Origin of the sequence: Actinocorallia aurantiaca, from assembly GCF_039533685.1 — a bacterium.
Classification (GTDB): domain Bacteria; phylum Actinomycetota; class Actinomycetes; order Streptosporangiales; family Streptosporangiaceae; genus Actinocorallia; species Actinocorallia aurantiaca.
Map to the genome: position 1 here is coordinate 53,635 of NZ_BAAATZ010000015.1, position 54,887 is coordinate 108,521.

Genomic DNA, 54,887 nt, shown 5'->3' on the forward strand with positions numbered 1-54,887 from the left:
CCCTGACCGACCAGGGGTGGCTCCTACCCCCTGGGAGCCACCCCTGGCCCACCCCTGACGACCGATCCCGCCCAGGGTGACCAGAGCTCACCCGGGGCAACCGACCCCGCTCGGAAACCGATCCCCACCCAGAGCGACCAAGCCTCACCCGGGGCAACCGATCTCGCCCGGGAACCGATCTCCACCCAGGCGACCGGCCCGAGCTCGGGACGACCGGTCGTCGTCCACCACACGTCCTGGACACCACGCGACCGGCCCTCACTCGGGAACTGATCTCCGCCCAGGCGACCGGCCCGAGCTCGGATGACCGGTCGTCGTCCACCACACGTCCTGGACACCACGCGACCGGCCCTCACTCGGGCGGCCGGTCTTTGCCCGAGGCGATCAGTCCGGTATTGGAACCGCCGAGGCTCGTCCGAGGGCGGCGAGTCCCGCTGACCGCGGCCTGGGGTGAGCGGTCCCGGGCCGGGCTCAGTCCTCGGTGAGCGAGGCCAGGAGGCCGGACTCGGCGGGCGAGCGGCGGTTGGGCGGGAAGCCGAGGAGGGTCTCGGCGAGGGCGTCGTTGCCGGAGTAGGCGGCGTCGGCGTCCAGGAGGGCGGCGCCGTCCCAGAGGACGAGCATGGTGGAGACGGTGTGGGAGGCCTTGTCGCTGTGCATGTCGTAGTGGGCGGCCATCGGGACGGACGCGTAGGAGGCCCACAGGTCGTGGCCGGTCATGAAGGCGTCGAGGTCGAACTTCACGGTGAGGCCGAGGAGCTCGGGCTTGTAGCGGTCGTCGATGCCGGCGAACGCCTCGTCGAGCGCGATCATGCGGGGGCAGGTGTCCTTCGCCGACGAGTAGAGGGCGTTGGCGGCGGCGAACAGCGGCAGGTGGATGGCCGCGGACTTCTCGCCGCCCGACATCTGCGAGTGCTTGGCGCGGGTCAGCGTGACCTCGCCGCCGTGCGGCTCGGTCAGGCGGAGCTGGAACTCGAACCATGTCCGGTAGTCGACGACCACCCGCAGCGCCTCCAGGTAGCCGGCCCGGACGTGCCGGGCGCGGTGCGCGCGGATCATCTCGCGGAGCAGGCCCCTCAGCTCGGCCAGCCCGTCGGGGCCGAGCGCCCCGGCGTCGCGGGTGAGCAGGTTCGCGACGGCGCGCTGCCGCTCGTCCAGCCTGTCCGAGCGCACCCAGCGGATGCCGACGGTGCTGCCGGTCGACATCGGACGGGAACGGGTGTCAGAGTCCATGCCGCGCACCAGCTCCCGCGCCAGCCGGACCCGGTCGTGGATCTGCTGGGCCAGGCTGCTCAGCAGCTCGTCCTCCAGGACGGTGCGCTCCCGCTCGTCCAGCAGGAGGCCCTGCTCGACGAGGCGGCCCGCGATCCGGTCGGCGAACGCCGGGACCGGCCCCCGGCCCTCCACGTCGATGACCTGGACGGTGACGACCTCCCCCGCGTCCAGGTCCAGGCGGTAGTCCTCCTCGCACTGCTCGAGCGCGTCGCCGAACTCCTTCAACGCGTCTGACATCGCGTCGCGCGTCGTCTTGCGGGCGTTCTCCCCGACCGGCCGGCCCGCCGGGAGCGCGGCGCGATAGGCGTCGAGGATCTCCGCCGCCGCGGGCGGAAGCACCTCCCGGACCGCTTCTTCGGGTTCGCGGCCCGCGACGATGAGCTCGGCGGTCCGCTCGCCGAGTTCCTCGGCCGCCTCCCAGTGCTCCGGCCAGAGCGTGGCCGACTCGACGTCGAGGACCTGCCGCAGATCGGGACGGGCGAACGGGGCGAACGCCACGAGCTGCTCCAGCAGGACGTCCCAGGCCTCGGCCAGCGCCCGCTCCCCGTGCTCGGCGGCGGCCCGCGCCTTGACCAGCGCGTCGTGCTCGGCCGCGACCACCGCCTCATGACGGGCTCGCGCCGCCTCGGCCTCCCTGATCTCCCGCTCGGCCTCTCCGACCTGCCGCAGGATCTCCTTCAGCGAGGAGCCCAGCGCCTCCGTGCGCGCCGCCAGCCGCTCCTCCAGAACGGCCAGCGCCTCACGTCGTTCGGCGAGTGACTCCTCGTCCTCCCGGTCCTGCGCCTCCAGCCGCTCGACGGTGTCCCAGCGCGAGGCCAGGTCCCGTTCTAGCTGCGCGATGTCCTCCCGCTCCCGGGCGAGCAGTTCCCCCGCGGCCACGAAGTCGTCGACGGCCCGCGCGACGACGGCCAGGCCCTCCTCAGTCGCCGGCAGATCACGTTCGGCGGCCGCCTGCCGGACCCTGCGCTCCGCCGCCTCCGTCGCGGCCGCGGTCTCGTCCAGTTCCCTCCGCGCCGCCGAAACGCCCTCACGGGCCTGCCCGAGCAGGACGGAGCCGCGCTCCGCCTCCTTGAGCGCCCGCAGTACCGGCTCGACGTCCGGCAGCGCCCGCCGCGCCGCCGACAGGTCGTCCAGCACCCCCCGCAGCCTCTCCTGCTCCCGCCGGACGGCCTCCTGCTCCTCCTTCAGCCGCCCGGCCGCCACGTCGCACGCCTCCAGCCGTGCCCGCCGCCGCTGTGCCCGATAGGTGGCCCCGATGTACTCCGGCCGCTCCTTGGGCCGGGCCCCCACCCGCACCCCGAACGAGAACCGCCCGCACAAACCGACCCCCGGCACCGCCGGATCATCCCCGCTGGCCAGCGGAATCGACGCCAGCACCGCCTGGATGACCCCCACCGGCACCGCCTCATGGCTCTCCGCCAGCAACACGTCCGCCAACGACCGCCCCGTCGTCGAAGCTCCCGCCGCAGGGGCCCCCGCCACCGGCACTCCCTCCGCCGGAGCCCCGACCGCCGATGCTCTCGCCGCCGGAGCCCCCGTCTCGGGAGCTCCCGCCGCCGGAGCTCCCGGCAACAGGAAGCCGTCCGCCACTCGGGTCTCGTAGGCCTGGATCGTCCTCTCAGGGTCGGGATGCACCCATGCGGTGAGGATTCCCGCTCCGTCCAGGGCTCCTTCGAGCCCCGCCGCCTCTTCGTCGCTCAGCCCGTCGGCGAAGCGCACCAGCTGCCAGAAGGCCGCTCCTTCGCGGCCCTCCCGCTCGGCTCCCGGCGCGACCGGAGGCGCGTCGTCCCGCTCCGCCGCGATCTCCGCCCGTTCGGCGGCCAGTCCCCGCAGCCCTTCGGCGATGCTCTCCGCCTGCGCTCTGAGCTCCGCGACCCCCGTGATCGTCTCCGCCCGAAGCTCCTCGGACAGCTCGGCGAACGCTTCTCCCAACGTCACGGCTCCGGGTTCCCCGGCCCGCTCCAGCACCTCCGCCAACGGCTTCAGAGCGATCCCCGTGGCCCCGCCCCACCTGGAGACCCACTCCTCCAACCGCGCGGCCGCCCGCTCCCGCGCGGCCTCCAGCCCCGTCTCTCCTCCCGCGACCTCCGCTTCCCTCCGGGAAAGCCCCTCCCGGGCTTCCCCCAGCCTGCTCTCGGCCCTCTGCCGATCCCCTCGCGCCTTCTCCAGGGCGCCCAGCTCCCGCCGGACCTCGGCCACGTCCTCCCGTCGCACCGCGGCCCGAGCCCGTACCGAATCCAGCCCGTCCGCGTGCCCCGCCTCAGCGCCTTCCACCCTCAGCGCCCGTGGTCGCCGGGCGCCGGGACCATCTGAAGATCGTACGGAGGCTTCCGCTGCGCCGCTGCTCCCCGGACCGCCTGCGGACCTTGTCATGCCTCCGTCCTCGGCGACCCGCGCTGTGTCACCGGACTCCAAAGCAGTGGCGTGCCGTGCGGTACCGCCTGCTTCCGACCCGGCCGCTCCTTCGGGAGGGCTCGCCGGGCGGGGGGCGGGGTCGGTGGGGATTCGGGCGGTGTGGGCGGCTTCTGCGAGAGCGGTCCGGTGGTGGGTGAGGGTCGTGCGTTTGGCGGTGAGGCGGGTGGCGGCGGATTCGGCCTCGGCGCGGAGGGCGGAGGCGTGGTGGCGGGAGTTGGTGAGGCGGGTCTGCTCCTTGGTGAGGTGGTCGGTGGTCTCGGCGATCTGGTGGCGGAGGTGGTCCAGGTCGGACTGGGCCCGGTAGGCGTCGTGCTGCTTGAGGGTCTCGAGGCGGGTGGTGAGCTTCGTCAGGTGGTCGGCGGTCGTGTCGCGGGACTGTTCGGCGGCCCGCTTCGCGGCGGCGGCCCGCGTGGTCTCGGCGACGGCGCGGCGCAGGGCGGTGCCGTGGGCGACGGCCTGGGCGGTGCGGGTGTCGACGCGGTCCAGGTGGGAGCGGGTGTGGACGCGGAGGTACTCGCGGTAGTGGTCGAGGAAGACGCGGACGGCGTCGTTCGCCCGGCTCAGGTCGTCGTGGAGGCTCTGGACGGCGGCGAGGTTCTCGAAGTCGCGGGCCGCCTGGTCGACGAGGGTCTCGTCGACGGGGCTGAGGCCGGCGGTCAGGGTCGCGGAGACCTTCGCTGGGTCCAGGTCCTTGGCCAGGAGGGGGCGGCGGAGCGCCAGCAGCAGGTCGAGCAGCTGGTTGTAGCGTTCACGGCCCAGCCCGAACAGGCGGTTGTCGACGAGTTCGCGGTACTCGGTGGCGGTCTTGGCGTACGAGCCCGGCTCCAGTGCCTCGCGGAGGCGCCGGTCGGTGAGGGGACGGCCGTCCACCGTGAGAAGGCCGAAGTCCACGCCCAGCCGCTTGGACGTCACGTAGAACGAGGTGACGACGCCGTCGCGGTGCCGGTGGGCGCGCAAGCCGATCACCAGCGTGACGGTCTCCCCGGACGGCGCGAGGAACTCCATCCAGACGTAGCCGTGCTCGGACTCCTGCCCGCGGTACAGCAGGTTCGACTTCATCGTCCGGTTGTCGCCGGAGAACGGGTCGAGCCGCCGCGCGTCCGCCACCCCGTCGAGCACGAACGGGAACAGCACCTCCAGCGCCTTGGTCTTGCCCGAGCCGTTGTGCCCGCGCAGCACCAGCCGCCCGTCGGCGAAGACGAACTCCTCGTCGACGTAGTCCCACAGGTTGATCACTCCCGCGCGCGAGGGCTTGAAGCGGGTCATGCCGGTGTTTCCTCCAGGCTGAGCTGCCCCCGCTCGGGGAGGGCGAGGGTGATGTTGCGGTAGCGGAATGCGGCGGGGAGCACGAGGACCCCGCCGGGCACGCGGCGGAGCAGCCGCAGGTCGCAGAGGAAGGCGACGGCGGCGGCGAGCAGACCCGACGGGTCGGCCTGCCAGACGCCGGTGAAGGACGCGGCACCGAACTCGGCGTACAGGCCGGCGATGATCCCGTCCAGACCGTCCTGCGGGACGAACCACAGACCTTCGGACTCACCGGGACGGTCTGCGGCCTTCGTCTCCGGCGGCGTCCAGGCCAGCCCGGTGACGACGCCGTGCTCCGGCAGCGCGGCGTCGATCCGGGCGAGCAGGTCTTCCTCGACGGATGCCGTGGAGGCGTCCGGAACGACGCGCCTTTCCAGGTCGCCTTCTTCCACGAGGCCGGCGATCTCGGCCAGGAGCAGGCCGGCCGCCCGGTTCACCGCTCCGCCCTGGCCGGGGAAGGGCCGGTCGGTGAACCGGCCGGAAGCGTCGGCGAGCATGACCCCCTCGGCACGGCGTTCGACGCTCAGGCCGGTGAACGCGGCCAGTTCCTCCGCCGCCAGGGGAAGGGCCTCGGCGAGTTCGGGCCGCACCTCGGAGAAGTACACGACCGGATGCTCGACGAGCAGGCGGCGTGCCTCGCGCATGACGTCCGGCACTCCGGCGTGCAGCAGCCCGGCCGCGCTCGTCAGGTGCTGGACGGGCCGCGCCGGTTTGAACAGGACCGTGCAGATCTCGTGGTCGATGTCGTAGAGGGCGTCGCCCGTGCGGTCGTCGCGCGCCCACGCCTCCAGCGAACCGTCCGACAGGCGCAGCGCGCCGTGGTCGACCAGCCAGTCGATCGCGTCGACGAGCGCCGCCTTGTGCGCGGCGACGGTGGGCTCGAACCCCAGTCCTTCGATGCCGTTGGCCATCGGGGTGACCAGCCGGACCAGATCCGCGAGGCTGATCTCCACCCGGGAGCGCTGGAACGTCGCCAGCACCAGGCACAGGTACGCCAGCCGCCTGCGGTCGAACGGCCGCCGGTTCTTGGCGAACAGCTGCCCCTGCGTCGCGTCGAAGGAGTCGAGGCGCCGCACCAGCCGCACCATGTGCGTCGTCGCGATCAGCTGGTACCCGAAGAGCTCGCGGAAGTCGTGGGCGAGCCGGTCCGACCAGGGCAGCACCTGGTCGAGCACGCCGGCCCGCGGCCTCGCCGCGGTGATCAGATCCCGGGTCAGGACCTGCCGCACGGCCCGCTGGTAGTCCCCCAGGTCGGCCGGTTCGACCGGGTCGGGTGCGTCCGCCACGTCAGCCGACCTCCAATCGGAATCCGGGAAGGTGCAGTGTGCCCGCCTCGGTACGCACCGTAGACCCCGCCTCCGACGGAATGAGCCTGAGCTCCACGGCGTCGTCCGCCCCCGCCCCGCGCGTGATCCTCCCGGCGACGACCGTACGGGCCTCCAGCGCCCTGGTCAGCAGCTTCAGGACCACCCTGGCCTCCGCCTCGTCCAGCACCCGATCGTGGGCTCCGCGTCCGGCCAGGGACGCCGCCGCGCGTTTGTCCACGGCCCGCTGCTCGAACTGCGTCTTGCGCAGTTCCGCCCGTATGCCCCGGTTGACCTTCACCGGCTGGGGCAGCCCCTGGGTGGGCGCCTTACCCGTCCGGAAAAGGCTGATGGACAGCTCGATGCCCGGCGCGTCCCACCAGCTCGCCCTCGGGGAGATCTGCTCGTCGTCGTCGTGCGCGCCCCCGAGGTGCCGGGCGGAACGGAGGTTGAAGGCGGCGGACATCAACGCGTGCGCCGCCTCGTCATCCGGCGTGCGGAAGACCCATTCGGCGAGGTGGCGCAGCTGCGTGGAGCGGTTGACGCCGCCGCGCTGCGCCTCGGTGATCTGCCTCAGCAGCGCGATGACGGCCGACACCGCCGTACGGGTCGCTTCACGCAGGTCCGCGGCCTTGGATTCGTGCGGGGAGAACCACTCCCGCAACGACGCCCAGCGCCGCTGCCAGTCCTCCATCTTCTCGCTGGCGAGGAGGAACAGCCGTTCGTCCGCGTCCGCCGCGCGTGAAAGCAGCGTGTAGACGCCCGTCTCCTCCACTTCCTGGACGGCTTCCGCTAGCCGGGGAAGGTACCTGTCGAGCTCCGTCATGAAGTCGCTCATGTGGGTGAGCAGAGCGTTCTTGTAGGTGAGGAACGTCTCCGCGGACGCGTCCGTGGAGCGGATGATCTCGCCCAGCGTCACGTGGAACTGCGCCGACCGCCGCGCCATGTCCTCCATCGCCGCGTCCAGGCGGCTGATGCGCCGGTACACCTGGTCCCGGTCGCCGTCGCGGTTGGCGACGGCGAGCGCCCGCAGGTCGTCGAGGATGTCGGAGAACACGAGCTTCGAAAGGTTCGCGTCCCGGACCCGGGCCGCCAGCACCTGCTCGACGGCCGTGTAGGCCCGGTACCCCAGTTCGCTGAACTGGTAGACGGACTGGCGGTTGCGGTAGCGCGCGAGGCTTCCGGCCCGGGACGCGTCCTCGAGCCTGTGGACGACCCCGTCCTCCGCCAGCGCGTCCAGCCTGTCGCGCAGGCTCCGTTCGTCGAGCCTGTCCCACCCGCCCGTCTCCTCGCCGAAGACGCCTCCGTGCGCGATGACGAGTTCGTTCAGCGCCGCCGCGACCTGCTCGGTGTGCACCCGCACCTGGTGCACCGAGCGGAGCCTGTCCATCGCGCGCAGAACCCACAGGTACGCCAGGTGGTCGTCACGCCGCGTGAAGTTGAAGAGACGGAACCGTTCGCTGATGGCCGGTTCGTCCAGCCCTTCACGTCCGCCTCGCTTATCCGCGTCAAGCACACCCCGAACTTCCACCCGTCAAGGGTGCCCCATCTCCGCACGTGGTCGTGCGGAGTCCGGGCAGGCTGGGCGGGGACCGGTCAGCGGCCTGTGGAGGACGACCGGGAGTGTCGTCGGAGGGTGGGAGGGTGAGGCCATGGATCAACGGATGCTGGGAAAGGTGCGCGCTCTGCTGCAGAAGGCGGAGTCGACCGAGTTCCCGCAGGAGGCCGAGGCGCTCACCGCGCGGGCCCAGGAGTTGATCGCGCGTTACAACTTGGACGAGGCCCTGGTGGAGGCGGAGCTCGGCGGGGTGCGCCCGGACGGGCGTCCGGTCGCGGTCACCCACCCCTACGCGGGCCCCAAGGCGATGCTGCTGCACGTGGTGGCCGAGGCGAACCGCTGCCGCTCGGTGTGGCACCGCGAACGGGGGGAGGCCACGGTGCTGGGCTTTCCCTCGGATCTCGTCGCCGTGGAGCTGCTGTTCACGTCGCTGCTCGTCCAGGCGACGTCCGCGATGCTCCAGGCGGGCAGCCGACAGGACCCGTCGGGGCGGTCCCGTACGAAGTCCTTCCGCCACTCTTTTCTGTCGGCGTACGCGCTCCGCATAGGCGAACGCCTCAGGGAGGCGACCGAACGCATGGTGAACGAGAGCACGTCGGCCGATCTGAGCCCGGTCCTGGCGTCCCGCAACGCCGCGGTGGAGAGGTCCGTCGCGGAGCTCTTCCCCAAGTTGCGCCGCTACCGGGGGAGCTCTCCCACCAACACGGACGGCTGGCTGCACGGCAGGGCCGCCGCCGATCAGGCCGCTCTCGGCCACGGCGAGCTGTTGGACCGGTGGCCGGGTGACGCACGGGGCTAACATTGAACCGTGAGTAATCAAGCGGACACCGGAAAATATCTCCGTATCTCGCTCGATCTGATGGTCGAGGTCACCGACACGGAGGCGCTGCAGAGCGCGGCGCTCGTCGACCTGCGCGCGCGTGATCTGGACGTCGAGGAGCGGGAGGCCCAGCACGCCCAGATCACCGCCGACGCCACGGGGGCGACGGCCCTGCGCTGGCTGATCAGCCCGGACGACATCCTGGGACTGGTCGACCAGATCATGGAGATCGATCCGGTCGAGGCCGTCCTGGAGATCAGCGAGTCGGAGGGCGCGCTCGTGCAGGAGGAGGACTGAGGGGCGTCAGGCCCGCTTCAGCCTCCAGGCCGTCTTGGACACCGTGCCGGACTGCTTGACGGTCTGCCGGATGGTGAGGGTCTTGCCCGCGCAGGTGTACGTGGCGTTGCGCGGAACCACGCCCTGGTCTCCGTTGCGGCGGACCTCGCGGGGCACCTTGAGCTCCTGCGTCACCAGGCCGGACTTGATGATCAGCTTCGCGTCGCCGCTCGCGCTCTTCGGCTTGCCGGTGATCCGGCCCTTGGCCGATCCGGTGATCTTGTTCTTGATCGTGAGCTTTCCCGTCAGCCTCAGCGTCGCCTTGGTCGGCACGCCCTTGACGGTGCCCGAGCCGGTCAGCGGCTTGGAGCCGGTGAAGTCATAGGTCGCCTTGCCGCCCTTGGCGAGCTTGATCTTGATCCCGGCGCCGCCCTTCAGCGCGAAATCCAGGTCCTTGCCGTCCAGATCCGCGGAAGCCGAGACCACCTTCCAGGAGCCCGTCCAGCATTTCGGCGCCGCCGTGGCCGCCGTGCCGGTCATCGTCACCGCCGTCGCCGCACCGAGAATGATCGCCCCGGCCGCTGCCGCTGTGCGCATGTCGTCTCCTCAAGAGAGTCCGGTCCCCGAACCTGTCTGGCCCCCGGCGCACCCTAGGGCAAAGCGAATTAGCGGAAAAGAGCAATGAGAACATGAGTTCTGTGGACGAAACGGAGCAGTTGATCACCGTCGCGATGGACGCCCAGTTCACGGACGATCTCCGGGCCCGTGACACCGCCATCGCTCTTCTGTCGGCGAACAAGACCGCCGAAGGCCGGCTCCTCGCCGCGCTCGAACGCGCGGTCCGCGCCGCCGCGGACCGCGGCTGGCAGCCCGAGGACCTCCGCCGCCATCTCGCCCGCTTCCGCTCCCCCGCGCACGCCGCCCTGCTGGAGGCCGACGGCCTGGGCGGCCGGGACCGGCTCACCGCCGTCAGCCAGGTCGTCGACGTCCTGTGCGAGCTCCGCCGCCTGCCGAAGATCGCCAGGCTCGTCCGCACCGCGGCGCCCGCCCACCCGGCGCTCGAACGCATCCGCGCCCTGCTCGCCAAGGCGGAGTCCACCCAGTACCCCGCCGAGGCCGAGGCGCTCGTGGCGGGCGCCCAGCGCCTGATGACCCGCCACAGCCTGGACCAGGCCGCGTTGGAGAGCCCCTCCGACGCCCCCACCGGCATCCGGCTGCCCGTGGACGGCCCGTACGAGGAGGCCAAGGCCGCCCTCCTGCACGTCGTCGCCGAAGCCAACCGCTGCCGCGCCGTCTGGCAGTCCGACCTGGGCTTCTCGACGGTCCTGGGCTACCCGGCGGATCTGGAGGCGGTGGAACTCCTCTACACCTCGCTCCTGCTCCAGGCCGACACCGCGATGCCCAAGAACGGCTCGAAGAAGCGCTTCCGCCAAAGTTTTCTCACCTCGTTCGCCCACCACATAGGCGAGCGCCTCGCCCAGGCGGGCGAGGCCGAGCTCACCGAGGACCTCCTCCCCGTCCTGGCCCGCCGCGACCAGGCGGTCGACACCGCCGTGGACCGTCTCTTCCCCTCCGCCAAGACCGTCCGGGGCCGGAGGATCCAGGACCTGGACGGCTGGGAGCAGGGCCGCCGCGCCGCGAGGGAGGCCGATCTGGCCTGACCGCCGGGACGGGAGTCCCCGTCCGGCCGCGCACCGGCTGTCTCAGAATTTATGCGGCAAGCCGTAGGGTGGCCGGGTGACCTCTGCACCGCCTAAGAAGTCGTTCTTCCGTGAACTGCCGTTCCTGCTGGTGACGGCGGTCGTCCTCGCTCTGCTGATCCGTACGTTCGTCGTGCAGTCGTTCTACATCCCCTCCGGGTCGATGGAGAAGACGCTGCACGGCTGCGAGGACTGCACACGCGACAGGGTGCTGGTCGAGAAGTTGGGCTACCACCTCGGCGACCCCGAGGCCGGCGACATCATCGTCTTCCACGGGACCGGTGACTGGCCCCGCGAGGACCTGATCAAGCGGGTCATCGCCGTCGGGGGGCAGACCGTCGAGTGCTGTGACGAGGGCCGTGTCACGGTCGACGGCAAGCCGCTCAACGAGCCCTACATCTTCGAGGACGACCACCGCTCGTTCGGGCCGGTGAAGATTCCCGAGGGCATGCTGTGGGTGATGGGCGACCACCGCGGAGGCTCCTCCGACTCGCGGGACAACGGTCCCGTCCCGGTGGACTCCGTCGTCGGGCAGGCCCGGGTCCTCATCTGGCCGATCCCCCGCTGGGACTGGCTCTGACGGCCCCTCCCGGCGTCAGCGCCCGAACCACCAGTGCGTGACCTCGAGCCCGCCCCTGGAGTCGAGCTTGATCGTGCGCTTCAGGTGGAGTGCGCCGGGCGTGCACGTGTAGGCGACGCGTCCGACGGGGACGATCGTGTCCTGCTCGACGCGGACGAGCGGGGCGACCTTCTCCACCCGGCTGGAGCGCTGGGGCTTCTTCTGCACGGTCTTCACCCGCGCCGTCCCGGTGGCCGTCGAGCGCTTCACCAGGACCTTCCCGCCCTTCCATGACGCCTTGTGCTTGAGCACTCGGCGGTAAAGAGCGGTCTCGGCGATCGGTACGTTGTTCGTCCGGCCCGCCGTCACGAGCTTCGCGGACTTCTTGAAGTCATACGTGAAGGCGCCGTTGGCGGCGATCTTCACTTTCGTTCCGCTCATGCCCCGGGACTTCAAGGCGGTGTCGTAGACCTTCGACACCGCCTTCTTCTCGTACTTGGTGAGCTGCCAGACCCCCACCGGGCACTTGGATGCCGCAGCGGCCGGGACGGCCGGAACCGCCAGGGGGAGCAGCGAGAAGACCACCACGGCATGAAGCTTCATTCGTCCTCCTTCGGCGGGCCCGCGTGAAGCGGAACCTCACGACGCCGCAGAAGAACTTAGCGTTCCGGAGGGACCCGGGTTCTGGATCCTGCTCTGCCCGTACCAGAGGACGCACAGGAGGACCGCCGCGACGGGCCACGCGTTCAGCTCGTACGGGGGCGTTTCGGTGATCCAGCCCTGCAGGACGATCCCCGCGTACGTCGCGCCCACCGTGAGCAGGGCGCCCACGACCGGCACCTCCGGCACGAACCGGAACGCCAGGTCGATGACGACGGCGCCGGCGAGCAGGAAGAACGGCATCGCCGAGTGGGGGAAGTCCATGAGGTCCAGCAGGAACCCGGAGACCACCCGGTAGGCGAGGTAGCCGGCGGCGATGCCCGTCGCGGTCCAGCGCATCCCGACGACGCGGCGGGCGAGGACGAGGACGAAGATGCTCCCGACGGCCGTCCACAGCGGGTACACCCAGTACGAGACGGGCTGGGCGAACTTCTCCACCATCGTGAGGTCGACGGGGCGCCCCATCTGCTCGGCCGCGAACGCCAGCAGGCTCGGTTCGGCCTCCGGCCTGCCGGCCAGCCAGGCCTTCAGCCCGTAGACCCCGTATTCCTGGTGAAGTGCCGGAAAGTGCCAGTTCTCCAGGAAGAAGGCGAAGAAGACGGCCTGGACGATCCCCCGGGAGCTTTTGATCAGGCCGGCGAGCATGAGCGCGGTGCCGATGTAGAGCAGCGCGTGGGAGGGGCTCCAGCTGGTGATGTCGAGGCCGTTGACCCGGTGGTTCACCAGGTCCACCGGAATGGCGATCATGAAGATGGCCATTCCGGTCTCGATCAGCCGCTTGGACGTTCTGTCGACGCCGAAGCCGGTGTACCAGTGCACGCCGACCAGCACCATCGCGAGGATCGTCCCCGCGCTGTTGAGCAGGTGCGGGGGCGCGAAGTCGTCGCGCAGCCATTTGAAGTGCCAGGAAACATCCCAGGACGATCCCACCATTTTTAGAGCAAAAGCGACAATCCACGCTCGATAGAGCAGTGAAGCCAGATCTTCCGGGGTGGGGCGCCCGGGCTTTCCCCTGGTCAGACGACTGACCGAAACCTGCTCGAACATGCGGGCAATAGTGCCTCTATCTGGGCTCTTGTGACAATGGCGAACTTCCCGGGAACTCCAGGCGTCCACTCGTCGTCAGATGTCACATACGCCCTGTAGGGAGGTGAGAGCGCTTGTCTCCTCGCATGACCGCCGCCCAGTTCCGCTGCCTCCTCTCATGCCTGCCCGACCCGCTGACCGCCCGGGTCGTCCGGCTCCAGCGCTACGCCCTGGTCTCTCTGGACTGCACCGGATGCCAGGAAGTAGGAGTCCTCCTCAAGCTCGTCCTCCTCTCGGCCCGGGCCGGCGACCTCCCCGCTTCGGAGACCGTCCTCGGCCTCGCCGAACGCACCCTGCGCGACTCGACCGGCCATGACCACGAATTCGTGACGCCGCCCGTTCCGCGCTTCAACCGGCCCCGCCCGCGGCCCGCACAGAACTCCTCCGCCCCGCCCGGTCCTGTCCTGGCGGGGCAGGTCGCGCGCTGGACGGGCACCCGCCCGCTGGTCGCCGCCACCGACGCCTCCTGGAAGCGCGGGCATGGCGGCATGGGATTCCTCACCACGGACGGCCGCTGGGGAATCGGCGACTGGAAGGTGGGGCCGCAGGATCCCAGCGGACCGTCGAAGATCATCATCACCGAGTTGCGGGCGGTCCAACTGCTGCTCGCGACGATCGAGCCGCGCGTCGAGATGACCGTCCTCGTCGACAGCCTGCCCGCGCTGTCCTATCTGTGGCGCTGGCAGTCCGGGGACGTCTCGGCGCTCCCCCCGGGGTACCGGGCGCCGCACCTCCACCTGCTGGCCCGCCGGGTCGCCGACCGTCCCCTCCTCAGCTTCCAGCACGTCAAGGGGCACAGCGGGCACCTCCTGAACGAGGCGGCCGACTCCCTCGCCGCCATCGCCCGCCGCCGGGGCACCGGGAGCTTCGACGCCCAGGCCCGCGCCTCCGACCTCGTCGACTCCTTCCTCACCAGCTGGAACCAGCAGCTCTCCGCCTGAGGCCTGCAGCGCACAGGGGTGTGGACGAACTCGGGGTGTGGACGGACCCCTCGTCCTGTCAGTGACGATCCCTAGGCTCCCTGACAGGACGAGGAACCGGAGGAAGCATGGGCGCCTGGGGTTACGGGCCGTTCGACAACGACGGCGGGATGGACTTCATCGGGGAGCTCGCCGAACGGCCCGGCGAGGCGGAGTCCGCGCTCCGCGAAGTGATGACGGTGGCGAAGGAGACGGACTACCTGGACCGGGACGAGGCCTCGGCCGCGATCGTCGCGGCCTGCCTGGTGGCCGACAGGGTCTCGCCCGGGCTCATCACCGACACCGTCGGGCGGGAGTACGCCGACCGGCTCGTCTTCGTCCCGTCCGAGGAGCTGCGGGAGCTCGCGGCCGGGGTCTTCTCCCGCGCCTACCAGCCGATGGAGAACGAGTGGTACGAGCTGTGGGACGACGCCGACGCCCTGCCCCTGGTCCACGCCGAACACGACCCGTTCCAGCTGGCCCTCTCCTCGAGGGAAGGCTGACCGCCGTCAGTGAGGACGGGCCGTCTGCGGGGGTTTGAGGATGGGCCACCAAGCCGCCAGGTCATCGGGGTGGTAGGTGGCGTCCAGGGCAAGGGAGCCGGGGATGAGCGGGAACCGGCGGCCCGGAGGCCAGGAGGACGGGTAGGGCGGCGGGTCCAGGACCACCACCCGGGTTTCGCCCAGGACGGGGATGTCGGCGGGGACCCCTTCGTTCCGGATCTGCTCCCCGTGCGCGTCGGTCAGCCGCCACCAGCCGGTGACGGGCGGGGTTCCGGGCTCGACCTCGCCGGTGGTGAAGCAGCGCATCCAGCGGAGATCCGGCGGCGTGCCCGGAAGGGCGCGGCCGACCAGTGCGGCGGCCAGGAGGGTGTGCAGCTGGAAGTTGTCGCCGACGCCGTGGATGGTGACGGACCAGCCCCGCCTCGTCGGGCGGTCCAGGATGAGGAGATCCTCGCCGTCCAGCATGCGCCGCAGGTCGCGGACGTACTCCAGTTCGGGGCAGTACTCCGCCGCCCGGTCGACGACGTCGTCGTGGTCGCGGACCGCCACGCGGGTCGCCGGCGAGTACGTCAGCAGTGTCACGGCGCTCTTCGTGAAGTGCGGGAGGGCGTACCAGCACTGCATCGGGATGCGGGCGCGCTCGCCCATGAGCTGCCTGGTCCGCTCCCAGATCTGCTGGTTCGGCCCCTGCGCGGGGTCGGGGAGGTCGGGTCCCCAGGTCTCCGCGAACGTCACCGCCCCCGCCGCGATCCCGCTGAGCCGCTCGACGACGGGGATGCCGTCGACGTCCACGCCCTTCTCCGCCAGGGACCCGGCCAGGGCGGCGAGCCAACCTCCCCGCTGCGGCATGACCTCGGCCGACGCGTCCACCAGGAGGTGCGCGGCCGCGATCGCCTCTTCCGGCCCCGCTGCCCCGATCGCCTGCCTGGCCTCCCGCAGACTCTGCCCGAAGTCCGCTCCCCCGTTCCGTGCCGCTTCCACCACCCGTTGACAAGCACGAAGCAACATAAACATCAACCTACTAGGGAATAACACCAGTAATTGGACGAACCCCCTGCTCCAGCCGGGAATCTCTCTCTGAGACATCCCCGCACGCCCCGAAGTTCGCGCTCCGCCTTCCGCTCTTCCCGAGGACGCCCCGACCCGCCGGACGACCCTCCCGGGCACACAGCTCACAGCCGTCGAAAACTGCGAGCCATCGACTTCGGGCAGGGCCGGATTCACTTACGATCCGGGCTTCCCCACGACCCGCCCGGCGGTACGCCGGGCCTCGATCCCGCTCCGGCCTCGCCGGGAGGCCCTGGTGAGGCGGCCCGCCCTGGAGCCATCACGGCCAGAGCCGGAGAATAAGCCTCAGCACATGGGGCGCAGGCGAACCGGACCGATTTCAAAGAACCCTCCGGAAACGAATTCCGGCCAAGGGAAAGGCGACGATGATGCGAATCACGCTGACGTTGGGGGACATCACCGAGGCCCGGGTGGACGCGGTCGTCAACGCCGCGAACTCCTCCCTGCTCGGAGGGGGCGGAGTGGACGGCGCGATCCACCGGAAAGGCGGGCCGGAAATCCTCGAAGCCTGCCGGAAACTGCGCGCCTCGCACTACGGGAAAGGACTGCGGACCGGCCGGGCCGTGGCCACCACGGCGGGGCGGCTGCCCGCCCGGTGGGTGATCCACACGGTGGGCCCGGTCTGGTCGCGGGACGAGGACCGCTCGGCCCTGCTGGCGTCCTGCTACCGCGAGTCCCTGGGCGTCGCCGACGAACTGGAGGTGCGGACCGTGGCCTTCCCCGCCATTTCGGCGGGAATCTTCGGCTGGCCCGTCCAGGACGCGGCCAGGATCGCGGTGGAGACCGTGAATAATACATCCACAAATGTAATCGAGGCGCGGTTCGTCCTTTTCACCCAGGACGTTCTCGACGCCTTTACTTCCGCCGCCGAGGCTCATTAGATTCCAGACATGGACCGAGAGATACCGCCTCCCGCGGGCGACGAGCAGAGTCTTCTGACCGCCTTTCTCGACTGGTACCGAGCCACCCCGGCGGTGAAATGCGAAGGCCTCACCGAGGAGCAGGCGCACCGGCGCGTCCTGCCGTCCTCGCCGTCGATGAGCATGGCCGGCCTGGTCAACCATCTGCGCTGGGTCGAGTTCATCTGGTTCGAACACCGCCTGCTCGGCGGTCCCGACACCTCGCCGTTCGGCACGAGCGACGGCCCCGACATCGAGTTCGCCGTGGACGACCGCCCCCTCCCCGAACTCCTGGCCGAGTACGAGGAGCAGTGCGCACGTTCCCGCAAGGCCGTGGAAGGCCTGTCCCTGGACACCCCGACCGCCCTGCCCGTCCTCGGCGACGCTCCCGTCTCCCTGCGCTGGATCCTGCTCCACATGATCGAGGAGACCGCCCGCCACACCGGCCACCTCGACGTCATGCGCGAACTCCTGGACGGCGCCCGGGGCATCTGATTCCCCCCCTCCGCCCCTCCCGGGGAATCCGAGTTGGCAGCAGTCCCCCGCATGGCCTAAGCTTTTCCACGTTGCCCCGGAGCGAAAGCGCAAAGCACCGGGAGCAGCACCAAGGTCCTGTGGAGCAGTTGGAGTGCTCGCCACCCTGTCAAGGTGGAGGTCGCGGGTTCAAGTCCCGTCAGGACCGCTTTCCCTTGCACGGCCAGGTAGCTCAGTTGGTACGAGCGACCGCCTGAAAAGCGGTAGGTCGGCGGTTCGACCCCGCCCCTGGCCACCAGATCAGAGGCCCAATCCGGCTCGAACGGATTGGGTTTCTGGCTTTCTGACCGGCCATCCGCCTGAACACGCCTCCTCGATTCTTCCGGGGAAGATGCGATCCATGGCCATCGTGCGATCACGAGCCGGATCCCGTGCCGGTGAATGAGGCCGGTCGCAGCGGTTCCCTTGTGGACGGCCCGGCGAGAGACGTTCTCCGGCGGGTCAGAGCCGGTGGCCGGGGTAGTCGATGTATCCGGTGTCGCCGCCCTGATACCAGGTCGACTGGTCGTCCTCCCGGAGGACGGCTCCGGTGCGGAGGCGTTCGACGAGGTCGGGGTTGGCGAGGTACGCGCGGCCGTAACTGATCAGGTCCGCGCCGTTGGCCAGCCAGTGTTCGCCGCGGGTGCGGTCCGTCCTCGTCGGGCCGATCTGCCCGCCCGGGTTGACGATGAACGCGGTGGGCCACGCCTTGCGCAGGGCGATGAGCACATCGTCCTCGGTGGTGGCCAGGGCGTGCACGTAGGCGAGCCCCAGGGGGGCCAGCGCGTCGATCAGGGCCGAGTACAGCCGCGGGACGTCTTCCTCGACGATGTCCCAGGTCGTGCCTCCGGGTGAGACGCGGATGCCGACGCGGTCGGCTCCGATGGCGTCCGCCGCCGCTTCCGCGGCCTCGACGGCGAAGCGGATGCGGCCGGCGATGGAACCGCCGTAGGCGTCGGTGCGCCGGTTGGCGTTGGAGGACAGGAACTGCTGGATCAGATAGCCGTTGGCCCCGTGCAGCTCGACGCCGTCGAACCCGGCGTCGATCGCGCGGCGGGCCGCGTCGGCGAACACCCGCACCTCGCCTCCGACCTCCCGCGTCGACAGGGCGCGGGGGACGGGAGCGGGCAGGAGCCCCTTGGACCCGGTGAACAGCTCGGCCTTCAACGCGATCGCGGACGGTGCGACGGGGTGGTGGCCGACGGTCTCGGGGTGTCCGACCCGGCCGGCGTGCATGAGCTGGGCGAAGATCCTGCCTCCGTCGGCGTGCACGGCCTCGGTCACCGGACGCCACGCGGCGACCTGCTCGTCGTTGTGCAGCCCCGGGGTACGGGGGTTCGACTGGCCCTGGAGGCTCGGCTGCACCCCTTCGCTGACGATCAGTCCCGCGGTCGCCCGCTGGGCGTAGTAGATCGCCGTGGACGGGGTCGGCATGCCGTCGGATGTCGCCCGGGCCCGGGTCATCGGGGCCATCACGATGCGGTTGGGCAGCGTGAGGCTTCCGAGCCGGTAGCCGTCGAACATGCTGGTCATAGTGGGATCTCCTCTTTCGTGTCGTTCTGGGGCTACGCTAAAACCTGACGTTGACGTCAGAGGCAAGTGTTGTGACCCAGATCATCGAAGGGGAGGCCGATGCGCATCGGCGAGCTCGCGGCCAGAGCGGGGGTCAGCGTGCGGGCGCTGAGGTACTACGAGGAGCAGGACCTGCTGACCTCGGAACGCAGCCCCAGCGGCCAGCGGCTGTACTCGGAAGGCGCGGTCGAGCGGGTCCTGCTGATCCAGCAGCTGTACGCCGCGGGCCTGCCGAGCCGGAAGATCGTGGAGCTGATGCCGTGCATGGTGTCGGGTGAGGTGACGCCCGAACTCCTCGACAGGCTGTCGGCCGAGCGCGACCGCATCGACGCCCAGATCGCCGACCTGGTGCGCGCCCGCGATCGGCTCCACGGCCTCATCACCACCGCCGAGAACCCGAACACGACCTCTTTAGACGCACTTCAGAGTCCCGATCCGCCTTCGGCGGGTCGGGACTTCCGTGTTTCTGGGGGACTCCAGGAGACGCGGAGGCGGGGTGGGTGAGAAGGGTCACCCAGGAAGTCAAAGTTCACGTCTGGGCGGTTTGGGGGAATCAAGGGCGGCAATGGAACCGTACAAGACGGACGAAAGGAGTGGTCATGACCATCGAGCAGCGTCCGGGTATGGAGGAGCCGGGGGACGAGCGGAAGCCGCACCTCACGGGGTCGCCTTCGATCGACGCCGAATGGAGCGGAGGAGCTTCCGAAGAACTTCCGCACTCCAGGACCCTGGAAGGCAGCCCGCACGGGAAGGCCAAGTCGTGGGCCGTAGTGATCACGGCGTTCGTGGCCTTCACGGTGGGCGGGGTCGCGCTGATCCTCCACGCGTGGGTACTGCTGTGGATCTGCGTGGCGATCGTCGTGCTGATGATCCCGGCGGGAATCGCGGTGCGGATCATGGAGGACACCGTGGGATGGGCCCGGCCGACGCCCGGCGACATCACCCGCGGTGACATGACCAGGGTCGCCACGCAGGTGCAGAACGAGAGGCGCCAGCAGGCGAAGGCCACCCGGAAGGACGAGATCGAGCAGCACGCCCGCAAGTAGACCCTCCGAGAACCGAACCCCTTCCGGGCCGGCCGGTCAGAGCGTCAGGCCGTAGAGGCACAGGCGTTCGACGGCCTCCGGAACGGTCAGCACGGGGACGGTCTCGCCGTCCAGCAGGCCGTCGGGGCCGATCTCGCGGGCCTGCCGCCAGGGGCCGAGCAGCAGGACGTGCAGCCGTTCGTGCTCCGGCAGCGGCTCGGGAACCCGGTCGGACGGGAGAAGCCAGTAGAGGTGGTCCTTCTCCTCGGCCGAATCGGCCGAGTCGGCGGAGAAGCACCGCTCCAGGTGCCGTACGGCCTCCTCGGGGGTCTCGTGGACCACGAGGCGGAAGGCCAGCAGCGCCAGGAGCGGAGGCTCCATCCGGCCGCCCAGCAGGCGGTGGAGCTCGGAACGGCTCAGCACCACCCGTCCGCCGCCGCGAGTGACGACCTCGACCAGCAGGGCCCGCAGGAACCCCTCGGCCCCGGGCCCCGTGAAGCCCACGGGGCGCCGCTCGCCCCGCACCCGGGAGAGCGCGCTGTGAGGTCCTCCGCCGACCGAGGCGGAGGACCTCTCCTTGTCCCGGCCCTTGAGCAGGCCGGGCACGCCGCGCGCCAGCAGGCGGTGCAGTACGAGCAGAGCGAACATCAGCAGGAGCGCCAGGCCGAAGGCCGGTTCCTTCCAGGACGGCGCGCCCTGCGGTTCCAGGAAGACGGCGTCCGGCACAGCACGGCTGAACACAGGCGGTCACCTTCCCCCCGAACGATGACCTGTGGGCCGTCATGCAATCAGCGCCGCCGCGCCCCGCTCGCGGCACACACGGAGCGTTAGCGACCTGTGATCACAGATCGACGCCCTCGCCGGCCCCCAGGCGGATGTATTCGGGCGCGGTGAGGGCGTCCAGCATCCGGTCGAACACCGCGACGCCCTCCGTGCTGAGGATCGCCTCGTGGATGGGGTGCACGCGCTGAGGCGCCACCCGGTCGATGTAGTCGGTGCCCTCGCTCAGTTTCATCCAGGGAGCGGCCGTCGGCGCGAGCAGCGTGTGCACCGGCAGGTCGGGGACGGTGAAGCTGTCACCCGGGTGGAAGATCCCGTCGAAGTAGTATCCGACGTTCTCGATGACGGGGATCGACGGGTGGATGACGGCGTGCACCTCGCCGAACACCTTGACGGTCATCCCCGCGGCCTCGATGGTGTCGCCGTGCCGGACCGCGGTGAACGGGGTGTCCTTCAGGAACTCCGACAGGGACGGCGGGCCGTAGATCAGCAGGTCGGGGCGGCGTGCCTTGAGGTCCCGCACGGCGTCGGGGTCCAGGTGGTCGAAGTGCACGTGGGTGATGAGGATGACGTCCGGGTCCTCGAGGGGCTCGGAGCCGGAGAAGGCCCCTGGGTCGACGACGAGGCGGCCTTCGGAGGTCTCGAACCGGATACAGGAGTGCGGGAATTTCACCATTCTCATGGGTCCCATCATTCCCCAGCGCCCTTCCGCACCCGCGAACCAGTCGGGAGATATATCCCGAAAAAGTGGGTATCACCGCTTTGAGGAGCTTCCCCGCCTCACCGGCACGAGGGGAGTCCCGTCATGTCCGAAAACCCGATGCTCCAGGCATCCGAAAACCCCCTGGAGCTCGCCCACGGATTCTTCCAAGCCCAACGGCCCGCAAGCTGGGCGCCCGCCTACCTGGACGGACGGGGCTTCCCTGAGCCCGTCCAGCGCCGCTTCGAACTCGGTTACGCGCCTCCGGGCTGGCACACCCTCACCGAACGGCTCCTCGGACAAGGCGTCCACGAGAACCGTCTGATCGCCCTGGGCCTGGCCCGCCGCTCCCGTCACGGACGGCTCTACGACTTCTTCCGCGACCGCATCATGTTCCCCGTCCGGGACCGCCACGGATCCCTCGCCGGATTCATAGGCCGTACGGCCGACGGTGTGGGCGGCCCTCGTTACCTGAACAGCCCCGACAGCGCCGTCTTCCACAAAGGAAGCCTCCTCTACTCCCCCGACAAGGGCCCCCGGGGACGCTCCGTGGTGGTCGAAGGGCCCCTGGACGCCATCGCCGTGCGACTGGCCGGATTCCGCGCGCTCGCCCCGTGCGGCACCCGCCTGACCGAGGAACAGACCGAACTCCTGGGCGACCTGGGCGATGACGTGCTCCTCGCCCTGGACGGCGACTTCAGCGGCCGGCGCGGCACCGTCCAGGCCTGGCAGCACCTCTCCCACCTGCGCGGACCCGTTCACGCCGTGCTCCTCCCCGAGGGCGAGGACCCCGCCGCCCTCTTCGCGAAGGGCGGCCCGGAAGCCGTCCGGGCGGCCCTCGCGCACGAGCACCTGCTGGTGGACCTCGTCCTCGACTCGGTCCTCGAGCACCGCTCCCTGCGCTTCGTGGACGAACGGGTGGCCGCCGCCCACGCCGCCGCCGGACTCATCGCCGCCCTGCCCCCGGAGCAGGTGGCCCGCCAGGTCTCCAGGACCGCGGCCCGGCTCGGGTTCGACCCCTCCGACATCACCTCCTACGTCATCGCCGCGCTCTCCGCTCGGATGACCAGACGATTCTGAGTATCTCTACGGATGTCCACCGGGCCGGTCAGGCTGGAAGATCCCGGTATGACCAGCTGCCCCGCCTGCGGCGCCCCCCTTCCGCAGGATCCCCCCGCCCGCTGTCCCGCGGTCTTCTGCAGCTTCCCCCTGGACCTCCCCGAAGCCGAGGAACTCCAGGAGATCCGGGGGCGGCTCGACCTCCTGCAGGCCGAGATGAACCCGCTCCTGGCCCGCCGGAACGAGATCCTCCGCCTGGCCCGCGGGACCGCCGCCGCGGCGTCCCGCCCCGAACTCGACGCCCGGCGCGTCCGCACCCTGCTGCTCGGCCTCGGCGCGAGCCTGCTCGGCATCGCCGCACTGATCTTCACCGTGGTGAGCTGGGGACGGCTCGGACTGCCCGCCAAGGCCTCCGTCCTCACCGGCCTGGCCGCCCTCGCCCTGTACCTGCCCTGGCCGCTGACCCGCCGCGGGCTCACCGCCACCGGCGAGGCGGTGTCCGCGGTCGGCCTGCTCCTGCTGATCCTGGAGGGCTACGCCGCCTACTCCTACGGACTCTTCGACGGCGTCCCCGGAGACTGGTACACCGCGTTCTTCTCCCTGTTCCTGGCCCTCGGCTGGACGGCCTACGCCAGGTTCTCCCCGCTGCGGCTCCCCCGCCACACCGCGGTCCTCGCCCTCCAGTTCCCTCTGCCGCTGCTGGCCTACGCCCACAACGACGCGACCCCGTACGAGTTCACCGCCGCCCTGCTGCTCGACGCGGCGCTCGCGCTGTTCGTCCTCCGCCGCCTCTCGCCCCGCGCCGCCTTCGGCTCCACCCTGGCCACCCTGCCGCTGACACTGGTGATCCTCACCGTCCACTCCGCCCAGCACCTCGGCGACCGGGACGTGCAACTGGCCGTCGCCCCACTCCTGGCCGCCGCCGCGCTCCTGGCCCACCCGTGGTCGCGCGAGCACCGCTCCGGCGGCGTCCTCACGGGCCTGGCCACCGTCCTGGCCGTCGCCTTCCCCCTGCAGAGCGTCCTGCCCCGCACCCACCTGGCCACAGCGGTCTCCCTGGCGGCCCTGATCCCCCTCCTGGCGACCGCGCGGGCCGACAGGTGGCACCGGGCAAGCGCGATGATCCGCAGCACCTCCTGGGTCTTCCTGGCCGTGACGGGCCTGTTCTCCCTGGGCGCCCTCCTCGAGGCCGCCCTGGGCTCCGAGAAGACGGTGCCCGGCGCGACCCCGATCGTCCTCGGCCTGATCGCGCTCGGCATGGCCACCGAACGGCTCCGGCCCGCCGTCGTCGCCTTCGCCGTCCTGGCGCTCTACTCCGTGCCGTACGCGGCGTCGTTCGGTGACGAGGCGATCCGCGACTGGCAGGCGGTGGTGCTCTGCCTGCTGATCCTGCTCGCCGCCACGCTGCGGGAGGCGGTCGTCGAGACGCTCCTCGCCCTGTTCCTGCTCCTCGTCCTGCCCGGCCCGGAGCACCTCGGCATCCAGGTCGTGCTCCTCCTGCTCCTGACGGCCGGCGGCACCGCCGCTCGGAGCGTTCCGGCCCGGCTGATGTTCGGGATCTCCGCCGCCGTCTGGTCCGGATGGGTCGCCTTCAACCTCGCGGAGCACCTCAGTTGGGAGACGCCTCCGGAGTTCTGCACCGTCCCGGTCGCGCTGGCCGGTCTGCTCCTGGGCTTCGTCTGGCGCGGGCACGCCGGTTCGTCCTGGCTCGCCTACGCCCCCGGCCTCGCCGTCCTGCTCGGTCCGAGCCTCGTGCTGATGACGGAAAGGGAAGGCTGGCTCCGCCCGCTCCTCCTGGGCCTGACGGCACTGGCCGTCCTCCTGGCGGGCGTGTGGTCCAGGCGGCAGTCCCCGGCGATCCTGGGCGGTCTCGCCCTGTTCCTGGACGCCGCACACCAGGCGGCCCCCTACGTCCGGGACGCCATCACCGCGCTCCCCCAATGGATCCCCATCGCCGCCGCGGGGCTCCTCCTGCTCTCCCTCGGCGCCACCTACGAACGGCACCTCCGCCGAGCACGCACCCTCTACACCCGCCTCTCAGCGCTGAGCTGAGCCTTCAGACAAGGAGCCATGCCATGGCGCCCAGCATCAAGAACACCACGTCCAACGCGTTCTTCTTCCAGGCCGCGATCTCGTTCGTCATCTCGTTCGCGGCCGTCGGCCTCGGGGTCGTCTTCCTGCCCGTCGACATGTGGGTGCGCGGGTTCCTCGGCATCTCCATGCTGTACGTCGTCACCTCGACGTTCACGCTCGCCAAGTGCGTCCGCGACCGGCAGGAGATGGCGGCGCTGGAACGCGTCACCGGCGGCGGCACGCCCTACTACAACGCCTGAGGCCCGTTCAGCCGCGCGCCGGCAGGGGGTCGTGCTCCTTGCCGGTGCCGGCGCACATCCTGCACGGCTCGTCGACCCGGACCCAGCCGATGACGCCGCCCGCCTCGCGTTGGGGCTTCTCCGGACGCCACCAGCCCGAACCGGTGCAGAACCGGCAGGCGAGATCGTCCCGGTCGCACCATCCGCAGGGGTCGAGCCCGCACCGCTCCGGGACCGCCGACCGCCCGGCGGTCATCGGCACAGTCCGGTGCCGTCGCACACATGGCAGTTCTCCACGCTGTCCACCCAGGTCACCGAACCGTCCTCCTGCTGCCGGGGCCGCTGGTAACTGACCCGCCCCGATCCCTCACAGTGCCCACAGGGCGGTGGGTCATACCTCGCCAACCCACGCCCACCCCCTCTCACCCCGGCGACCGCCCTCCAGGATGACCGGTGGATCCCGGGACGTCCACCGCCCCCGCGGCCTCGCGTGTCGCGGCCTCCTGAAAGGATGGGACACCGTGTACGCCCTGCTGTTCTCCCAGGTACTCCGGCGGATCGACGCCGAGAGGGTCCATCATCTGACCATCCGGCTGCTGCGCGCGGTCCAGGCGGTCCCCGGACTGCCCCGGCTGCTGCGCGCGCTGCTGGGCCCGGGCGAGGGGCTCAAGGTGAAGGCGCTCGGGCTGGAGTTCCCCGGCCCCCTCGGCCTCGCCGCCGGGTTCGACAAGGACGCCGTGGCCTACGAGGCGCTCGCCGGATTCGGGTTCGGCCACGTCGAGGTCGGGACGATCACCGGCGAGCCCCAGCCGGGCAACCCGCGCCCCCGCCTGTTCCGGCTGCCGCCCGACCGGGCCGTCGTCAACCGGATGGGCTTCAACAACCGGGGCGCGGCGGACGCCGTGGCGAGGCTGCGCCGCGACCGCGACGTCGTCGTCGGCGTGAACATCGGCAAGACCAAGGTCGTGCCCGAAGAGGAGGCCGCCTCCGACTACGTGAAGTCGACGAGGCTGCTGGCCCCGCTCGCCGACTACCTCGTCGTCAACGTCAGCTCGCCCAACACCCCGGGTCTGCGAAACCTGCAGGCGGTCGAGCACCTGAGGCCGCTGCTGCGGGCCGTCCAGGAGGCCAAGGGCGACACCCCGCTGCTGGTCAAGATCGCCCCGGACCTCGCCGACGAGGACGTGGACGCCGTCGCCGACCTCGCGCTGGAACTGGGCCTGGACGGCATCATCGCGACCAACACCACGATCTCGCGGGAGGGCCTGCGCGGCGACCCCGCCGTCGCTGCCGAGGCGGGCGGCCTGTCCGGCGCACCGGTCAAGCGGCGCTCGGTGGAGGTGCTCAAGCAGCTGAAGGCCAGGACCGGCGACCGGCTCACCCTGATCTCGGTCGGCGGCATCGAGACCGCCGACGACGTGCGGGAGCGGATGGCCGCCGGGGCGACCCTCGTCCAGGGCTACACCGGCATGATCTACGGCGGCCCGCTCTGGGCCTACAAGATCAACAGGGAGCTGCGCCGGGACCTCCGGCGCTAACCCGCCACCTCGAAGAACCCGTCGGCCACCAGTTCCGGCAGCACGCCCTCGGCGTGCGCCCGGACCGCCTCCTCGTCGTCCCCGGTGAGCTGAGCGATCGCCCCGAGCAGCGGGTCGAGCGGGAGCGTGCCGTCGCAGACCCCGGCGAGCGCCGCCTCGACGGTGCCGACGGCGGTCGCGCGGCGCAGCCCTCCGCTCTGGCGCAGGACGATCCGTTCGGGGTCCTCCGCCCCGGGGCGCCCGATCTGCTCCTGCACCACGCCGTCGGCCAGTCGCAGCACGCCGAACGGGCGGTCCGCCGCGGCGATCCCGTCCAGGACCCCCTCCACGTAGGCGCCCACCGGCTGCTCCACCTGGTGCCGCAGTTCCTCGATCCGCACCGAGTCGCCGCCCTCCCGCAACGTGATCCACCCGAACCCGACCCCGGTGACCCCTTGGCGGTCGAAGTAGTCGAGCCACTCCCCGTACCGGGCGCGGTACTCGGGCGTGCCCGCCTCGCAGGAGTCCCGCAGCCACAGCTCGGCGTACTCCGCCGGGTCCTGGACGTCCCGCTGGACGACCCACGCGTCGCAGCCCGAGATCCAGGAGGCGACCCGCTCCTCCCACGGCTCGCCGTCGACCAGCAGCCAGTTCGCCAGCAGCTGGCACCAGCCGCCCTCGGTGAGCCGGGACGGGGCCTGCTCGACCAGCCGGCGGCAGACCTCGTCGCCGGGCAGGCCCGACTCCCGGTAGGCGAAGCGCCCGTCGGGCGAGATCACGAAGGGCGGGTTGGAGACGATCAGGTCGTATCTCTCGGGCACGGGCTCGAACAGCGACCCCAGCCGGAGCTCGGCGTCGACCTCCGACAGGCCGAAGCTGAGCCGCGCCAGCTCCAAGGCGCGCGGGTTGGTGTCGGTGGCGACGACACGCCGGGCCCTGTCGGCGGCGAGCAGCGCCTGGACGCCGGAGCCCGTCCCCAGATCCAGCAAGTTATCCACAGGCTTGTGGATAACCAGCCTCGCCAGGTTGTAGGAGGCTCCCCCCACACCCACCACGTGGTCCGGCCGCACCGGCCCGTCCCCCGGCCGGATCTTCAGATCGGAGACCGCGTACCGGACGGGCCCCGGAGCCTCCAGAGGCTCGACGTGGAGCAGCGCCCGCAGCTCGTCCCCCGACCGTTCGGCGAGCCCCGCGGCCACCAGTTCGTCGGCCGGCAGCCCCGCCGCCGGAACCGGCACCTGGAGCCAGAAAAGCCTGGTCAGCCGGGACAGAGGGGAGTCATCACGGGTCGCTCGCAAAGCGGGCACGATCTCATCACGGGCCAGCGCGCCGCCCGCCACGGGGCCCAGCGCCTCACGGACTCCGGCCACCGTGTAACCGGCCCGCTCGAAACGGGAACGAAGGGTCTTCAGCACCCGACCCATCCTGCCGGAGCGCGGGCGAAGACCGCACCTCGCTACAGTGATCGCCGTGAGTCCCCGACGGATCCCCCCGCGACTGCGCTCACGAAGGCTGTGGATAACTCTGGCCGCGAGCGCGCTGGCGGTGCTGCTGGCGCCCACCGGATGGACCTACGGATCCACCCTGGGGCACCGGACCGACCTCTCGAACGCCCGCACGGCGGAGATCGCCCTCGTGCTCGGCGCCGGACTGAACCCCGCCGGAGGCCCCAGCCCGTTCCTCGCCGGCCGGCTCGACATCGCGGTCGATCTCCACCGGAGGGGCAAGGTCAGGGCCGTCCTGGTCAGCGGGGACAACAGCCGTACCGAATACGACGAACCCACCGCCATGCGCGACTACCTACACGAAAACGGCGTACCCGAGGACGAGATCGTCCTCGACTACGCCGGTTTCGACACCTGGGACTCCTGCGTGCGCGCCAGGAAGATCTTCGGCGCGAACAGCGCGATCGTCGTGAGCCAGAACTTCCACCTGGCCCGCGCGGTCGCGCTCTGCCGGAGAGCCGGCCTCGACGCACAGGGCATCGGCGACCGGTCTCCCTACCTGGAGCCCACCGTCCTCGGCTACGCCCGGGAGGTGCCCGCCACCATCAAGGCCATGGCGGACGTCATCCTCGATCGGGACCCGAAGTTCCTCGGGCCCCGCGAGGACACCCTTGACCGTGCGCTGGGACGGTAGAGACGGCGAAGCCACTGCCGTGGCTGGCAGTGGCCCGGCTGTCAGCCCGCAGAGCCGTCCTTCGGCTGGTAGTCCGCGTAGTCCGCGTACTTGTCCAGCAGCTCTTCGTCGATGGAGTCTTCGACTTCCGTCGTCGGCCGTGCGGAAGATACACCCAGCTCGTCCGAAAGGCGGTCGAGGTCAGTGTGGCCGCCGTTGTACTTCAGCTGGCGAGCGACCTTTACCTGCTTGGCCTTCGCTCGGCCTCGCCCCATGTGGCTCGACCCCCTTGATGTCAGGGCTTCTACTGGCCCTATCGCTACGCTTACGCACCCACGCTGACACGTCTGAGCCATGCGTCAGCTACGGGTACAACCGTACCCGTTTTACACGCAGCTCGGTACGTGTCTCTACGGTGGCGCCTCGCTTTACCTTCGCGGAGGCCGGTCCGGCCGGTAAGGATCCCCGTGCTGACCTGCGGGGCAATGTGTTCGCGTTACCTTACGAGGACTCCACGCGATTTCCGCCAGACACCACCAAGGCGCGTGACTACAGCCAGATACCCCTAAGTTGCCCGACTTCGGACATTCGCCGTTCGGCCATCCGGTCCGCCGCAACGGCCGGCGGCACCGCGTCCCGCTCGGCCAGCTCGAAGATCCGTCTGGTGGTGTCGAAGATCCCGGCGGCCCGTGCCCGGGCCCGCTCCATGGAGAACCCCTCGAGCTCGTCGGCGACCTGGATGACCCCGCCCGCGTTCACCACATAGTCGGGAGCGTAGAGCACCCCCCGTTCGGCGAGCACCTTCTCGATGCCCGGGTGCGACAGCTGGTTGTTGGCCCCGCCGCAGACGATCCTCGCGTCCAGCGTGGCGGCGACCTCGTCGGTGAGGGCCTGGCCGAGCGCGCACGGCGCGTAGACGTCCAGCTCCGAGGCGAGCAGTTCGGCGGTCCCCTCGACGACCGTCGTCATGGGGTGGGCCGCCACCACCCGCGCGGTCGCGGCCGGGTCGACGTCGCAGATCACCAGCCTGGCGCCGTCCTCGGCGAGCAGGTCCGCCAGCCGGCGGCCGACCTTGCCGACCCCCTGGATCCCGACCCGCCTGCCGCGCAGGGTCGGCCGGCCCCAGACGCGCTCGGCGGCGGCGCGCATGCCCTGGAAGACCCCGAAGGCCGTCAGGATCGAGGAGTCCCCCGCCCCTCCGGCGGCCTCGGTGCGGCCGGTCACGAATCGCGACTCGCGAGCCGCGTAGTCCATGTCTGGGCTGTAGGTGCCCACGTCGCAGGCGGTGACGTAACGGCCGCCCAGGGACTGTACGAAGCGCCCGTAGGCGCGCAGCAGGACCTCGGACTTGTCGCGGGCGGGATCGCCGATGATGACGGCCTTGCCGCCGCCGTGGTCGAGCCCGGCCATCGCGTTCTTGTAGGTCATGCCCCGGGACAGTTCGAGCACGTCGGCGAGGGCTTCATCCTCGTCGGCGTAGGGGTAGAAACGGGTTCCCCCGAGCGCCGGGCCGAGCGCCGTCGAATGGATCGCGATGATCGCGCGCAGGCCGCTCGCCTTGTCAGCGCAGAAGACGACCTGTTCGTGCCCCTGAAAAACGGTCACGGGATCAGCCTAAGACCGTTCGAGGACTCCCTGGACCATGACCGCGCCCCGAATCCCCGCCGGGAATTACAACGAGAAGATTTCGGGGCGTGCCCGGACGGCGCTCGCGTGCCACCATGCGGACGTGCTCCCGTACACCGCTTACCTGAGGGTCTACGAACCGCTCGAGGCCTTCCCCGAGCCGGAGCGCTCCTGGTGGACGGCCTACGCGGACCGCGCCGGGGCCCCGGGCCGTCCGGGCAGGATCGCGGCCTTCGACCCCGGACGCGCGGAGCCCACCGGACGCCTCGGGCACGTCGGGCACACCGACCACGGAATTCTGACGGCCCGCCCGCAGAGGGGAATGCGAAGGCCGCCCGCCCAGGACAGCCAGAACGCCTACATAAGGCTTTTCTCCGAGAGGGTCTACATCTGCCCTTGGCGACGGCGTCCGCGTTCCTGGGAGGCTTTCAGTGCCGCGGAGGGGACTCCTGCGACCCCTGCGACACCTGTGGACCCGCACATCCGCGAGAGCAACTGGCATGTGCCGTTCCCCTGGTTCGCGTCCTTCGTACGCGAAGAGCGCGCGCTCGAACTCGGCGGCGGGACCGTCACCGCCCCGCCGCGCTCCCTGATCTACCTGACCACCACGGCCCTGGCCGGGCAGCGCCTCATCCGGGCGTCGATCGCCGGGGAGCGCGCCATGACGGACGTGTCGCCCTTCGGGGACGCCCGGAGTCTCCGGGAGTGGCTCTCGGCCTTCCATGCGGGGTCCCTGGTGGAGCTGGACTACGGCGGACTCGTCCACCTCATGGACGACGACACGCTGGCCGCGGACGACTCCGCCGGCGAGTGCGCGGTGGCGCTCGTGGCACTGGAGCGGGACGAACTGGAACTGGCCGTCGCGATGCAGTTGCGACTTCGGACGCGCTGGCGGGCGATTCGGTCGCTACAGAACGCCAACTGACATTCAGTAAAGAGCCAGCAAAAACCCCTGCTCACAGCCCTGCGTGACGGTTTGCCTACATACGGCTGGGACAAACTCCCGCAGAAAGTTCTCGATTCTCTCCCCCATGCCACCATACGTGTCGCTAGAATCACGCAGCGTAACCCAGTCATCACGAACACGCAGATTTGAGCCAGGGGCTTGCTTACTGCGCTGAGTGATGGCAAGGTTACACCTTGTGATGTCATAGCGGCTCGTTCCGGGCCATAAGAGACATCGGTGAACCGCGCGAAAAAGAAGATCGCAGGATCGGCTGTCAGACGGTCCACGGAGGAGAGGCCGCAAAGATGTCAGCACGTACACCCGAGGCAGAGCCCTTGCTCACCCCGGCAGAGGTCGCCACGATGTTCCGCGTCGACCCCAAGACCGTCACGCGATGGGCGAAGGCCGGGAAGCTCACGTCCATCCGGACCCTGGGCGGGCACCGGCGCTACCGCGAGGCCGAGGTCCGCGCGCTGCTGGCGGGCATCCCGCAGCAGCGTTCGGAGTAGGCCGGACGGACACAACAGCACAGGGCTCCATCGAGCCGTCGAGTCGCCTATCGGGGGCCTCGACGGCTCAGCCTTGTGTTCCGGGGATCGATCGGACGCCTCCGGGAACCCGTCAGGGGACCTCCAGCGCCCTGACCGCCAGCTCGGACTCCTCGCGGGCCAGGCGGTCGAAGGCCTCCCGCAGCAGCGGGTCGTGCCGGGTGGCGTTGCGCACCAGCAGAATGTGCTGCTCGACCAGCAGCGCCTGCAGCTTCTCCCTGGGCAGATCGCGGTGCTGCAGCCAGTCGAGCGCCGACGTCTCCACCATCGACATCCAGCCACGGAGAGTGACCCGCAGCACCGGGCCCGGCGCTCCGATGGCGAACTCGCGCAGGATCCGGTCGAGCAGCAGCGCCCGGGTGCTCTCGACGATCTCGCTCACCTCGCCGGACGCCGACGACGGCCCGCCGCGCAGCAGCGCCAGGTAGCCGGCCGCGTGCTCCTCGACGAAGTCGAAGTAGCGCTTCAGCGCCGTCTCCAGCCGCTCCAGCGGGGTGCCCTCGCTGGGCGCCGACAGCAGCCCGCCGAGCCGGTCGGAGGCACTGCGCAGCGCGGCGAGGTAGAGCTCCTGTTTTCCGCCGAAGTAGTGGTAGACCAGCGCGCGGGACGCGCCCGCCAGAGCGGCCACGTCGTCTATGGAGATCTCCTCGGGCGGCCTGCGGCTGAAGAGCTCGAGTGCGGCCTCGATCAGCTCGTCGCGCCGCTCGTCGACGCTGAGCCTTCTCCTGCCGCGCCTGCCCGCGGTTCCGGTCGGCGCACGATCATCCATCAGCGAAGCGTATCCGAGTAAATAGACCTGTGGCCGCCCGGTCACCCGTGTGACGGGCGTGCTACGCGCCCGCTACGAACCGGTGACCGAGACGGCTTCCTTAATTTCGGACATTCTATCACGGCCAAATAAACATGACCGTTACTCGCGGTTACGAAGCCGTTTGGCGCTAACGGGGGGCATCATGGCATCTTCTTCCTTAGAAGTGACCAAGATATTGCGGCAGGCCTGTTTTTCCCCCCGACAGGAGAGCCATGTCAGCTGACGAAAGCGCCCCGCGGCTCGACACAGCGGTGCCCAGACAGCCCGCGAGCAAGCCCACGATCCGCAATGTCGCGGAGCGTGCCGGGGTCTCCAAATCCCTGGTCTCCCTGGTGATGCGAGGCTCCCCCCACGTGAGCGAACGCCGAAGGCAGGCGGTGCTGAAAGCCGCGAGGGAACTCGGTTACCGGCCCAATGCCGTGGCCCGCAGCCTCGTGGAGGGCCGCACCCGGCTCATCGGCGCGCTCGTCGCCGACCTGCACAATCCCTTCTTCGCCGAATTCCTCGACGGACTCCAGGAGAGCCTGCACGGAGAAGGGCTGCGGATGCTGGTCGGCTCCGGCCGCTGGGATCCGCTCTTCGAAGCCGAGGCGGTCGAGGCCTTTCTGGAAATGCGGGTCGACGGGCTGGTGCTGCTGAGCGTCGTCCCCGACTCCCTCAGCGAGGCCGCCTCCAGCGTGCCCGTCGTGCTGGTCGGCGAACGGGACGTCGAGGGCGTCGACATCGTGGTCGACGACGACGAACTGGGCGCCAGCCTCGCCGTGGACCACCTGGTGGCGCACGGGCACCGGCGGATCGCCCACATCGAGGGCGCCCGGTCCGCGACCGCGCGCTACCGCAGGGCGGGCTACGAGGCCGCGATGACCCGGCACGGGTTCGCCGACCAGATCCTCGTGCAGCCCGGCGACTTCACCGAGGAGGGCGGCTACCGCGCCGCGCGGGCGCTGCTCACCCGCGCCGACCGGCCGACCGCCGTCTTCGCGCCCAACGACCTGGTGGCCACCGGCGCGCTGTCGGCGGCCGACGAGCTCGGCCTCCGGGTGCCCCAGGACGTGTCGATCATCGGTTACGACAACACTCATCTGGCGGCCATCCGGCACATCTCACTGACCAGCGTCGACCAGCCGCGCCGCGACATGGGCCGGGTCGCCGCCTCGCTGCTGTGCTCCCGGATCGAGGATCCCGGCCGGGAGGTGCGCCAGGAACTGGTGCTGCCGCACCTGGTGGTGCGTGCCACGACCGGTCCGGTGGGCGGCTGAGCGACACCCCAGCCTTCGGGAGATCTTTCACAGGGAAGGGTAAGGCGCGGACCAAGTCTCGATCGAAACGCGGACCGGCGCGTCCGGCCGCCCTTTGATGGTCTGGTCGGCACCGTCGGCTCGGCCGGCACCGCCACTGGCCATCGAGGGGGACCATCGTGCGTGATCCGGAACTGGTGTCGTGCGCCCAGCGCGCGGCCGGCGAACTGGAGCGTGCCTGGCAGCGCTGGCGGCGGGCGCGAGGGCTGGTCGAGTCCGACCCCGCCGCGGAGTCCGTGGCCAGCTATGTGGCGCACTCCCTGGATCATCCCTGGGGCCGTCCCCGGGTGGTGCTCGGGCTCGACGCCGAGGAGGCCCGGGCGCTCGCGGCCCTGCTGTGCCGCGAGGACGCCGCGCTCTGAGGGCCGCCGGGGCGATCACATCCGACGCCCCTTTCACGGCTGTTTCGCCTTAGACTGGGTCGGTTGGTAACAGACCGATCACAGGAGCTGATCTTGGCGAACGGACGCAGGTCCCTGGCTCTGGTGCTCGGCTCGATCGCCGCGGCAGGCCTCGGGCTGGCCGCCTGCGGCGACTCCGGCACCCCCGTCGCGGAGCCGCCGACCGCCGGGCCGAGCGACGGCGACACGCGCTCGGGCGGTTCGGGCGGCTCGGAGTCCCGGCAGCAGCACGCCAAGGCGTCGCTGGAGGGCAAGACCGTCGTGCTCGACCCCGGGCACAACGGCGGCCCGCTCAAGGGCGGCCAGGTCTTCGTCGGCAACGGCTACAAGGCGTGCGACACCTCCGGCACCTCCACCAACGCCGGCTACTCCGAGCACGCCTTCACCTGGGACACCGCCAAGCGCCTGCAGAAGGTGCTCCAGGAGCAGGGCGCCAAGGTCGTGCTCACCCGGCAGGACGACAAGGGCTCGGGCCCGTGCGTCGACGAGCGGGCCGCGATCGGCAACAAGAACAAGGCCGACGCGGTGATCTCCATCCACGCCGACGGCGCGGCACCCGGCGGCCGGGGCTTCCACGTGATCAAGCCGAAGCTGGTCAAGGGGCTCAACGACGGCATCGTCGCCCCGTCCAGCAAGCTGGGCGACGCCGTGCGCGACGCTTACAAGTCGGGCACCGGCATGCCCTACGCCACCTATCTCGGCGACGACGGCATCACCGTCCGGGACGACCTGGGCGGCCTCAACCTCTCCAAGGTCCCGAAGATCTTCATCGAGACCGGCAACATGCGCAACAAGACCGACGCCGCCAAGCTCAGCGACCCCGAGTTCCGCCAGCGCATGGCCGTCGCCATGGCCACCGGCCTCACCCGCTACCTGAAGGGCAAGTGACCCCGTAGCCGGTGAAACCGCCCTGGCGGCTCAGACCAGGGCGGCGCGGCCGGTGCCGGGGACGATCTCGCCGAGGGTCCAGGCGGGGAGACCGCGAGAGGCGCACAGCGCCAGGGCGGCGTCGGCGGCCTCGGGGGCGACGACGGCGGCCATGCCGACGCCCAGGTTGAAGGTCTTGTCCAGGTCGGGCTGGGCCACCTGGCCGTAGCGGGCCAGCAGCTCGAAGACCGGCGGGACCGTCCAGGAGCCGCGGCGCAGCACCGCGTCGACACCGGACGGCAGCGAGCGGGCCAGGTTCGCGGCCAGACCGCCGCCGGTGATGTGGGAGAACGCCCGGACCCCACCCGCGTCCTTCAGCGCCAGGCAGTCCAGGGCGTAGATCCGGGTCGGGGTCAGCAGCTCCTCGCCGACCGTCCGGCCCAGCTCGGCGACGGTCTGCTCCAGGGTGAGCGAGGACTCCCGCAGGATGTGGCGGACCAGCGAGTAGCCGTTGGAGTGGATGCCGGAGGACGCCATGCCGATCACCACGTCGCCGGGGCGCACCCGGTCGGGGCCCAGCAGCTCGTCGGCCTCCACCACGCCCGTCGCCGCGCCCGCGACGTCGAACTCGTCGGGCTCCAGCAGCCCCGGGTGTTCGGCCGTCTCGCCGCCGACCAGGGCGGTGCCGGCCAGGACGCAGGCGTCGGCGATCCCGCCGACGATCTCGGCGATCCGCTCGGGCACGACCTTGCCGCAGGCGATGTAGTCGGTCATGAACAGCGGCTCGGCGCCGCAGACCGCCAGGTCGTCGACGACCATGCCGACCAGGTCGTGCCCGATCGTGCCGTAGATCCCCAGCCTGCGGGCCAGGTCGACCTTGGTGCCGACCCCGTCGGTGGAGGTCGCCAGCAGCGGGCGCCGGTACTTCAGCAGCGCCGAGACGTCGAAGAGGCCGGCGAAGCCGCTGGCGTCGTCCACGCACTCGGGGCGGCGGGAACGGGCGACCCGCGACTTCATCAACTCGACCGCGCGTTCACCCGCGGCGATGTCGACTCCGGCGGCCTCGTACGTGCTCACTGAGAGATCCTTGAGGGCTGGGGGACTAGGGGGCGGTCGTGGGCTCGAGGACGTGCTTGCCGCGGGCGGACTCGTCGACCGGGATCGGGTAGACCCCGTCGAAGCAGGCCCGGCACAGCTGCTCCTTGGGCTGCTCGGTGGCCTCGACCAGCCCGTCGAGCGAGATGTAGCCGAGGGAGTCGGCGCCCAGCGACTGGCGCACCTCCTCCACGTTGAGGTTGCCGGCGATCAGCTCGGCCCGGGTGGCGAAGTCGATGCCGTAGAAGCAGGGCCAGCGCACCGGCGGGCTGGAGATGCGCACGTGCACCTCCTTGGCCCCGGCCTCGCGCAGCATCCCGACGATCGCGCGCTGGGTGTTGCCCCGGACGATCGAGTCGTCCACGACGACCAGGCGCTTGCCGGCGATCGCCTCGCGCAGCGGGTTCAGCTTGAGGCGGATGCCCAGCTGCCGGATGGTCTGCGACGGCTGGATGAACGTCCGGCCGACGTAGGAGTTCTTGACGAAGCCCTGCCCGTAGGGGATGCCGGAGGCCTCGGCGTAGCCGATCGCGGCGGGCGTGCCGGACTCGGGCGTGGGGATCACCAGGTCGGCCTCGACGGGGTGCTCGGCGGCCAGCAGCCGCCCCACCTCGACCCGGGTGGCCTGGACGGACCGGCCGGCGATCGTGGTGTCGGGCCGGGCCACGTAGACGTACTCGAAGATGCAGCCCTTGGGGCGGGCCTCGGCGAAGCGCTCGGAGCGCACCCCGTCGGCGTCGATCGCGAGGAGCTCGCCGGGTTCGACCTCCCGGACGAACTGGGCGCCGACGATGTCGAGCCCGGCGGTCTCGGACGCCACCGCCCAGCCGCGCTCCATCCGGCCCAGGACCAGGGGGCGGATGCCCTCGGGGTCGCGGGCGGCGTACAGGGTCTGCTCGTCCATGAAGACCAGCGAGAAAGCGCCGCGGGTCAGCGGCAGGATCTCGTGCGCGGCCTTGAGCGGGCCGCCCTCGCGGGTGGCCAGCAGCGCGGTGAGCACCTCGGTGTCGGTGGTCGCGGTGAGCTGGCCCGGCTCCAGCATGGAGGCGAGCTCGGGGGTGTTGATCAGGTTGCCGTTGTGGGTCAGCGCCAGCGAGCCGTGGCCGGTGGCGCGGAACGTCGGCTGGGCGTTCTCCCAGGTGGGGGAGCCCGTGGTGGAGTAGCGGCAGTGACCGATCGCCATGTGGCCGCGCAGGGTGCTGAGCACGGACTCGTCGAAGACCTGGGAGACCAGCCCCATGTCCTTGAAGACCACGATGCGGGCGCCGTCGCTGACGGCGATCCCGGCCGACTCCTGGCCGCGGTGCTGAAGTGCGTAGAGGCCGAAGTAGGCGAGCTTGCTCACTTCGGCGTCGGCGGCGGCGTCCGGTGGTACCCAGACGCCGAAGACGCCACAGGCGTCCTGCGGGCCTTTGTCGGAGGGATCGAGCTCATGGCTGAGACGTCCATCGGCGTAGCGCGACACGTCGTCCAGTCTAGGGTCAGCTACCAGGTGCTTTTTAAGCGACCCTTGCCGGACGGGGCGGCGTGATCGGCATGACAAGGGGAAGTCTGGGGTCATGGCAGTGTCCCGTCACCCCAGCAGAGTCGGGTTTCCCCCCGAACCACGCGGGCCCGGAGTGTCCGCCCTTTCCCTGGGGCTAGTTGGATTTCTCACTTTCTGGATGTGCGGCCTGGGCATGCTGCTGGCCGTGGCGGGCATCGCCACCGGCGTCTACGCGGTGCAGCGCGACCGCGGCCGCGCGCTGGGCTACGCCGGCATCGCGGTGTCCGTCCTGACCCTGGTGGTGGCGGTGGGCTCGCTGGTGTGGTTCGGCCACCAGGCCGCCCAGTGCGCGGACCGGTACAGCGACAGGCTGGAGCGTTCGCACTGCCTGGACGCCCGGTTCCCGCTGCTCAAGGCCGACCGGGGCTGACCGGCCGGATCAGCACGGGTCGGGTCCGGCCAGCGCCGCGACCGCCTCTCCGGTGAGGGCGGTGGAGTAGACGCGCAGGTCCGCGATCTCCCCGACGAAGCCCAGCCCGCCCGCGTCGGAGCCCACGAAGATGTCACCCGACGGTGAGACCACCGGGTGGTCCAGCCGGACGGCGCGGTCGAGCTCGCCGTCGAGGTAGACGTAGATCTCCTCGGGGTCGACGACCACCGCGACGTGCACCCAGCGGTCCTGCGGCAGGTTCGAGGTGTCCGCGTACTCGGCCCCGCCCCTGAGGGTGAAGAGCTGGAAGCGCAGCCGCTGCTCGTCGGGGTAGAGCCAGCAGCCCATCCCCCGGGCGTCCCGGGGGCCCACGGACTTGTAGAGGGCGCCGCGCCAGGTGCCGGTGGGCGCCTCGCCCAGGCGGAGGAAGAAGGCGACGCCGAACCCGAAGAGCTGGTCGAGTTCGAGCTGGGGCGCCGTGGGGATCACCGCCCTGTCCCCGCCGTGGAAGCTCAGGGCCCGTCCGGTCCTGGCGGGGACCAGGCCCACCGCGGGATCGAGCAGGGCGGGCAGTCCTCCGCCGGTCACGTCCAGTGCGCGGCGGTCGAGCGGATCCGTCTTCCGGATGGTCTCTTCTTCGAAGGTCCAGTGCGCGGCGAGCATGCCTGCACCGTCCGTCGCCGGCGGATTTCTGGCAAGGCCCAATCCCTCAAGTCCCTACCAGAACCTGTCAAAGTGTGACGATTGGCAGCAATTCGCTGAGATCAGCCCTGGTGCCGGTGGCGTGGACCCGGCCGTCGGAGACGGTGTCCGCCCAGGCCAACGCGCCGGTGGCCAGCCCGACGAACGTGCGGGCGTCGGTCTCCACCACGTTGGGCGGGGTGCCTCTGGTGTGCCTTGTGCCCTCGACGCACTGAACGGCCGCATACGGAGGAATTCTTACTTCTACTGACTTTCCGGGTGCCCGCTGGACGAGAAGTCCGAGAAGATGCTTCACTGCGGCCTTCTCCACCGCGCGCTCCGGCCGCTCCCCCGCGGCATAGGCCGACACCGCCCGGGACACCGCCTCCATGCTGGGATTCATCCGGACGACGTTACAGGCGGGCGCGCGGACCGGTAGAAATATGCCGGTTGAGTGCGATCTTTCGAGGTGACCATGTCCGACGTCCAGCCACTGCAGCCCGGTGACCCCGGCCGGCTCGGTGATCATCAACTGGAAGGGCGCCTCGGCGAGGGACGCCGCGGCGTGGTGTTCCGCGCCCTCCACGACGGCGCCCCCGTCGCGGTGAAGCTCCTGCACACCCGGCTCACCGGCGACCCGGGGGCACGGGAGGAGTTCCTGCGCGAGGCGATGGCGGCCCAGCGGGTCAGCGGCAGCCGCACCGCCCGTCCGGTCGACGCCGACGTCGCCGGAGACTGGCCGTTCCTGGCGACCGACCTGGTGGTCGGCCCGTCCCTGCAGCAGATGCTCGTCCAGAGCGGCCGGGGCGACCGGACCACGGTGGAGCGCCTGGCCGTCGGCATCGTGCTCGGCCTGGCCCAGCTGCACAAGGCGGGGATCGCCCACCTCGACCTCAAGCCCAGCAACGTGCTCATCGCCCACGACGGGCCGGTGCTGACCGACGTGGGCGTGGCCCGCGCGCTGGCCGCCGGCGGGCTGCCCCCCGAGCAGGGCGTCCCCTCCTTCCAGGCGCCCGAGCAGCTGGACACCGGCACCCCGGGACCGAGCAGCGACATGTGGGCCTGGGCCGCGATCGTGGCCATGGCCGCGTCCGGCAAGCCCCCCTTCGGCGACGACAACGCCGAGGCGGTCGCCGTCCGGGTGCTGCACTCCGAGCCGGAGCTGCACAGGCTGCCGGACTCCGTGCGCGACATGGTCGTCATGGCGCTGAACAAGGACCCTTTCCGGCGGCCCACCGCCGAGATGGTCCTGCAGACGCTGCTGCGCCGCGGGCTGGCGCTGCCGGCGTCCCAGCAGACCGAGGCCCAGAACCTCCTGCTCGCCCCGGTCCCCGAGGACCCCTGGTCCGCGGAGAGCACCGCCGCGCTGCCCGCCCTGGAGCCGGCGCTGTCACAGGCCCCCGACCGGCCCTCCGACCCGTTCTCCGGCCCCTATCTGCCGCCCGCCCCCGACCGGAACGAGTGGCCCGAGCCCGAGCCCCTGCCGAACATGACGGCGGTGTGGAACGGCTCGCCCCAGGTGGACGTCCGCACGCCCGCCGCCGCCCGCCAGGACCAGCGCATGGTCAAGGGCCTGGGCGCCCTGGTCATCGGCGTGGTCGTGGGCATCATCGTGATCACCCTGCTGTGGAACGGGGCCTCCGACGACGACCCGCCGTCCACCGCGCAGACCAGCTCGGCGCCCGCCGGGAGCGAGGCCGCCTTCAGCGGCACCTGGCGCGGCACCGCCACCAACCAGTCGGGTGTGAAGTTCAGCATCGAGGTGACCTTCTCCGACGCGCAGAAGGCGACGGCCAAGATCGGCGCGGGCAACTGCACCGGCCAGCTCGCCCGGACGGGCGGCGCCGGGGAGAAGATCCAGATGTCCTTCACCCGGACCGGCGGGCAGTGCACTCCCGGCAACGTCACGATCACCGATCCGGGCGGCGGCAAGCTGCTCTACTCCTGGGTCATGCCCGGCCGCAACCGTCACTACGAGGCGACTCTCCTGCGCTCCTGAAGCGCTGACCAGGAGTTGTTCCTTCGGCAGACCGAGCCGCGCCGCCGGTTCGACGGCACCTCGCGGCTCGGCGACGGCAAAGAACAACAGGTTGTTTTTAGGGCTACTCTTTGCGGGGCCGCCCCCCAGATGGCAAGTGGACGAGAGGAGAACCCCCAGTGACGTCAGTCCGGCGGCGCGCCGGAGCGGCCTTGGTCGCCGTCGTCGGCGCGCTGATGCTCGCAGCCCCTTCCTCCGGCGCCGTGGTCCCCCTCCCCCAGGACAACGACAAGCTGCGCCAGCTCACCAAGCAGCTGGCCGCGCTCGACAAGGAGCTGGGCGGCGAGCTGGAGGAGCTCAAGGACATCCAGCGGCAGGCGAAGCAGTCGCTTCAGCGCAAGAAGGACCTCGGCGAAGACCTCGAGAAGTCCCGCAACATCGTCGCCCGCCTGGCCTCCAACCAGTACATCTCCAGCGGCGTCGACCCCACCCTGGCGGTCCTGCAGCAGAGCGACCCGCAGTCCGCCCTGTCGGGCATGGCTCTGATCAGCCACCTCTCCAGCAACGAGGCCAACCGCACCAACAGCATCCAGCGGACGTTCGACCTCCAGGCCGAGGCCGCCAAGGAGGCCAAGGTCCAGCTCAACAAGCTCGACAAGAAGATCAAGCAGATGGAGTCCAAGAAGGCGGACATCAAAAAGCAGATCGAGAGATTCGCCCCGACGCCTCTCATCGGCAACAGCGGCATGACCGCCCGGATGACGGTCCTCCGCGACGCGATCCTGGACCGCTACCGCCCCTTCCCCGTCATCGGCTGCACGCGAGTGGGCGACCCCCTGGACCACGGGTCCGGGCGCGCCTGCGACTTCATGGAGAGCACCGGCGGCCAGATGCCGACCGCCGAACGCCTCGCGCACGGCGACCAGGTCGCCCAGTTCGCCATCACCAACGCCTCCAAGTACGGCGTCAAGTACGTCATCTGGAAGCAGCGCATCTACGACATGCGCAGCCCTGGATGGTCGGCGATGTCCAACCGCGGCAGCATCACCCAGAACCACTTCGACCACGTGCACATCTCGGTCTTCTGACGCGGCCTCTCCCGGCGGACCGAGACGCTCGTCGTCACCGGCGCATCACGGCTTCCGGAGAGCGGAGGCCAGCGGAAGGCTTTCAGGACTACTCTTTGCGAGATTGCCCCGCAGATCGCGAGCGGGCGAGAGGAGACCCCCCAATGCCGTCAGTCCGGCGGCGCGCCGGAGCGGCCTTGGTCGCCGTCGTCGGCGCGCTGATGCTCGCAGCCCCCTCCTCCGGCGCCGCGGTCCCCCTCCCCCAGGACAACGACAAGCTGCGCCAGCTCACCAAGCAGCTGGCCGCGCTCGACAAGGAGCTGGGCGGCGAGCTGGTCGAGCTCAAGGACATCCAGCAGCAGGCGCAGAAGGCGCTGCGGCGCAAGAAGGACCTCACCGTGAACCTCGGCAGGTCCCGCAACACCGTCGCCCGCCTGGCCTCCAGCCAGTACATGTCCAACGGCGTCGACCCCACTCTGGCGGTCCTGCAGCAGAGCGACCCGCAGTCCGCCCTGTCGGGCATGGCTCTGATCAGCCACCTCTCCAGCAACGAGGCCAATCGCGCCAACAGCATCCAGCACACCCTCGACCTCCAGACCCAGGCGACCAAGGAGGCCAGGAACAAGCTCAACAAGCTCGACAAGAAGATCAAGCAGATGGAGTCCAAGAAGGCGGACATCAAAAAGCAGATCGAGAAGTTCGCCCCGACTCCCCTGATAGGCACCGGCGGCATGACCGAGCGGATGAAGACCCTCCGCGACGCGATCCTGGAGCGCTACCGTCCCTTTCCCGCCATCGGCTGCACGCGCCCCGGCGACGCCCAGGACCACGGCTCCGGACGCGCCTGCGACTTCATGGAGAGCAACGGCACGATGCCGACCGCCGACCGGCTCGCGCACGGCGACCAGGTCGCCCAGTTCGCCATCGACAACGCCCAGAAGTACGGCGTCAAGTACCTCATCTGGAAACAGCGCTACTACGACATACGCAATCCCGGCTGGTCGCCGATGTCCGACCGCGGCAGCATCACCCAGAACCACTGGGACCACGTGCACATCTCGGTCTTCTGACCCCGTTCCTCAAGGGGAGTGGGATCACCGGGCGCCGGCGACGAGGGATGCCGCGATCGCGAGCATGACGGCGGCGATCACGCCGTCGAGCACGCGCCAGGCGTGCGGGCGGGCGAGCAGGGGGCGCAGAGTGCGGGCGCCGTACCCGAGGGCGGTGAACCACAGCAGGCTGGCGAGGACCGCGCCCGCTCCGAACCACCAGCGCCCCTCGCCGCGGCCGCTCGCCACGGAGCCGAGCAGCGTGACCGTGTCGAGGTAGACGTGGGGATTGAGCCAGGTGAGCGCGAGGGCGGTGCCCGCCGCCGCTGCCATGCCCGCACGGGCGGCACCGGGATGCCCCGTGTCGCCGGATTCCAGAGAGGCTCCGGCGGGACGCAGGGCCCGGCGGGCGGCCATCGCGGCGTAGACGGCGAGGAACGCCGCCCCGCCCCACCGCATCGCCGTGTCCAGCCACGGCATCACCGCCAGGAGGGCTCCCGTGCCGACGACGCCGGCGGAGATCAGGAGCGCGTCCGAGACGGCGCAGATCGCCACCACCAACCCCACGTGCTCGCGACGCACCCCCTGGCGAAGCACGAACATGTTCTGGGCGCCGATGGCGACGATGAGGGACAGGCCGAAACCGAGTCCGGAGAGGCTGTGGACGAGCATGCAAGGGAGGCTATGAAGAACCCGCTGATGCAGTCCAACGAATGTTTCTGCGGCTGCATTAGATTTGCTTCATGGAGATGGCTCAGCTGGACGCCCTGGTCGCCGTGGTCGACGAGGGTTCGTTCGACGGCGCCGCCCGCAGGCTGCACGTGACGCCCTCGGCCGTCAGCCAGCGCATCAAGGCGCTCGAGTCCGCGGTCGGGACCGTACTGCTGCGCCGGGCCCGGCCCGTGGTCGCCACCGAGCTCGGCACCGACTACGTGCGGCTCGCCCGCCAGGTGCTGGCGGTGGTGCACGAGTCCGGGCTTCCCGGCGGAACCGACGGCGCCCCGGCGACCGCCCTTCCCAGGGTGCCGCTGGCGATCAACGGCGATTCCCTCAACACCTGGGCGATGGCGGCCCTGGCCCGGGTCGCGGACCTCGCCGTGTTCGACGTCCACCGCGAGGACCAGGACCACTCGGCGGAGCTCCTGCGCTCCGGCGAGGTCATGGCCGCCATCACCACGCAGGCGCGCCCTGTGCAGGGCTGCTCGGCGGTCCGGCTCGGCGTCATGCGCTACCGCCCGTTCGCCGTCCCGGCGTTCGTCCGGCGGTGGTTCCCCGAGGGCGTCACGCCCGACGCCCTCGCGCACGCCCCGGTGATGATGTTCGACCGCAAGGACGACCTGCAGGACCGCTACATGCGCGAACGCGCCGGGCGCGCCCTCGAACCGCCCCGGCACTACATCCCCTCCACCGCCGACTACGCCCGGGCCATCGCCCACGGGCTCGGCTGGGGCCTGCTCTCCGCCGAGCACTCCGACCCCCTCCTGGCCGGAGGCCGGGTGGAGGCGCTGGAACCGGACGGCCACGTGGACGTCGAGCTGTACTGGCAGCAGTGGTCGCTGCGCACCCCCGTCCTGGACGCCGTCGCCCGCGCGGTCCGGCAGGCCGCCGCGGACGCCCTCCTGCCCTAGCGGAGGACCGGCTGGAAGCGGGACAGGGCCCGCCCCGGGAAAGGGGCGGGCCCTGTCGCGGGCCGTTCGGGAACCGTCAGGCCATGAGGTTCGGCAGGGTGCCGGTGTGGGCCTCGCGCAGCTCGTGCAGCGGGATCGAGAAGAGCCCGTCGACGGTGAACGAGTCGCCGCCGACCACGCCGATGGTGGTGAACGGGACGCCCGCCTGGGTGCAGATGTCCACGAAACGGGTCTCGGCCTCGGGGCGGACCGCCACGACGGCGCGGGCCACGGACTCGGAGAACAGCTCCGTGAACGGGTCGCCCTGCAGCGCCACCCGCACGCCCAGGCCGCCGCGCAGGGACGCCTCCACGAGGGCCTGGGAGAGGCCGCCGTCGGAGAGGTCGTGCGCGCCCGACAGGAGGGTCTCCTGGGCCGCGGTGATGAGCACCGAGCCCAGCGCCGCCTCCGCGGGCAGGTCGACCATCGGCGGGAGGCCGCCCAGGTGGCCGTACATGACGTGCGCCCACTCCGAGCCGCCGAACTCCTCGCGCGTGGTGCCCAGCAGGACCAGCTTGTGGCCCTCGGCCGCGAACGCCATCGCGGTGCGGCGGCGGACGTCGGCGTGCACGCCCAGGACGCCGATCACCGGGGTCGGGTTGATCGGCGTGCTGCCGGTCTGGTTGTAGAAGCTGACGTTGCCGCCGGTGACCGGGATGCCCAGCGCCAGGCAGGCGTCCGCGAGGCCCTCGGTGGCCTTCGAGAACTGCCACATGACGCCCGGGTCCTCCGGCGAGCCGAAGTTCAGGCAGTTCGTGACGGCCAGCGGCTGCGCGCCCGTGGCCGCGACGTTGCGGTACGCCTCGGAGAGGGCCAGCTGGGCCCCCGCGTACGGGTCGAGCCGGGTGTAGCGGCCGTTGCCGTCCAGGGCCAGCGCGACGCCCAGGCCGGTCTCGTCGTCCAGGCGGATGACGCCGGCGTTCTCCGGCTGGGCCAGCACGGTGTTGCCCAGCACGTACCGGTCGTACTGGGAGGTGATCCACTCCTTGTCCGCCAGGTTCGGCGAACCGGCCAGCCACATCACGGTCTTGCGCAGCTCGTCCCTGGTCGACGGGCGCGGCAGCCGTCCGGGCGTGTCCGCCTGGAGCCGCGCCTGGTCGGCGGGCACCGCGACCGGGCGCTCGTAGACCGGGCCGTCGTGCGCGGCCGTCCGCGGCGGGATGTCGACGATGACCTCGCCGTGCCAGGTCATCACCAGGCGGCCGGTGTCGGTGACCTCGCCGATGACCGTGGCGGGCACCTCGTAGCGGGCGCAGACGGCCATGAACTCGTCGACGTTCGCAGGCGTGACGACCGCCATCATGCGTTCCTGCGACTCGCTCATGAGGATTTCCTCGGGCAGCAGGTTCGGGTCGCGCAGCGGCACCCTGTCCAGCTGGACGTCCATGCCGCCGGTGCCGCCCGCGGCCAGCTCGGTGGTCGCGCAGGACACCCCGGCCGCGCCGAGGTCCTGGATGCCCTCCACCAGGCCCTTGTGGAACAGCTCCAGCGAGCACTCGATGAGCAGCTTCTCCATGAACGGGTCGCCGACCTGGACCGAGGGCCGCTTGGCCTGCGACTCCTCGTCGAAGCTCGCCGAGGCCAGCACGGACGCGCCGCCGATGCCGTCAGGGCCGGTGTAGGAGCCGTAGAGCACGACCTTGTTGCCGACGCCGGACGCCGAGGCCTTGTGGATGTCCTCGTGCCGCAGCACGCCGATGCACAGGGCGTTGACCAGCGGGTTGTCCTGGTAGCAGGGGTCGAAGACCGTCTCGCCGCCGATGTTGGGCAGGCCCAGGCAGTTGCCGTAGCCGCCGATCCCGCTGACCACGCCGGGCAGGACCCGCCGGGTGTCGGGGGCGTCGGCCGCGCCGAAGCGCAGCGAGTCCATCACCGCGACCGGGCGGGCGCCCATCGAGATGATGTCGCGGACGATGCCGCCGACGCCGGTGGCCGCGCCCTGGTGGGGCTCGACGAACGACGGGTGGTTGTGCGACTCGACCTTGAAGGTCACCGCCCAGCCCTGGCCGACGTCCACGACACCGGCGTTCTCCCCCATGCCGACCAGCAGCTTGTCGGTCTTGGGGGCCTTCTCGCCGAACTGGCGCAGGTAGATCTTGGAGCTCTTGTAGGAGCAGTGCTCGGACCACATGACCGAGTAGATCGCCAGCTCCGAGGCGGTCGGGCGGCGGCGGAGGATGTCGCGTACCTTCCGGTACTCCTCCTCGTTCATGCCCAGCTCCTTGTAGGGCTGGGGCTGATCCGGGGTCCGGCCGGCGAGGGCCACGTTGTCGGTACCGCTCATGCGTTGATCAGGCCCTTGACGATCGAGGTGAAGAAACCGAGCCCGTCGGTCGTCGGGCCGGTGAGGGACTCCACGGCGTGTTCCGGGTGGGGCATGAGGCCCACGACGTTGCCGGCCTCGTTGGTGACGCCGGCGATGTCGTTGAGCGAGCCGTTGGGGTTGACGTCCATGTACCGCGCGACCACCCGGCCGGAGGACTCCAGCTCCTCGACGGTCTCGGCGGACGCGGTGAAGCGGCCGTCCATGTTCTTCAGCGGGACGACGATCTCCTGCCCCTGCGCGTACTCCGACGTCCAGGCCGTCGCCGCGTTCTCGACGCGCAGCCGCTGGTCGCGGCAGACGAAGTGGCCCTCGGCGTTGGGCATGAGGGCGCCCGGCAGCAGGTGGGCCTCGGCCAGGACCTGGAATCCGTTGCAGATGCCCAGGACGGGGAGGCCCGCCTTCGCGGCCGGAATCAGCTCCTCCATGAGCGGGGCGAACCGGGCGATGGCTCCGGCCCGGAGGTAGTCCCCGTAGGAGAAGCCTCCAGGGAGCACCACCGCGTCGACCCCCTGCAACGAGGTGTCGGCGTGCCACAGCTCTACAGGCTCTCCGCCCGCTATGCGCACCGCTCTGGCGGCGTCGCGATCATCGAGGGAACCAGGAAAAGTGATGACGCCCACGCGGGCCATCTGCACTCCATTGCGATCCTCGGCGTCCCAGGTGAGGACGGCCGTCTACCGGCCTAACCTACCCGGCGCTGCGCACCAGTTCGGATTCGAGACGGGGCAGAGGCGCCTCTTCGTTCCAGGTCAGTCGTTTGCGCAGGACGACGCGCACCCCGTCGGGGGTGGCGGTGAGGGCCAGGTCGTCCACCAGGGAGCTCATGATGTCCAGGCCGCGGCCGGATTCGGCGAGTTCCTCCACCGGGCGCACCGCGGGGTCGAGGCCTTTCCCGTGGTCGGTGACGGAGAGCACACAGGCGCCCTCTTCTATGCGTCCGGTGACCTCGTATTCGAGGGTCGCGGAATGCCTGACGACATTCGTGCACGCCTCGGAGGCGGCCACCAGAATGTCGTGGACGCAGTCTCCGGAAACACCGAGCCCGCGCAGCGCGTCCCCGAGCACCCGGCGGATCACCGGCACGCTCAGCTCCTCACAGGGCAAAGCCAGCGAGAATTTCATATTCACCAGGCCCACCTCGGAAAGTCGGACGGACCTAACAGTTCCCCGCGGTATCCGCGATAATCACCTGGTGGCGAACCGTTTGAATGAGTTACCCACTGGAACGCGACAATGCGGTCTTGTTCCCCCGCAGTTCATTCCGCGTGGACTTCGAAGTCCTCGATAACCGGATTGGCGAGCAGCGTGCCGGCGAGTTCCCGGATCCGCTCCACCGCGTCCTCGTCGGCCGGGCCGTCGAGTTCGATCTCGAACCGCTTGCCCTGGCGGACCGCCGTCACGCCCTCGAAGCCCATCTGGGGAAGCTTCCGCGAGATCGCCTGCCCCTGCGGGTCCAGGATCTCCGGCTTCAGCATGACCTCCACGACCACACGCGCCACTGCTCTTCCCCCCTCATGGGCTACGCCCACGGCTGATCACTGTCCTAGTCTTAACGGCAATCCGAAAGCGTACGCCACGTGCGCGACCCTCCCCCCAGGAGCCAGTCCTTGGACGTCTCTGAGCTCACCCCCGCGGAACGCCGGGTATGGGACGCCTTCCCCGCCGGTGAACTGGTGGACCTGACCCCCCTCGACGCCGCGCAGGCCGACCAGTGGGGCCCGCACCGCCGCGTCCGCGCCTCGGTGCTGGTGGCGCTGCTCACCGGGGCCAGGGAGCCCGAACCCGGCCAGGTGCCCAAGCTCCAGCTGCGCGGAGCGTACGTGACGGGCGCGCTGGACCTCGGCCACGCCCAGGTGCAGGTCCCGCTGACGCTCACCGAGTGCGTGCTGGCCGAGCCTCCCCGGCTGTACTGGGCGCAGCTGCAGTCGGTGCACCTGATGCAGTGCAGGCTGCCCGGCCTGGTCGCCTCCGGCGCCCGCGTCGACGGCCACCTGTGGCTGGAGGGCAGCGTCATCACCGGAGGGCTGCTGCTGGACGGGGCGCACATCGGCGGCATCCTCAGCCTGTCCGGAGCCCAGCTCACCAACCCCGCCGAGGAGGCGCTGCTGGCCGACCGGCTCCAGGTCGAGGCCAACATCTACTGCGACCGGGGCTTCCGCGCCGAAGGCGAGGTGCGGCTGCCGGGCGCGCGGATCGGCGGACAGCTGATCTTCCGCGGCGCCACCCTGCGCAACGCCGACGGGCCCGCGCTGTACGCCTCCCGGCTGGACGTGGCGGCGAACGTCTTCTGCGACGAGGGCTTCGACGCCGAGGGCGAGATCCGGCTGCGCGGCGCCCGCGTCGGCGGCTACCTGTCGCTGGTCGGAGCCCGGCTGAAGCACCGCGGGCGGGCCCTCAACGCCGACGACCTCATCGTCGACATCGACGTCTACTGCTCCGACGGCTTCGACTGCACCGGCGAGGCCTCGTTCGCCGGAGCCAAGATCGGCGGGCAGCTCAGCTTCAAGGGAGCGCGGCTGGCCAATCCCGACGGCACCGCGCTGAACGTGCAGCGGCTGACCGCCGAGGAGCTGCTGCTGCGCCCCGCCGCCCCGGTGGAGGGGGTGGTGGACCTCTCCTACGCCAGAATCGCCCTGGTACGAGACGATCCGGCCACCTGGGCGTCCTCGCTCCAGCTCGACGGATTCGCCTACGAGATGCTCGAACCGCCGCTGACCGCCGTGGAGCGGCTGGAGTGGATCCGCCGCGACAAGGACGGCTACCAGCCCCAGCCGTACGAGCGGCTCTCGGTCACCTACCGCACGATCGGGCTGGACACCGACAGCCGGGCGGTCCTGCTGGCCAAGCAGCGCGACCGGCGGGCCACCCAGCCCTGGCACAACCGGATCTTCGGCTACCTGCAGGACGTCCTGGTCGGCTACGGCTACCGGCCGTTCCGCGCCCTGGCCTGGCTCGGGGCGCTGCAGGTGGCGGGCACGGTGCTGTTCACGATCGAGAAGCCCGGCAAGCTGGACCCCGAGCACGAGCCGCACTTCAACGCCTTCTTCTACACGCTGGACCTGCTGCTGCCGATCGGCTCCCTGAACCAGGAGACGGTGTTCGCGCCCGCGGGGATCTACCAGGTGGCGGCGAACGTCCTGGTGGCCGCGGGCCTCCTGCTGGGACTCACCGTGGCGGCCGGAGCCTCCCGCGCGCTGTCGCGGGAGTAGCCCCGGGAACAGACGACCGCAGCGAAGCGAGGATCGGCTGTTCCCCCGCGGGGGTCTGGGGGTCGCCCCCCAGATAGACACAGCCCCCTGGACCAACGACCCCAGCCCGACATCCCCGAACCGACGACCCCAGCCCGACACTCCCCGAACCGACGACCCCAGCCCGACACCTCCGGCTCGACACCCCAGCCCGACACTCTCCGAACCGGCAGCCGAAGCCGGAAACCCTCAGCCGAGGGCGAGCAGCCGGAAGGGGTCCTCCAGCAGGGCGCCGGTCTCGCGCAGGACGGCCGAGCCCAGTTCGCCGTCGACGACGCGGTGGTCGAACGACAGCGACAGGGTCGCCACCCGGCGCGGCTTGATCTTCCCCCGGTGCATCCAGGGCAGTTCCCGGATCCGGCCGACCGCGAGGATGGCCGACTCTCCGGGGCTCAGGATCGGGGTGCCGGCGTCGACGCCGAAGACGCCGACGTTGGTGATGGTGATGGTGCCTCCGGTGAGGTCGGCCGGATCGCACCGGCCGTCGCGGGCCTTGGCGATCAGGGCGGAGAGTCCGGCCGCCAGCTCCGGCAGGGGCAGCGCGTGGGCGTCCTTGAGGTTGGGCACCAGCAGGCCGCGCTCGGCCGCGACGGCCACGCCCAGGTTGACCCGGCGCTTCACCACGATCTCCCGGGCCTCCTCGTCCCAGGAGGAGTTGATCATCGGGTGCCGGCGGACCGCGGTCAGCAGCGCCCGGGAGACCAGCAGCATGGGACTGATCTTGAGCTCGGCGTACTCGGGGAGGGCGCGGAGCCGCTCCACCGTCTTCACGGCGCGCGTGACGTCCACTTGCAGGAACTCCGTCACGTGCGGCGCTGAGAAGGCGGAGGAGACCATTGCCGCCGCCGTGGCCTTCCGCACCCCCTTGACCGGGATCCGCTCCTCGTCGGCGCTCCGTGGAGGCGTCGGAGGCCGCTCACGCTCCGCGGGCGCCACCGCGCCGGCCGTCTCCACCGACGCGCGGACGTCCTCGCGGGTGACCGTCCCCTCCGGACCGGTGCCCACGACCGTGGAGAGGTCGACGCCCAGGTCCTTGGCGAGCTTGCGGACCGGGGGCTTGGCCAGCGCCCTGCCCGCCGGAGGCGCGGCCGCCGGACGGTTCGCGGGCCTGCGGGGCCTGCGCCTGGTGCTGGCGGGCTTCACGCCGTAGCCCACCAGCACCGGGGTGCGGATGGTCTCCTCGCCGGCCTTGGGCGGCCTCGTCTCCTGCTCGGGCGCGGAGCCCTTGGGCTCCGGGGCGCCCTCCCCCGGCTCGCGCACCCCGATGATCGGCGTGCCGACGGCGACGGTGTCCCCCTCGTCCACGAGCAGCTCGGCCACCACGCCCTCGTACGGGCTGGGCAGCTCGACGATGGCCTTGGCCGTCTCGATCTCCACGACCGTCTGGTTGAGCTCGACGGAGTCGCCCGGCGCGACGTGCCACCTGACGATCTCCGCCTCGGTCAGCCCCTCCCCCACGTCGGGGAGCCTGAAGTGCCTCACCATGAGAACGTCCTGTCCACCGCGTCCAGAATCCGGTCGAGGTCGGGGAGGTAGTGGTCCTCCAGCCTCGAGGGGGGATAGGGGGTGGCGAAGCCCCCGACCCGCAGGACGGGCGCCTCCAGGTGGTAGAAGCAGTGCTCGGCGACCCGGGCCGCGAGCTCGCCGCCGAAGCCGCCGAACACCGGGGCCTCGTGCACCACCACGCAGCGGCCGGTGCGGCGCACCGACTCCAGGATCGTGGCGGTGTCCAGGGGGGACAGCGAGCGCAGGTCGACGACCTCGAGCGAGCGGCCGTCCTCCTGGGCGGCCTGCGCGGCCTCCAGGCACGTCTTCACCATGGGCCCATAGGCCAGGAGGGTCGCATCGGTTCCGGGACGGGCCACCACGGCCCGTCCGAACGGCACGGACTCGGCCGCCGGGTCGACCTGGGCCTTGTCCCAGTAGCGGCGCTTGGGCTCGAAGAAGACGACCGGGTCCGGGCAGGCGACCGCCTGCTGGATCATCCGGTAGGCGTCCGCGGGGTCGGCGCAGGCCACGACGCGCAGGCCCGCGGTGTGCGCGAAGTAGGCCTCGGGCGACTCGCTGTGGTGCTCGACCGCGCCGATGCCGCCCCCGCAGGGGATCCGCACGACCACCGGCAGCTCGACCGCGCCGCGCGAGCGCATCCGCATCTTGGCGAGCTGGGTGATGATCTGGTTCGCGGCGGGGAAGACGAAGCCGTCGAACTGGATCTCGCACACCGGCCGGTAGCCGCGCAGCGCCAGGCCGATCGCGGTGCCGACGATGCCGGACTCCGCCAGCGGGGTGTCGATCACCCGCTCCGCGCCGAACTCCTTCAGCAGGCCGTCCGTCACCCGGAAGACGCCGCCGAGCCTGCCGACGTCCTCGCCCATGACCAGGACCTTCGGGTCGTCGGCCATGGCCTTGCGCAACCCCTGGTTGATCGCCTTGGCCAGGGTCAGCGTCTCGCTGCGCGGCCGCGGCATGGTCTCGATCATCTCGGTCATCGGAACCCCGCCAGGTAGGAGTCGTAAGCGGCCTTCTCTTCCTCCAGGACCGCGTGGGGGTCCGCGTAGACCCGGTCGAACAGCTCCGCGGGGGGCGGGTCGGGCAGCGCCAGGCAGGCCTTCCGCAGCGCGGCGGCCTCCCGCTTGGCGTGGGCGTCGATCTCGTCGAAGAAGTCGGGGGAGGCCAGGCCCTCGCGGGACAGGTACGCCTTGAGCCTGGCGATCGGGTCCTTGAGCCTCCAGGCCTCCAGCTCGTCGGAGTCCCGGTAGCGGGTGGGGTCGTCGGTGGTGGTGTGCGCGCCCATCCGGTAGGTGTACGCCTCGACCAGGGTGGGGCCGCGGCCGGTCCGCGCCAGGTCCAGGGCGCGGCGGGTGACGGCGAGGCAGGCCAGCACGTCGTTGCCGTCCACCCGCACGCCGGGGAAGCCGAAGCCCTGGGCCCGGCGGTACAGCGGGATCCGGGTCTGGCGCTCCAGCGGCTCGGAGATGGCCCACTGGTTGTTCTGGCAGAAGAAGACGATCGGCGCGTCGTTGACCGACGCCCACACGAACGACTCGTTCACGTCGCCCTGGGAGGTGGCTCCGTCGCCGAAGTAGACGATGGCGGCGTCGCCGATGCCGGTGCCATGGCGGCCGTCCCGCTGGATGCCCATGGCGTAGCCGGTGGCGTGCAGCGTCTGGGTGCCGATGACGATCGAGTAGAGGTGGAAGCCGTGCTCCTTCGGGTCCCAGCCGCCGTGGTCCACGCCGCGGAAGAGCTTGAGGATGTTCAGGAACGGCAGTCCGCGGCAGTGGGCGACGCCGTGCTCGCGGTAGGTGGGGAAGACCATGTCCCCCGCGCCCAGCGCCCTGCCGGAGCCGACCTGCGCGGCCTCCTGGCCCAGCAGCGAGGGCCACAGGCCCAGCTCGCCCTGGCGGGTGAGGGCCACCGCCGCGCCGTCCAGGGTCCGGACGACGACCAGGTCCCGGTAGAGGTCGCGGAACTGCTGGTCGGTCAGCGTGAGCGGGTAGTCGGGGTGCTCGAGCCGCTCGCCCTCGGGCGTGAGCAACTGGATGAACTCGGTGTCCTGCGCGGTGTGCGCGTCTAGGGTCACGACCGCCTCCTTCGTCTGCCCGGAGCGCGGGGTCGCCGCACTTCCGGGTGGCCGGGGCCCCCTCCGCCCCCCACCGGGTCACGGCGGGGCTCGTAAGGGAGGTCTGCGCCCATCGTGGCACAGATCACTCGGCCCCTACCATCCCCTACCGTAAGATCTACCCCGGCACCGCCGCGTCAGACGTGAATCTTCGGTGAGACCGCGACACCACGGGAAAGATTCAGTCGATCACGTCCCGGGTCGTGCGGGTGGTGACGTCGCGGGTGACCACGCCGTCGACCGGCCGCTCGATGTGCGGCACGATCTCGGGGTCGACCCCGGCCCGCCGCGGGGGCAGGTACTGCAGGGCGAGGGTCACCACACCCATGATCATGAAGATGACGCCGATCGCGTTGATGTCCACCGGATCGCCGTCCGCCTTGATGGCGAACTTGAGGATGGCGCCTATCGTGAACAGGAAGATCGCCAGACTGAAACGCATCGCAGTTTCCCTTCGCCGAACCCGGAATGCTCGGTAAAGGTCTCCCCATCCGCGAGGCATCGGACACACGATCGTCGCTGTGTGCGCGATCACCGGCCGAGGCCGGACCCGGCCACTCCCGCCGGGAGTCGGATCCCCTCGAAGACGGAAACGCGGGAACACGGAAGCCCCGGCACGGGATCCGTGCCGGGGCTTCGCGGTGCTCTGCCGCCTTCGAGGAGCGGAGCGGCCTTAGAAGGCCTCCTCCGGCAGCTCCATGACGTCCAGGGTGACGTTCTCGGCCATCACGCGGTCCGAGGACAGCCGGGGCAGGACGTTCGCGGTGAAGAACTGCGCCGCGGCGACCTTGCCGGTGTAGAAGTTGCGGTCGGCGTCGGAGACCTCGCCGCCCAGGCGGCCCAGCGCCACCTCGGCCTGGCGCAGCAGCAGCCACGCCACGACGGTGTCGCCGAGGGCCATCAGCAGGCGGGTGCTGTTCAGCCCGACCTTGTAGACCTCCTTCGGGTTCTCCATCGAGCCGAGCGCGGCGTTGACCATCGTGCCGATGATGCCCTCGGTGTCGGCCACGGCCTGGGACAGCAGGGCGCGGTCGTTCTTCAGGCGGCCGTTGCCGGCCTCGGACGCGGCGAACGCCTTGATCTCGTCCAGCAGCACGTTCAGGGTCGCGCCCTGGTCGCGCAGGATCTTGCGGAAGAACAGGTCCTGGCCCTGGATCGCGGTGGTGCCCTCGTAGAGGGTGTCGATCTTGGAGTCCCGGATGTACTGCTCGATCGGGTATTCCTGCAGGAAGCCCGAGCCGCCCAGGGTCTGCAGGGACTCGGCGCCCAGCAGCGCGTAGGAGCGCTCGGAGCCGAAGCCCTTGACGATCGGCAGGAGGAGGTCGTTCATCTTCTCCGCCTGGACGTCGTGGCGGCCCTCGTGCTTGGCGATCTCGACGGCGTCCTGGTAGGTCGAGGCCAGCAGGACCAGCGCGCGCATGCCCTCGGCGTAGGCCTTCTGGGTGATGAGCGAGCGGCGGACGTCCGGGTGGTGGGTGATGGTGACGCGCGGGGCGGTCTTGTCGGTCATCTGGGTCATGTCGGCGCCCTGGACCCGCTCCTTGGCGTACTCCAGCGCGTTCAGGTAGCCCGTCGACAGGGTCGCGATGGCCTTGGTGCCGACCATCATGCGGGCGTACTCGATGACCAGGAACATCTGGCGGATGCCGTCGTGCTTGTCGCCGACCAGCCAGCCGACCGCCGGCTGCTTCTCGCCGAAGGTGAGCTCGCAGGTCGTGGAGACCTTGAGGCCCATCTTCTTCTCGACGTTGGTGACGTAGG

At 70.7% G+C, this 54,887-nt stretch carries 56 protein-coding genes and 2 tRNA genes (2 of these 58 only partly in view); 29 read left to right on the forward strand and 29 right to left on the reverse strand.

Features of this window, described 5'->3' with window-relative positions; genetic code table 11:
* Positions 1-6, forward strand: partial view of a hypothetical protein gene (locus ABD327_RS19580; RefSeq protein ID WP_344451951.1) — the 3' portion only. The gene continues 360 nt to the left of window position 1, outside the view; the window shows 6 of its 366 coding nt (coding positions 361-366); its start codon lies off the left edge, out of view; it ends in the stop codon at positions 4-6.
* Positions 7-471: 465 nt separating this feature from the next.
* Here ABD327_RS19580 and ABD327_RS19585 read toward each other — a convergent pair whose 3' ends face one another.
* The 3 genes from ABD327_RS19585 to ABD327_RS19595 are packed head-to-tail and all read right to left on the reverse strand — an operon-like array spanning position 472 to position 7,812.
* Entirely contained in the window at positions 472-4,953 is a 4,482-nt protein-coding gene (locus ABD327_RS19585) for an SbcC/MukB-like Walker B domain-containing protein (RefSeq protein WP_344451952.1), read from the reverse strand.
* Positions 4,950-6,278 carry a DUF2398 family protein gene (locus ABD327_RS19590; RefSeq protein WP_344451953.1) on the reverse strand — a complete coding sequence of 443 codons (1,329 nt, stop codon included), beginning with the start codon at positions 6,276-6,278 and terminating at the stop codon, positions 4,950-4,952. The genes ABD327_RS19585 and ABD327_RS19590 overlap by 4 nt, the downstream gene beginning before the upstream one ends.
* A gap of 1 nt (position 6,279) precedes the next feature.
* Complete coding sequence (locus ABD327_RS19595) at positions 6,280-7,812, reverse strand: TIGR02677 family protein (protein ID WP_344451955.1); 1,533 nt, start codon at positions 7,810-7,812, stop codon at positions 6,280-6,282.
* Between the two features lie 136 nt (positions 7,813-7,948).
* Between ABD327_RS19595 and ABD327_RS19600 the strand changes: the two genes are divergently transcribed.
* On the forward strand, positions 7,949-8,653 hold the full coding sequence (locus ABD327_RS19600) for a DUF2786 domain-containing protein (RefSeq protein WP_344451956.1): 705 nt from the start codon (positions 7,949-7,951) through the stop codon (positions 8,651-8,653).
* A 9-nt stretch (positions 8,654-8,662) separates the two neighbouring features.
* Positions 8,663-8,971 (forward strand): hypothetical protein, encoded by a 309-nt coding sequence (locus ABD327_RS19605; RefSeq protein WP_344451957.1) that lies wholly within the window; start codon positions 8,663-8,665, stop codon positions 8,969-8,971.
* Positions 8,972-8,977: 6 nt separating this feature from the next.
* On the opposite strand, the gene ABD327_RS19610 is transcribed toward ABD327_RS19605, so the two are convergent.
* The gene (locus ABD327_RS19610) at positions 8,978-9,547 is read right to left on the reverse strand and encodes a hypothetical protein (protein ID WP_344451958.1); all 570 of its coding nucleotides are present in this window, start codon (positions 9,545-9,547) and stop codon (positions 8,978-8,980) included.
* A 101-nt stretch (positions 9,548-9,648) separates the two neighbouring features.
* Between ABD327_RS19610 and ABD327_RS19615 the strand changes: the two genes are divergently transcribed.
* Positions 9,649-10,611 carry a DUF2786 domain-containing protein gene (locus tag ABD327_RS19615; RefSeq protein ID WP_344451959.1) on the forward strand — a complete coding sequence of 321 codons (963 nt, stop codon included), beginning with the start codon at positions 9,649-9,651 and terminating at the stop codon, positions 10,609-10,611.
* Between the two features lie 76 nt (positions 10,612-10,687).
* Positions 10,688-11,230 (forward strand): signal peptidase I, encoded by a 543-nt coding sequence (gene lepB, locus ABD327_RS19620; RefSeq protein WP_344451960.1) that lies wholly within the window; start codon positions 10,688-10,690, stop codon positions 11,228-11,230.
* Positions 11,231-11,245: 15 nt separating this feature from the next.
* Here lepB and ABD327_RS19625 read toward each other — a convergent pair whose 3' ends face one another.
* Together ABD327_RS19625 and ABD327_RS19630 are read right to left on the reverse strand one after the other, a co-directional pair.
* Entirely contained in the window at positions 11,246-11,812 is a 567-nt protein-coding gene (locus ABD327_RS19625; protein ID WP_344451961.1) for a hypothetical protein, read from the reverse strand.
* Between the two features lie 36 nt (positions 11,813-11,848).
* Positions 11,849-12,802, reverse strand: coding sequence for a hypothetical protein (locus tag ABD327_RS19630; RefSeq protein WP_344451962.1), 954 nt, complete (start codon positions 12,800-12,802; stop codon positions 11,849-11,851).
* Positions 12,803-13,041: 239 nt separating this feature from the next.
* Between ABD327_RS19630 and ABD327_RS19635 the strand changes: the two genes are divergently transcribed.
* Both ABD327_RS19635 and ABD327_RS19640 read left to right on the forward strand, forming a co-directional pair.
* On the forward strand, positions 13,042-13,896 hold the full coding sequence (locus ABD327_RS19635) for a ribonuclease HI (RefSeq protein WP_344451964.1): 855 nt from the start codon (positions 13,042-13,044) through the stop codon (positions 13,894-13,896).
* Between the two features lie 107 nt (positions 13,897-14,003).
* Complete coding sequence (locus ABD327_RS19640; protein WP_344451965.1) at positions 14,004-14,417, forward strand: DUF4259 domain-containing protein; 414 nt, start codon at positions 14,004-14,006, stop codon at positions 14,415-14,417.
* A gap of 6 nt (positions 14,418-14,423) precedes the next feature.
* Here ABD327_RS19640 and ABD327_RS19645 read toward each other — a convergent pair whose 3' ends face one another.
* Entirely contained in the window at positions 14,424-15,398 is a 975-nt protein-coding gene (locus tag ABD327_RS19645) for a hypothetical protein (RefSeq protein WP_344451966.1), read from the reverse strand.
* Between the two features lie 455 nt (positions 15,399-15,853).
* On the opposite strand from ABD327_RS19645, the gene ABD327_RS19650 reads away from it, so the two are divergent.
* The 4 genes from ABD327_RS19650 (at position 15,854) to ABD327_RS19665 (ending at position 17,156) form a co-directional block, all read left to right on the forward strand.
* Positions 15,854-16,366: an O-acetyl-ADP-ribose deacetylase gene (locus tag ABD327_RS19650; RefSeq protein WP_344451967.1), complete on the forward strand. Its 513-nt coding sequence runs from the start codon at positions 15,854-15,856 to the stop codon at positions 16,364-16,366.
* 9 nt (positions 16,367-16,375) lie between these two features.
* On the forward strand, positions 16,376-16,879 hold the full coding sequence (locus ABD327_RS19655) for a DinB family protein (RefSeq protein ID WP_344451968.1): 504 nt from the start codon (positions 16,376-16,378) through the stop codon (positions 16,877-16,879).
* 113 nt (positions 16,880-16,992) lie between these two features.
* A tRNA-Asp gene (locus ABD327_RS19660) sits at positions 16,993-17,066 on the forward strand.
* Between the two features lie 13 nt (positions 17,067-17,079).
* Positions 17,080-17,156: transfer RNA gene (locus ABD327_RS19665), tRNA-Phe, on the forward strand.
* A gap of 203 nt (positions 17,157-17,359) precedes the next feature.
* Here ABD327_RS19665 and ABD327_RS19670 read toward each other — a convergent pair.
* Entirely contained in the window at positions 17,360-18,430 is a 1,071-nt protein-coding gene (locus ABD327_RS19670; protein ID WP_344451969.1) for an alkene reductase, read from the reverse strand.
* Positions 18,431-18,529: 99 nt separating this feature from the next.
* Between ABD327_RS19670 and ABD327_RS19675 the strand changes: the two genes are divergently transcribed.
* Both ABD327_RS19675 and ABD327_RS19680 read left to right on the forward strand, forming a co-directional pair.
* Complete coding sequence (locus tag ABD327_RS19675; RefSeq protein ID WP_344451970.1) at positions 18,530-18,973, forward strand: MerR family transcriptional regulator; 444 nt, start codon at positions 18,530-18,532, stop codon at positions 18,971-18,973.
* Positions 18,974-19,068: 95 nt separating this feature from the next.
* Entirely contained in the window at positions 19,069-19,515 is a 447-nt protein-coding gene (locus ABD327_RS19680; protein ID WP_344451971.1) for a hypothetical protein, read from the forward strand.
* A 36-nt stretch (positions 19,516-19,551) separates the two neighbouring features.
* Here ABD327_RS19680 and ABD327_RS19685 read toward each other — a convergent pair whose 3' ends face one another.
* Entirely contained in the window at positions 19,552-20,235 is a 684-nt protein-coding gene (locus ABD327_RS19685; protein ID WP_344451972.1) for a hypothetical protein, read from the reverse strand.
* A 100-nt stretch (positions 20,236-20,335) separates the two neighbouring features.
* The gene (locus tag ABD327_RS19690) at positions 20,336-20,956 is read right to left on the reverse strand and encodes an MBL fold metallo-hydrolase (protein ID WP_344451973.1); all 621 of its coding nucleotides are present in this window, start codon (positions 20,954-20,956) and stop codon (positions 20,336-20,338) included.
* A 123-nt stretch (positions 20,957-21,079) separates the two neighbouring features.
* Between ABD327_RS19690 and ABD327_RS19695 the strand changes: the two genes are divergently transcribed.
* From ABD327_RS19695 to ABD327_RS19705, 3 genes are read left to right on the forward strand one after another with little or no spacing between them, the layout of a single operon-like run.
* On the forward strand, positions 21,080-22,054 hold the full coding sequence (locus tag ABD327_RS19695) for a toprim domain-containing protein (RefSeq protein ID WP_344451974.1): 975 nt from the start codon (positions 21,080-21,082) through the stop codon (positions 22,052-22,054).
* A gap of 48 nt (positions 22,055-22,102) precedes the next feature.
* Positions 22,103-24,085, forward strand: coding sequence for an SCO7613 C-terminal domain-containing membrane protein (locus tag ABD327_RS19700; protein ID WP_344451975.1), 1,983 nt, complete (start codon positions 22,103-22,105; stop codon positions 24,083-24,085).
* A gap of 23 nt (positions 24,086-24,108) precedes the next feature.
* Positions 24,109-24,366 carry a YiaA/YiaB family inner membrane protein gene (locus tag ABD327_RS19705; RefSeq protein WP_344451976.1) on the forward strand — a complete coding sequence of 86 codons (258 nt, stop codon included), beginning with the start codon at positions 24,109-24,111 and terminating at the stop codon, positions 24,364-24,366.
* Between the two features lie 7 nt (positions 24,367-24,373).
* Here the strand turns inward: ABD327_RS19705 and ABD327_RS19710 are convergent, their stop codons facing one another.
* Positions 24,374-24,601 (reverse strand): hypothetical protein, encoded by a 228-nt coding sequence (locus tag ABD327_RS19710; RefSeq protein WP_344451977.1) that lies wholly within the window; start codon positions 24,599-24,601, stop codon positions 24,374-24,376.
* Between the two features lie 265 nt (positions 24,602-24,866).
* Between ABD327_RS19710 and ABD327_RS19715 the strand changes: the two genes are divergently transcribed.
* A complete protein-coding gene (locus ABD327_RS19715) occupies positions 24,867-25,883 on the forward strand; it encodes a quinone-dependent dihydroorotate dehydrogenase (protein ID WP_344451978.1) in 1,017 nt (338 codons plus the stop codon).
* Here ABD327_RS19715 and ABD327_RS19720 read toward each other — a convergent pair.
* Positions 25,880-27,286 carry a DUF7059 domain-containing protein gene (locus ABD327_RS19720; protein ID WP_344451979.1) on the reverse strand — a complete coding sequence of 469 codons (1,407 nt, stop codon included), beginning with the start codon at positions 27,284-27,286 and terminating at the stop codon, positions 25,880-25,882. The two genes, ABD327_RS19715 and ABD327_RS19720, sit on opposite strands and share 4 nt — an antisense overlap.
* 46 nt (positions 27,287-27,332) lie before the next feature.
* Here ABD327_RS19720 and ABD327_RS19725 point away from each other — a divergent pair, with 46 nt between their 5' ends.
* Positions 27,333-28,001, forward strand: a complete 669-nt coding sequence (locus ABD327_RS19725) for a SanA/YdcF family protein (RefSeq protein ID WP_344451980.1) — start codon at positions 27,333-27,335, stop codon at positions 27,999-28,001.
* Positions 28,002-28,042: 41 nt separating this feature from the next.
* Here ABD327_RS19725 and ABD327_RS19730 read toward each other — a convergent pair whose 3' ends face one another.
* Complete coding sequence (locus ABD327_RS19730; RefSeq protein WP_344451981.1) at positions 28,043-28,255, reverse strand: DUF3073 domain-containing protein; 213 nt, start codon at positions 28,253-28,255, stop codon at positions 28,043-28,045.
* 274 nt (positions 28,256-28,529) lie between these two features.
* The gene (locus ABD327_RS19735) at positions 28,530-29,585 is read right to left on the reverse strand and encodes a Glu/Leu/Phe/Val family dehydrogenase (protein WP_344451982.1); all 1,056 of its coding nucleotides are present in this window, start codon (positions 29,583-29,585) and stop codon (positions 28,530-28,532) included.
* 124 nt (positions 29,586-29,709) lie between these two features.
* Here ABD327_RS19735 and ABD327_RS19740 point away from each other — a divergent pair, with 124 nt between their 5' ends.
* Both ABD327_RS19740 and bldC read left to right on the forward strand, forming a co-directional pair.
* Positions 29,710-30,531 carry a DUF8083 family protein gene (locus ABD327_RS19740; protein WP_344451983.1) on the forward strand — a complete coding sequence of 274 codons (822 nt, stop codon included), beginning with the start codon at positions 29,710-29,712 and terminating at the stop codon, positions 30,529-30,531.
* Between the two features lie 326 nt (positions 30,532-30,857).
* Positions 30,858-31,061, forward strand: coding sequence for a developmental transcriptional regulator BldC (gene bldC / locus ABD327_RS19745; RefSeq protein ID WP_012850682.1), 204 nt, complete (start codon positions 30,858-30,860; stop codon positions 31,059-31,061).
* Positions 31,062-31,173: 112 nt separating this feature from the next.
* On the opposite strand, the gene ABD327_RS19750 is transcribed toward bldC, so the two are convergent.
* Complete coding sequence (locus tag ABD327_RS19750; protein ID WP_344451985.1) at positions 31,174-31,869, reverse strand: TetR/AcrR family transcriptional regulator; 696 nt, start codon at positions 31,867-31,869, stop codon at positions 31,174-31,176.
* 254 nt (positions 31,870-32,123) lie between these two features.
* On the opposite strand from ABD327_RS19750, the gene ABD327_RS19755 reads away from it, so the two are divergent.
* From ABD327_RS19755 to ABD327_RS19765, 3 genes are all read left to right on the forward strand, one after another.
* Positions 32,124-33,170 carry a LacI family DNA-binding transcriptional regulator gene (locus ABD327_RS19755; protein ID WP_344451986.1) on the forward strand — a complete coding sequence of 349 codons (1,047 nt, stop codon included), beginning with the start codon at positions 32,124-32,126 and terminating at the stop codon, positions 33,168-33,170.
* A 158-nt stretch (positions 33,171-33,328) separates the two neighbouring features.
* Positions 33,329-33,571 carry a hypothetical protein gene (locus ABD327_RS19760; protein WP_344451987.1) on the forward strand — a complete coding sequence of 81 codons (243 nt, stop codon included), beginning with the start codon at positions 33,329-33,331 and terminating at the stop codon, positions 33,569-33,571.
* Positions 33,572-33,664: 93 nt separating this feature from the next.
* A complete protein-coding gene (locus tag ABD327_RS19765) occupies positions 33,665-34,498 on the forward strand; it encodes an N-acetylmuramoyl-L-alanine amidase (RefSeq protein WP_344451989.1) in 834 nt (277 codons plus the stop codon).
* 30 nt (positions 34,499-34,528) lie between these two features.
* Here the strand turns inward: ABD327_RS19765 and purM are convergent, their stop codons facing one another.
* Complete coding sequence (gene purM, locus ABD327_RS19770) at positions 34,529-35,554, reverse strand: phosphoribosylformylglycinamidine cyclo-ligase (protein ID WP_344451990.1); 1,026 nt, start codon at positions 35,552-35,554, stop codon at positions 34,529-34,531.
* A gap of 25 nt (positions 35,555-35,579) precedes the next feature.
* Positions 35,580-37,037 (reverse strand): amidophosphoribosyltransferase, encoded by a 1,458-nt coding sequence (gene purF / locus ABD327_RS19775; RefSeq protein ID WP_344451991.1) that lies wholly within the window; start codon positions 37,035-37,037, stop codon positions 35,580-35,582.
* Between the two features lie 199 nt (positions 37,038-37,236).
* Here purF and ABD327_RS19780 point away from each other — a divergent pair, with 199 nt between their 5' ends.
* Complete coding sequence (locus ABD327_RS19780) at positions 37,237-37,488, forward strand: hypothetical protein (protein WP_344451992.1); 252 nt, start codon at positions 37,237-37,239, stop codon at positions 37,486-37,488.
* Between the two features lie 9 nt (positions 37,489-37,497).
* Here the strand turns inward: ABD327_RS19780 and ABD327_RS19785 are convergent, their stop codons facing one another.
* Positions 37,498-38,151, reverse strand: a complete 654-nt coding sequence (locus tag ABD327_RS19785) for a LamG-like jellyroll fold domain-containing protein (protein ID WP_344451993.1) — start codon at positions 38,149-38,151, stop codon at positions 37,498-37,500.
* A 67-nt stretch (positions 38,152-38,218) separates the two neighbouring features.
* Positions 38,219-38,572 (reverse strand): sterol carrier family protein, encoded by a 354-nt coding sequence (locus ABD327_RS19790; RefSeq protein ID WP_344451995.1) that lies wholly within the window; start codon positions 38,570-38,572, stop codon positions 38,219-38,221.
* 51 nt (positions 38,573-38,623) lie between these two features.
* Between ABD327_RS19790 and ABD327_RS19795 the strand changes: the two genes are divergently transcribed.
* From ABD327_RS19795 to ABD327_RS19805, 3 genes are all read left to right on the forward strand, one after another.
* A complete protein-coding gene (locus tag ABD327_RS19795) occupies positions 38,624-40,168 on the forward strand; it encodes a serine/threonine protein kinase (RefSeq protein ID WP_344451996.1) in 1,545 nt (514 codons plus the stop codon).
* Between the two features lie 158 nt (positions 40,169-40,326).
* Positions 40,327-41,235 carry a coiled-coil domain-containing protein gene (locus ABD327_RS19800; protein WP_344451997.1) on the forward strand — a complete coding sequence of 303 codons (909 nt, stop codon included), beginning with the start codon at positions 40,327-40,329 and terminating at the stop codon, positions 41,233-41,235.
* Positions 41,236-41,378: 143 nt separating this feature from the next.
* The gene (locus tag ABD327_RS19805; protein WP_344451998.1) at positions 41,379-42,284 is read left to right on the forward strand and encodes a coiled-coil domain-containing protein; all 906 of its coding nucleotides are present in this window, start codon (positions 41,379-41,381) and stop codon (positions 42,282-42,284) included.
* Between the two features lie 24 nt (positions 42,285-42,308).
* Here ABD327_RS19805 and ABD327_RS19810 read toward each other — a convergent pair whose 3' ends face one another.
* The gene (locus ABD327_RS19810) at positions 42,309-42,935 is read right to left on the reverse strand and encodes a LysE/ArgO family amino acid transporter (protein ID WP_344451999.1); all 627 of its coding nucleotides are present in this window, start codon (positions 42,933-42,935) and stop codon (positions 42,309-42,311) included.
* A 71-nt stretch (positions 42,936-43,006) separates the two neighbouring features.
* Here ABD327_RS19810 and ABD327_RS19815 point away from each other — a divergent pair, with 71 nt between their 5' ends.
* The gene (locus ABD327_RS19815) at positions 43,007-43,891 is read left to right on the forward strand and encodes a LysR family transcriptional regulator ArgP (RefSeq protein ID WP_344452001.1); all 885 of its coding nucleotides are present in this window, start codon (positions 43,007-43,009) and stop codon (positions 43,889-43,891) included.
* Between the two features lie 76 nt (positions 43,892-43,967).
* On the opposite strand, the gene purL is transcribed toward ABD327_RS19815, so the two are convergent.
* From purL to purS, 4 genes are all read right to left on the reverse strand, one after another.
* Entirely contained in the window at positions 43,968-46,214 is a 2,247-nt protein-coding gene (gene purL / locus ABD327_RS19820) for a phosphoribosylformylglycinamidine synthase subunit PurL (protein WP_344452003.1), read from the reverse strand.
* Positions 46,211-46,885, reverse strand: coding sequence for a phosphoribosylformylglycinamidine synthase subunit PurQ (purQ, locus tag ABD327_RS19825; RefSeq protein WP_344452005.1), 675 nt, complete (start codon positions 46,883-46,885; stop codon positions 46,211-46,213). The genes purL and purQ overlap by 4 nt, the downstream gene beginning before the upstream one ends.
* A 58-nt stretch (positions 46,886-46,943) precedes the next feature.
* Positions 46,944-47,339 (reverse strand): ATP-binding protein, encoded by a 396-nt coding sequence (locus tag ABD327_RS19830; RefSeq protein WP_344452007.1) that lies wholly within the window; start codon positions 47,337-47,339, stop codon positions 46,944-46,946.
* 173 nt (positions 47,340-47,512) lie between these two features.
* Complete coding sequence (purS, locus tag ABD327_RS19835) at positions 47,513-47,755, reverse strand: phosphoribosylformylglycinamidine synthase subunit PurS (RefSeq protein ID WP_344452008.1); 243 nt, start codon at positions 47,753-47,755, stop codon at positions 47,513-47,515.
* A 108-nt stretch (positions 47,756-47,863) separates the two neighbouring features.
* On the opposite strand from purS, the gene ABD327_RS19840 reads away from it, so the two are divergent.
* Positions 47,864-49,465: a hypothetical protein gene (locus tag ABD327_RS19840; protein ID WP_344452009.1), complete on the forward strand. Its 1,602-nt coding sequence runs from the start codon at positions 47,864-47,866 to the stop codon at positions 49,463-49,465.
* 228 nt (positions 49,466-49,693) lie between these two features.
* Here the strand turns inward: ABD327_RS19840 and ABD327_RS19845 are convergent, their stop codons facing one another.
* The 5 genes from ABD327_RS19845 to ABD327_RS19865 form a co-directional block, all read right to left on the reverse strand.
* A complete protein-coding gene (locus ABD327_RS19845) occupies positions 49,694-50,989 on the reverse strand; it encodes a dihydrolipoamide acetyltransferase family protein (RefSeq protein ID WP_344452010.1) in 1,296 nt (431 codons plus the stop codon).
* Complete coding sequence (locus ABD327_RS19850; protein ID WP_344452011.1) at positions 50,983-51,993, reverse strand: alpha-ketoacid dehydrogenase subunit beta; 1,011 nt, start codon at positions 51,991-51,993, stop codon at positions 50,983-50,985. Before ABD327_RS19850 ends, ABD327_RS19845 begins: the two co-directional genes overlap by 7 nt.
* Positions 51,990-53,087, reverse strand: a complete 1,098-nt coding sequence (pdhA, locus tag ABD327_RS19855; protein WP_344452012.1) for a pyruvate dehydrogenase (acetyl-transferring) E1 component subunit alpha — start codon at positions 53,085-53,087, stop codon at positions 51,990-51,992. Before pdhA ends, ABD327_RS19850 begins: the two co-directional genes overlap by 4 nt.
* 220 nt (positions 53,088-53,307) lie before the next feature.
* The gene (locus tag ABD327_RS19860) at positions 53,308-53,568 is read right to left on the reverse strand and encodes a hypothetical protein (protein WP_344452013.1); all 261 of its coding nucleotides are present in this window, start codon (positions 53,566-53,568) and stop codon (positions 53,308-53,310) included.
* Positions 53,569-53,799: 231 nt separating this feature from the next.
* Positions 53,800-54,887 carry the 3' portion of an acyl-CoA dehydrogenase gene (locus ABD327_RS19865; RefSeq protein WP_344452014.1) on the reverse strand. It continues 745 nt past the right edge of the window, so the window shows 1,088 of its 1,833 coding nt (coding positions 746-1,833); its start codon lies beyond the right edge, outside the window; it ends in the stop codon at positions 53,800-53,802.

What these genes read in the sequence shown, in the direction of transcription:
- ABD327_RS19860 (WP_344452013.1), bottom strand. Translation starts at nt 53,568, where the DNA reads ATGCGTTTCAGTCTGGCGATCTTCCTGTTCACGATAGGCGCCATCCTC.
- ABD327_RS19710 (WP_344451977.1), bottom strand. Translation starts at nt 24,601, where the DNA reads ATGACCGCCGGGCGGTCGGCGGTCCCGGAGCGGTGCGGGCTCGACCCC.
- ABD327_RS19700 (WP_344451975.1), top strand. Translation starts at nt 22,103, where the DNA reads ATGACCAGCTGCCCCGCCTGCGGCGCCCCCCTTCCGCAGGATCCCCCC.
- ABD327_RS19720 (WP_344451979.1), bottom strand. Translation starts at nt 27,286, where the DNA reads ATGGGTCGGGTGCTGAAGACCCTTCGTTCCCGTTTCGAGCGGGCCGGT.
- ABD327_RS19600 (WP_344451956.1), top strand. Translation starts at nt 7,949, where the DNA reads ATGGATCAACGGATGCTGGGAAAGGTGCGCGCTCTGCTGCAGAAGGCG.
- ABD327_RS19690 (WP_344451973.1), bottom strand. Translation starts at nt 20,956, where the DNA reads ATGAGAATGGTGAAATTCCCGCACTCCTGTATCCGGTTCGAGACCTCC.
- ABD327_RS19705 (WP_344451976.1), top strand. Translation starts at nt 24,109, where the DNA reads ATGGCGCCCAGCATCAAGAACACCACGTCCAACGCGTTCTTCTTCCAG.
- bldC (WP_012850682.1), top strand. Translation starts at nt 30,858, where the DNA reads ATGTCAGCACGTACACCCGAGGCAGAGCCCTTGCTCACCCCGGCAGAG.
- ABD327_RS19610 (WP_344451958.1), bottom strand. Translation starts at nt 9,547, where the DNA reads ATGCGCACAGCGGCAGCGGCCGGGGCGATCATTCTCGGTGCGGCGACG.
- ABD327_RS19635 (WP_344451964.1), top strand. Translation starts at nt 13,042, where the DNA reads ATGACCGCCGCCCAGTTCCGCTGCCTCCTCTCATGCCTGCCCGACCCG.
- ABD327_RS19695 (WP_344451974.1), top strand. Translation starts at nt 21,080, where the DNA reads ATGTCCGAAAACCCGATGCTCCAGGCATCCGAAAACCCCCTGGAGCTC.
- ABD327_RS19790 (WP_344451995.1), bottom strand. Translation starts at nt 38,572, where the DNA reads ATGAATCCCAGCATGGAGGCGGTGTCCCGGGCGGTGTCGGCCTATGCC.
- purQ (WP_344452005.1), bottom strand. Translation starts at nt 46,885, where the DNA reads ATGGCCCGCGTGGGCGTCATCACTTTTCCTGGTTCCCTCGATGATCGC.
- ABD327_RS19780 (WP_344451992.1), top strand. Translation starts at nt 37,237, where the DNA reads ATGTGCGGCCTGGGCATGCTGCTGGCCGTGGCGGGCATCGCCACCGGC.
- ABD327_RS19585 (WP_344451952.1), bottom strand. Translation starts at nt 4,953, where the DNA reads ATGACCCGCTTCAAGCCCTCGCGCGCGGGAGTGATCAACCTGTGGGAC.
- ABD327_RS19815 (WP_344452001.1), top strand. Translation starts at nt 43,007, where the DNA reads ATGGAGATGGCTCAGCTGGACGCCCTGGTCGCCGTGGTCGACGAGGGT.
- ABD327_RS19655 (WP_344451968.1), top strand. Translation starts at nt 16,376, where the DNA reads ATGGACCGAGAGATACCGCCTCCCGCGGGCGACGAGCAGAGTCTTCTG.
- ABD327_RS19810 (WP_344451999.1), bottom strand. Translation starts at nt 42,935, where the DNA reads ATGCTCGTCCACAGCCTCTCCGGACTCGGTTTCGGCCTGTCCCTCATC.
- ABD327_RS19845 (WP_344452010.1), bottom strand. Translation starts at nt 50,989, where the DNA reads ATGGTGAGGCACTTCAGGCTCCCCGACGTGGGGGAGGGGCTGACCGAG.
- ABD327_RS19680 (WP_344451971.1), top strand. Translation starts at nt 19,069, where the DNA reads ATGACCATCGAGCAGCGTCCGGGTATGGAGGAGCCGGGGGACGAGCGG.
- ABD327_RS19750 (WP_344451985.1), bottom strand. Translation starts at nt 31,869, where the DNA reads ATGGATGATCGTGCGCCGACCGGAACCGCGGGCAGGCGCGGCAGGAGA.
- ABD327_RS19755 (WP_344451986.1), top strand. Translation starts at nt 32,124, where the DNA reads ATGTCAGCTGACGAAAGCGCCCCGCGGCTCGACACAGCGGTGCCCAGA.
- ABD327_RS19670 (WP_344451969.1), bottom strand. Translation starts at nt 18,430, where the DNA reads ATGACCAGCATGTTCGACGGCTACCGGCTCGGAAGCCTCACGCTGCCC.
- ABD327_RS19675 (WP_344451970.1), top strand. Translation starts at nt 18,530, where the DNA reads ATGCGCATCGGCGAGCTCGCGGCCAGAGCGGGGGTCAGCGTGCGGGCG.
- ABD327_RS19650 (WP_344451967.1), top strand. Translation starts at nt 15,854, where the DNA reads ATGCGAATCACGCTGACGTTGGGGGACATCACCGAGGCCCGGGTGGAC.
- ABD327_RS19640 (WP_344451965.1), top strand. Translation starts at nt 14,004, where the DNA reads ATGGGCGCCTGGGGTTACGGGCCGTTCGACAACGACGGCGGGATGGAC.
- ABD327_RS19785 (WP_344451993.1), bottom strand. Translation starts at nt 38,151, where the DNA reads ATGCTCGCCGCGCACTGGACCTTCGAAGAAGAGACCATCCGGAAGACG.
- ABD327_RS19850 (WP_344452011.1), bottom strand. Translation starts at nt 51,993, where the DNA reads ATGACCGAGATGATCGAGACCATGCCGCGGCCGCGCAGCGAGACGCTG.
- purL (WP_344452003.1), bottom strand. Translation starts at nt 46,214, where the DNA reads ATGAGCGGTACCGACAACGTGGCCCTCGCCGGCCGGACCCCGGATCAG.
- ABD327_RS19630 (WP_344451962.1), bottom strand. Translation starts at nt 12,802, where the DNA reads ATGGTGGGATCGTCCTGGGATGTTTCCTGGCACTTCAAATGGCTGCGC.
- ABD327_RS19730 (WP_344451981.1), bottom strand. Translation starts at nt 28,255, where the DNA reads ATGGGGCGAGGCCGAGCGAAGGCCAAGCAGGTAAAGGTCGCTCGCCAG.
- ABD327_RS19625 (WP_344451961.1), bottom strand. Translation starts at nt 11,812, where the DNA reads ATGAAGCTTCATGCCGTGGTGGTCTTCTCGCTGCTCCCCCTGGCGGTT.
- ABD327_RS19805 (WP_344451998.1), top strand. Translation starts at nt 41,379, where the DNA reads ATGCCGTCAGTCCGGCGGCGCGCCGGAGCGGCCTTGGTCGCCGTCGTC.